General features: G+C 67.9%; 54 protein-coding genes (2 of these 54 running past the window's edge). 23 read left to right on the top strand and 31 right to left on the bottom strand.

Annotation, left to right across the window (positions count from 1 at the left end; translation table 11 throughout):
• The 4 genes from HZ989_RS04720 to HZ989_RS04705 form a co-directional block, all read right to left on the bottom strand.
• A protein-coding gene (locus HZ989_RS04720) for a class II aldolase/adducin family protein (protein WP_371812978.1) crosses the window boundary here: on the bottom strand, positions 1-606 show its 5' portion. It extends 93 nt beyond the left edge of the window; 606 of the gene's 699 nt are visible here — the first part of the coding sequence; it begins with the start codon at positions 604-606; its stop codon lies beyond the left edge, outside the window.
• Positions 607-681: 75 nt separating this feature from the next.
• Positions 682-1,761, bottom strand: a complete 1,080-nt coding sequence (locus tag HZ989_RS04715; protein WP_209322481.1) for a TauD/TfdA family dioxygenase — start codon at positions 1,759-1,761, stop codon at positions 682-684.
• Entirely contained in the window at positions 1,733-3,076 is a 1,344-nt protein-coding gene (locus HZ989_RS15300; RefSeq protein WP_371812977.1) for a hypothetical protein, read from the bottom strand. The genes HZ989_RS04715 and HZ989_RS15300 overlap by 29 nt, the downstream gene beginning before the upstream one ends.
• 207 nt (positions 3,077-3,283) lie before the next feature.
• Positions 3,284-3,427 (bottom strand): hypothetical protein, encoded by a 144-nt coding sequence (locus HZ989_RS04705; protein ID WP_209322480.1) that lies wholly within the window; start codon positions 3,425-3,427, stop codon positions 3,284-3,286.
• A gap of 250 nt (positions 3,428-3,677) precedes the next feature.
• On the opposite strand from HZ989_RS04705, the gene HZ989_RS04700 reads away from it, so the two are divergent.
• Genes HZ989_RS04700 through HZ989_RS04685 form a run of 4 tightly spaced genes read left to right on the top strand, consistent with a single transcriptional unit; the run spans position 3,678 to position 7,670 of the window.
• Positions 3,678-4,829, top strand: a complete 1,152-nt coding sequence (locus tag HZ989_RS04700; RefSeq protein WP_209322479.1) for an acyltransferase — start codon at positions 3,678-3,680, stop codon at positions 4,827-4,829.
• 59 nt (positions 4,830-4,888) lie between these two features.
• The gene (locus HZ989_RS04695; protein ID WP_209322478.1) at positions 4,889-6,031 is read left to right on the top strand and encodes a beta-ketoacyl-ACP synthase III; all 1,143 of its coding nucleotides are present in this window, start codon (positions 4,889-4,891) and stop codon (positions 6,029-6,031) included.
• A complete protein-coding gene (locus HZ989_RS04690) occupies positions 6,031-6,714 on the top strand; it encodes an iron-containing redox enzyme family protein (protein ID WP_209322477.1) in 684 nt (227 codons plus the stop codon). Before HZ989_RS04695 ends, HZ989_RS04690 begins: the two co-directional genes overlap by 1 nt.
• Positions 6,711-7,670 carry a hypothetical protein gene (locus HZ989_RS04685; protein ID WP_209322476.1) on the top strand — a complete coding sequence of 320 codons (960 nt, stop codon included), beginning with the start codon at positions 6,711-6,713 and terminating at the stop codon, positions 7,668-7,670. Before HZ989_RS04690 ends, HZ989_RS04685 begins: the two co-directional genes overlap by 4 nt.
• Here HZ989_RS04685 and HZ989_RS04680 read toward each other — a convergent pair.
• From HZ989_RS04680 to HZ989_RS04670, 3 genes are all read right to left on the bottom strand, one after another.
• Positions 7,610-8,425, bottom strand: a complete 816-nt coding sequence (locus tag HZ989_RS04680) for a prephenate dehydrogenase/arogenate dehydrogenase family protein (protein WP_209322475.1) — start codon at positions 8,423-8,425, stop codon at positions 7,610-7,612. The genes HZ989_RS04685 and HZ989_RS04680 overlap by 61 nt on opposite strands.
• The gene (locus tag HZ989_RS04675) at positions 8,422-9,756 is read right to left on the bottom strand and encodes a dihydroorotase (protein WP_209322474.1); all 1,335 of its coding nucleotides are present in this window, start codon (positions 9,754-9,756) and stop codon (positions 8,422-8,424) included. The genes HZ989_RS04680 and HZ989_RS04675 overlap by 4 nt, the downstream gene beginning before the upstream one ends.
• A gap of 350 nt (positions 9,757-10,106) precedes the next feature.
• The gene (locus HZ989_RS04670) at positions 10,107-11,069 is read right to left on the bottom strand and encodes a glycosyltransferase family 9 protein (protein WP_209322473.1); all 963 of its coding nucleotides are present in this window, start codon (positions 11,067-11,069) and stop codon (positions 10,107-10,109) included.
• Positions 11,070-11,141: 72 nt separating this feature from the next.
• Between HZ989_RS04670 and HZ989_RS04665 the strand changes: the two genes are divergently transcribed.
• From HZ989_RS04665 to HZ989_RS04650, 4 genes are all read left to right on the top strand, one after another.
• The gene (locus HZ989_RS04665) at positions 11,142-11,930 is read left to right on the top strand and encodes a folate-binding protein YgfZ (RefSeq protein WP_209322472.1); all 789 of its coding nucleotides are present in this window, start codon (positions 11,142-11,144) and stop codon (positions 11,928-11,930) included.
• Positions 11,931-12,078: 148 nt separating this feature from the next.
• A complete protein-coding gene (locus tag HZ989_RS04660; RefSeq protein WP_209322471.1) occupies positions 12,079-12,492 on the top strand; it encodes an immunity 70 family protein in 414 nt (137 codons plus the stop codon).
• A 56-nt stretch (positions 12,493-12,548) separates the two neighbouring features.
• Positions 12,549-13,136: a DNA-3-methyladenine glycosylase I gene (locus HZ989_RS04655; RefSeq protein WP_209322470.1), complete on the top strand. Its 588-nt coding sequence runs from the start codon at positions 12,549-12,551 to the stop codon at positions 13,134-13,136.
• Positions 13,133-13,774, top strand: coding sequence for a ribonuclease HII (locus HZ989_RS04650; protein ID WP_209322469.1), 642 nt, complete (start codon positions 13,133-13,135; stop codon positions 13,772-13,774). The genes HZ989_RS04655 and HZ989_RS04650 overlap by 4 nt, the downstream gene beginning before the upstream one ends.
• Before the next feature lie 4 nt (positions 13,775-13,778).
• On the opposite strand, the gene HZ989_RS04645 is transcribed toward HZ989_RS04650, so the two are convergent.
• The 18 genes from HZ989_RS04645 to bchI all read right to left on the bottom strand — a co-directional run bounded on the left by HZ989_RS04645 (position 13,779) and on the right by bchI (position 33,073).
• Positions 13,779-14,126: a hypothetical protein gene (locus tag HZ989_RS04645; RefSeq protein ID WP_209322468.1), complete on the bottom strand. Its 348-nt coding sequence runs from the start codon at positions 14,124-14,126 to the stop codon at positions 13,779-13,781.
• A 54-nt stretch (positions 14,127-14,180) separates the two neighbouring features.
• Complete coding sequence (locus HZ989_RS04640; RefSeq protein ID WP_209322467.1) at positions 14,181-15,215, bottom strand: DNA adenine methylase; 1,035 nt, start codon at positions 15,213-15,215, stop codon at positions 14,181-14,183.
• A gap of 181 nt (positions 15,216-15,396) precedes the next feature.
• Positions 15,397-16,836, bottom strand: coding sequence for a pyruvate kinase (gene pyk, locus HZ989_RS04635; protein WP_209322466.1), 1,440 nt, complete (start codon positions 16,834-16,836; stop codon positions 15,397-15,399).
• Positions 16,837-16,950: 114 nt separating this feature from the next.
• Positions 16,951-18,621, bottom strand: a complete 1,671-nt coding sequence (locus tag HZ989_RS04630; RefSeq protein WP_209322465.1) for an alkaline phosphatase family protein — start codon at positions 18,619-18,621, stop codon at positions 16,951-16,953.
• An 81-nt stretch (positions 18,622-18,702) separates the two neighbouring features.
• A complete protein-coding gene (locus tag HZ989_RS04625) occupies positions 18,703-20,112 on the bottom strand; it encodes an alkaline phosphatase PhoX (protein WP_209322464.1) in 1,410 nt (469 codons plus the stop codon).
• A gap of 157 nt (positions 20,113-20,269) precedes the next feature.
• Positions 20,270-21,190 (bottom strand): photosynthetic reaction center subunit M, encoded by a 921-nt coding sequence (gene pufM / locus HZ989_RS04620; protein WP_209322463.1) that lies wholly within the window; start codon positions 21,188-21,190, stop codon positions 20,270-20,272.
• Between the two features lie 13 nt (positions 21,191-21,203).
• Positions 21,204-22,028 (bottom strand): photosynthetic reaction center subunit L, encoded by an 825-nt coding sequence (gene pufL, locus HZ989_RS04615; RefSeq protein ID WP_209322462.1) that lies wholly within the window; start codon positions 22,026-22,028, stop codon positions 21,204-21,206.
• A 121-nt stretch (positions 22,029-22,149) separates the two neighbouring features.
• Positions 22,150-22,323 (bottom strand): light-harvesting antenna LH1, alpha subunit, encoded by a 174-nt coding sequence (gene pufA, locus HZ989_RS04610; RefSeq protein ID WP_209322461.1) that lies wholly within the window; start codon positions 22,321-22,323, stop codon positions 22,150-22,152.
• An 82-nt stretch (positions 22,324-22,405) separates the two neighbouring features.
• Positions 22,406-22,567 carry a light-harvesting antenna LH1, beta subunit gene (pufB, locus tag HZ989_RS04605; protein ID WP_209322460.1) on the bottom strand — a complete coding sequence of 54 codons (162 nt, stop codon included), beginning with the start codon at positions 22,565-22,567 and terminating at the stop codon, positions 22,406-22,408.
• A gap of 114 nt (positions 22,568-22,681) precedes the next feature.
• The gene (gene bchZ, locus HZ989_RS04600; RefSeq protein WP_209322459.1) at positions 22,682-24,157 is read right to left on the bottom strand and encodes a chlorophyllide a reductase subunit Z; all 1,476 of its coding nucleotides are present in this window, start codon (positions 24,155-24,157) and stop codon (positions 22,682-22,684) included.
• On the bottom strand, positions 24,154-25,677 hold the full coding sequence (gene bchY, locus HZ989_RS04595; RefSeq protein ID WP_209322458.1) for a chlorophyllide a reductase subunit Y: 1,524 nt from the start codon (positions 25,675-25,677) through the stop codon (positions 24,154-24,156). The genes bchZ and bchY overlap by 4 nt, the downstream gene beginning before the upstream one ends.
• 5 nt (positions 25,678-25,682) lie before the next feature.
• On the bottom strand, positions 25,683-26,675 hold the full coding sequence (locus HZ989_RS04590; protein ID WP_209322457.1) for a chlorophyllide a reductase iron protein subunit X: 993 nt from the start codon (positions 26,673-26,675) through the stop codon (positions 25,683-25,685).
• Positions 26,672-27,595, bottom strand: coding sequence for a chlorophyll synthesis pathway protein BchC (bchC, locus tag HZ989_RS04585; protein WP_209322456.1), 924 nt, complete (start codon positions 27,593-27,595; stop codon positions 26,672-26,674). The genes HZ989_RS04590 and bchC overlap by 4 nt, the downstream gene beginning before the upstream one ends.
• A 99-nt stretch (positions 27,596-27,694) precedes the next feature.
• Positions 27,695-28,795 (bottom strand): methyltransferase, encoded by a 1,101-nt coding sequence (locus HZ989_RS04580; RefSeq protein ID WP_209322455.1) that lies wholly within the window; start codon positions 28,793-28,795, stop codon positions 27,695-27,697.
• Positions 28,796-29,129: 334 nt separating this feature from the next.
• Complete coding sequence (locus tag HZ989_RS04575) at positions 29,130-29,300, bottom strand: hypothetical protein (protein ID WP_209322454.1); 171 nt, start codon at positions 29,298-29,300, stop codon at positions 29,130-29,132.
• Complete coding sequence (gene bchO / locus HZ989_RS04570; protein ID WP_209322453.1) at positions 29,297-30,193, bottom strand: alpha/beta fold hydrolase BchO; 897 nt, start codon at positions 30,191-30,193, stop codon at positions 29,297-29,299. The genes HZ989_RS04575 and bchO overlap by 4 nt, the downstream gene beginning before the upstream one ends.
• A 76-nt stretch (positions 30,194-30,269) precedes the next feature.
• Entirely contained in the window at positions 30,270-32,066 is a 1,797-nt protein-coding gene (locus HZ989_RS04565; protein WP_209322452.1) for a magnesium chelatase subunit D, read from the bottom strand.
• The gene (bchI, locus tag HZ989_RS04560; RefSeq protein ID WP_209322451.1) at positions 32,063-33,073 is read right to left on the bottom strand and encodes a magnesium chelatase ATPase subunit I; all 1,011 of its coding nucleotides are present in this window, start codon (positions 33,071-33,073) and stop codon (positions 32,063-32,065) included. The genes HZ989_RS04565 and bchI overlap by 4 nt, the downstream gene beginning before the upstream one ends.
• A 91-nt stretch (positions 33,074-33,164) precedes the next feature.
• Here bchI and HZ989_RS04555 point away from each other — a divergent pair, with 91 nt between their 5' ends.
• Together HZ989_RS04555 and HZ989_RS04550 are read left to right on the top strand one after the other, a co-directional pair.
• Entirely contained in the window at positions 33,165-34,454 is a 1,290-nt protein-coding gene (locus tag HZ989_RS04555; RefSeq protein ID WP_209322450.1) for a DUF3422 family protein, read from the top strand.
• A 110-nt stretch (positions 34,455-34,564) separates the two neighbouring features.
• Positions 34,565-35,107 carry a cytochrome c family protein gene (locus HZ989_RS04550; protein WP_209322449.1) on the top strand — a complete coding sequence of 181 codons (543 nt, stop codon included), beginning with the start codon at positions 34,565-34,567 and terminating at the stop codon, positions 35,105-35,107.
• Between the two features lie 66 nt (positions 35,108-35,173).
• Here the strand turns inward: HZ989_RS04550 and HZ989_RS04545 are convergent, their stop codons facing one another.
• The 6 genes from HZ989_RS04545 to HZ989_RS04520 form a co-directional block, all read right to left on the bottom strand.
• Entirely contained in the window at positions 35,174-35,425 is a 252-nt protein-coding gene (locus HZ989_RS04545; RefSeq protein WP_209322448.1) for a hypothetical protein, read from the bottom strand.
• Between the two features lie 19 nt (positions 35,426-35,444).
• Positions 35,445-36,662 (bottom strand): geranylgeranyl diphosphate reductase, encoded by a 1,218-nt coding sequence (locus HZ989_RS04540; protein WP_209322447.1) that lies wholly within the window; start codon positions 36,660-36,662, stop codon positions 35,445-35,447.
• Entirely contained in the window at positions 36,649-37,971 is a 1,323-nt protein-coding gene (locus HZ989_RS04535; RefSeq protein WP_209322446.1) for a BCD family MFS transporter, read from the bottom strand. Before HZ989_RS04535 ends, HZ989_RS04540 begins: the two co-directional genes overlap by 14 nt.
• The gene (gene chlG / locus HZ989_RS04530; RefSeq protein ID WP_209322445.1) at positions 37,968-38,882 is read right to left on the bottom strand and encodes a chlorophyll synthase ChlG; all 915 of its coding nucleotides are present in this window, start codon (positions 38,880-38,882) and stop codon (positions 37,968-37,970) included. The genes HZ989_RS04535 and chlG overlap by 4 nt, the downstream gene beginning before the upstream one ends.
• Before the next feature lie 176 nt (positions 38,883-39,058).
• On the bottom strand, positions 39,059-40,477 hold the full coding sequence (ppsR, locus tag HZ989_RS04525; RefSeq protein WP_209322444.1) for a transcriptional regulator PpsR: 1,419 nt from the start codon (positions 40,475-40,477) through the stop codon (positions 39,059-39,061).
• Positions 40,478-40,514: 37 nt separating this feature from the next.
• Positions 40,515-41,396, bottom strand: a complete 882-nt coding sequence (locus HZ989_RS04520) for a B12-binding domain-containing protein (RefSeq protein ID WP_209322443.1) — start codon at positions 41,394-41,396, stop codon at positions 40,515-40,517.
• A 522-nt stretch (positions 41,397-41,918) separates the two neighbouring features.
• Between HZ989_RS04520 and bchF the strand changes: the two genes are divergently transcribed.
• The 13 genes in view from bchF to puhE are tightly spaced (at most 27 nt apart) and all read left to right on the top strand, a layout consistent with a single transcriptional unit that may run on beyond the window.
• Complete coding sequence (gene bchF, locus HZ989_RS04515; protein WP_245162452.1) at positions 41,919-42,398, top strand: 2-vinyl bacteriochlorophyllide hydratase; 480 nt, start codon at positions 41,919-41,921, stop codon at positions 42,396-42,398.
• Positions 42,395-43,735 carry a ferredoxin:protochlorophyllide reductase (ATP-dependent) subunit N gene (locus HZ989_RS04510; RefSeq protein WP_209322441.1) on the top strand — a complete coding sequence of 447 codons (1,341 nt, stop codon included), beginning with the start codon at positions 42,395-42,397 and terminating at the stop codon, positions 43,733-43,735. The genes bchF and HZ989_RS04510 overlap by 4 nt, the downstream gene beginning before the upstream one ends.
• Positions 43,726-45,312: a ferredoxin:protochlorophyllide reductase (ATP-dependent) subunit B gene (gene bchB / locus HZ989_RS04505; RefSeq protein WP_209322440.1), complete on the top strand. Its 1,587-nt coding sequence runs from the start codon at positions 43,726-43,728 to the stop codon at positions 45,310-45,312. The genes HZ989_RS04510 and bchB overlap by 10 nt, the downstream gene beginning before the upstream one ends.
• The gene (locus HZ989_RS04500) at positions 45,287-49,060 is read left to right on the top strand and encodes a magnesium chelatase subunit H (protein ID WP_209322439.1); all 3,774 of its coding nucleotides are present in this window, start codon (positions 45,287-45,289) and stop codon (positions 49,058-49,060) included. Before bchB ends, HZ989_RS04500 begins: the two co-directional genes overlap by 26 nt.
• 27 nt (positions 49,061-49,087) lie before the next feature.
• Complete coding sequence (gene bchL / locus HZ989_RS04495; protein WP_209323036.1) at positions 49,088-49,978, top strand: ferredoxin:protochlorophyllide reductase (ATP-dependent) iron-sulfur ATP-binding protein; 891 nt, start codon at positions 49,088-49,090, stop codon at positions 49,976-49,978.
• Positions 49,975-50,685, top strand: a complete 711-nt coding sequence (gene bchM / locus HZ989_RS04490) for a magnesium protoporphyrin IX methyltransferase (RefSeq protein WP_209322438.1) — start codon at positions 49,975-49,977, stop codon at positions 50,683-50,685. The genes bchL and bchM overlap by 4 nt, the downstream gene beginning before the upstream one ends.
• On the top strand, positions 50,682-52,124 hold the full coding sequence (locus tag HZ989_RS04485; RefSeq protein WP_209322437.1) for a BCD family MFS transporter: 1,443 nt from the start codon (positions 50,682-50,684) through the stop codon (positions 52,122-52,124). The genes bchM and HZ989_RS04485 overlap by 4 nt, the downstream gene beginning before the upstream one ends.
• A gap of 24 nt (positions 52,125-52,148) precedes the next feature.
• On the top strand, positions 52,149-52,931 hold the full coding sequence (gene puhA / locus HZ989_RS04480) for a photosynthetic reaction center subunit H (RefSeq protein ID WP_209322436.1): 783 nt from the start codon (positions 52,149-52,151) through the stop codon (positions 52,929-52,931).
• Positions 52,928-53,614 (top strand): photosynthetic complex putative assembly protein PuhB, encoded by a 687-nt coding sequence (gene puhB, locus HZ989_RS04475; protein WP_245162451.1) that lies wholly within the window; start codon positions 52,928-52,930, stop codon positions 53,612-53,614. The genes puhA and puhB overlap by 4 nt, the downstream gene beginning before the upstream one ends.
• A gap of 16 nt (positions 53,615-53,630) precedes the next feature.
• Positions 53,631-54,110, top strand: coding sequence for a photosynthetic complex assembly protein PuhC (gene puhC, locus HZ989_RS04470; protein WP_209322434.1), 480 nt, complete (start codon positions 53,631-53,633; stop codon positions 54,108-54,110).
• Entirely contained in the window at positions 54,107-54,394 is a 288-nt protein-coding gene (locus HZ989_RS04465) for a hypothetical protein (protein WP_209322433.1), read from the top strand. The genes puhC and HZ989_RS04465 overlap by 4 nt, the downstream gene beginning before the upstream one ends.
• Positions 54,391-55,512, top strand: coding sequence for a magnesium-protoporphyrin IX monomethyl ester (oxidative) cyclase (acsF, locus tag HZ989_RS04460; RefSeq protein ID WP_209322432.1), 1,122 nt, complete (start codon positions 54,391-54,393; stop codon positions 55,510-55,512). Before HZ989_RS04465 ends, acsF begins: the two co-directional genes overlap by 4 nt.
• Positions 55,513-55,515: 3 nt before the next feature.
• On the top strand, positions 55,516-56,321 hold the 5' portion of the coding sequence (puhE, locus tag HZ989_RS04455) for a putative photosynthetic complex assembly protein PuhE (RefSeq protein ID WP_209322431.1). 19 nt of this gene lie beyond the right edge of the window; 806 of the gene's 825 nt are visible here — the first part of the coding sequence; it begins with the start codon at positions 55,516-55,518; its stop codon lies beyond the right edge, outside the window.

The raw sequence follows: 56,321 nt of genomic DNA, 5'->3' as shown, positions 1-56,321 counted from the left end.
CTGTGCCGATCGCTCGATGGCTTCCGCCGTCACGGCTTTCAGCGGCCGACCCATGCTGAGCGCCCGGACCTGGATCGAGCAGGCGCGCTCAAGCAGATACATTCGAAGGAAGGCCTCGGCCACATTGTGACCGACCGTCAGGGTTCCATGGTTACGCAGGATCATCATCTGGCGCAGGCCCAGATCGGAGCCCAGTCGCTTGCGCTCGTCGAGATCCAGCGCGACGCCTTCATAGTCGTGGTAGGCGATATTGTGGGCCAGAAGCATGGCGGTCTGATTGAGGGGCAACAGACCTTCCTCGAGGCATGACACCGCCACGCCATCATCGGTGTGCAGGTGGATCACGCAACCGATGTCATGCCGGGCTTCATGCACTGCGCTGTGCACCACGAATCCGGCAGGATTGATCGAGTGTTCCGTGGGGGAGAGGATGTTGCCGGCGAGGTCGATCTTCACGAGGTTGCTTGCCGTCACCTCCTCGAACAGCAGGCCATAGGGATTGAGCAGGAAGGCGTCTTCCCCCGGAATGCGCGCCGAGATGTGGGTGGCGATGGAGTCTGTCCATCCATAGTACGCCACCAGTCGGTAGCAGGCGGCCAGGTTCACCCTGACAGTCCATTCCCCGGGGGTCATCGCGCTTGCGGACTGAGGTCTGTGCAGGGGCGCGGTGGTCATGGCTCTCTACCCCAGCAGGGCGACCTGCACTTCCCGCTCGCCCTCATAAGGGCTGCGGCCATGTGCGGTCAGGATGTTGTCGACGAGAAGCAGGTCTCCCTCCTGCCACCGGCAGGCCTGGATCAGACTGTCCAGAACCAGATAGAGCGCCTCGAGATCTTCGGGATCGAAAGGCTCGCCATCGCCATAGGTCGGATTGAATGGGCCTTTGAGATGATCGCCGTAATGGTCGCGGTAATCCGCCCATTGTCGTCCCAGAGTGCGATGATTCAGCGTCTGGCTGGCAATATGGTTGAACCAGACGGTCTCGCCCGTCAGCGGATGCTCCATGAAGCCGGGCGAAGTGTAGAATGTCGAAAGACTTCCATCATCCTGCCACACGGGTTGCAGTCCGACGGAGCGGCAGGCCTCCTCCACTGCTGTCGGGTCATCGGTTCCGAAGGCGTCCATCCACGTCTTGTGCAGGATCGCCCGCCACGGCTGGATGTCTTCCGGGGCCCTGAAGTTGCGTTCATACCGGACGCCCCGCGCCTTTACCTGATCCCATAGACGCTGCGGCAGGCGGCTCTCCAGATCCCTGAAATCCGCCAGAATCGTCTCGCCGCCCGCCCAGGCCGCCCTTTTGCTGAAGAAGGCGATCATCCGGGGAAAGCGCGGCAGGTAGGCCATTTCCTGATGCAGGACGAGGTTCCACTCCTTCGGCGCGCGGGTGGATTCAAACACCCGTTCTGCAATCTGGCCACGCGGCGCGACACCACCGATGTAGGTCATGTCATTTGTCGGATAGTGGTTGATCGACCTCTGGAAATCTTCGGTTCCTTTCAGCGGGAAGCCGCGAAACAGCAAGGCACCGTGCCTGGCGGCAAGATGATCCAGATCGGCCTTGTGAGCGCTGAACCAATGGACGAAGGCATCGATGTCTCGCGCGAGGCGCTGATTCAGAGGATACAGGAAGGCGGGCACACCGCCGGGGTGAACGTCGATCCGGACCTGCCCCTCGCTCCAGGTTCCCTGACTGCGGGCGTTGCCGGATGAGCCTGACCTGACACTGCCCTCGTCAGCGCGAAACGGCTCCAACGCGTCCATTCGCTTCTTCCCATATTATCGTTAGGCGAAGCGTGCTCCAATTAGTCTCCTTCTGCAAGTTAGGCCGGCGACTGCGCCTTTGCCCCGCTCGCGCCGTATCCCGCTTCACAGGGCCTGGCCCCCGACAAGTCGCTACGGATAGAAGACCGTAGAGGGCGACGATCCATAAACCGGCCCCTCCCCGCTCCGGCCCGCGCTGTTCATATCCCTGCGCATGACCGAGCCTTTCCCACCGACGTCTCGCCGCCGTTGGCGCCGTGATCAAACGGGCCGGGGAAATGCCGGCAAGGAGGTCGAGCCGCGCCTGTCTGGAGCGAACCCTCGCGGAGGTCGGCGGCTGCGACCCGATGGTGGTGTTGAAGGACATCCGCTTCGCGTTCTTCTGCGAGCACCACATGCTGCAGGCTAGCCCCCGGCCTTCTCCCTCTGCACGTCCGCCGCAGTGCGGCGTCCCAGCCGGTCGAGCGCTGCGGCATGCGCCAGATGCGGCGCCCGCCAGTGCGGGGGCGAACGGTTCAGCCTGGGCGTACTTCTCCGCCGCCCCGGCCCAGCGCCCCTGGGCGGCGAGGGCATCCCCCCAACCCTTGAGCGGATCGGCCCAGCGCGGGCCGCGCTGGTGGGCGTCCCGGAAGCGGGTGACGGCGCGGGCCGTGTCGCTAAGCCCCGGCAGGGTCAGGGCGCGGCGCTGATAGGCGAACGGCAATGACGGAGTGAGGCGGATGGCGACTCCGTACTGGCGGTCGGCCTCGGCGTGCAGGCCGCGCGCCTCCAGCACATCGGCGCGGAAGGCGGCGCAGGCGAGGTAGCGGTCGCCGCGCAGGAAGGCCGCCTCGGCCTGGGCGTACCGTCCGGACAGCCCCTCGCCGAGACCGAGGAAACAGGGCGCCTCGTAGAAGGTGAAGGCGACATCGCCATCGGACTGCAAGATCGCATCCAGCCCCTCGGCGGCGGTGAGAGCCCCTACGCGGTCGCCCGAGCCGAGAGCGCGGTAGGTCTCGATCATGCGCCGTGCCGCGAGGGTCAGGGGAGCGTCGGGAGCCGCGCCGGCGAGATAGCGGAATGCGCCGGCGTCGTCATGACGGCGGCCTTCGGAATCGGCGAGGCCGATCTCCTGACCCCCCAGGGCGCCCTCCCCGCCGGCCCTTTCGATATCAGCCTCGGCGCGCTCGATCTCACCGGTCCAGTCCTGGGTCAGCAACAGGCCGTTGGCGCTCAGCATCGGCTCGCCGTCGGGGGTCGATCGCGCCGCCATCTGGCGCGCCGCGCGGGCGGCGGCTTCCTCGCCCTCCGCGTCGAACAGCGTTGTGACGAGCATCTCCCAGACATCCAGGTCGTCAGGCTCGATATTGAGCGAGAGCCGGAGCTTCTCGGCGGCTTCCGCCGGGCGACCGAGGGTCTCCAGCAGGATGCCCCAGTCGTAGACCAGGGCTGCACGGGATCCGGGGTGAAGTGCATAGGCGTCGGGGATGAACCGCTCGGCGTCCTCGTAACGCCGGGTCTCGAGCAGGTAGCTGGCGAACAGCTAGGGCTCGAACCGGCCGTAGATGTATTCCGCCGCCTCGGTGATCAGGCGCGGCATCCCCGCCTCGGACCCCGTGAAGGAGCGGCCGCGCACGCCGTCGGCGCGAATGATCAGGGAGACCTCGCCGTCGTTGCTGACGGTCATGGGGCCGCCGATATGAGTCGCCTTGCCGAACCAGCCGCGCAGCAATTTGTCGATCTCGCCGAGCGTGACCCCGGTCGACGGCGTCGAGGCTTTCGGTCGACCTATCGCGACGCCGACCCAGCCAGATGCGTCCCTCGCGCTGGATCTTCGTCGGTCATCCAGCCCCCTGAAGACGCCAGACTAGACCGATGTTCGGCGGCGGCAAAGCGGTCCGGTCCTTGCGGATTTCCCCTCCGAAGAGAGGTTTCCGATGACCTGGACCGCGATATCGACCCGAAACGGGACACCCGCCATCTCAAGGGGGGGATGGCTCGACGCGCTGCGCTTCATCGTGGCCTCCCTGATTATCCTGCATCACTTCCAGGCGGCGGGACCTGTTCCCCTCGCAGAGGAACTGCATCCGGTGTTCGAGCGGGGTGGCTTCCTGCTGACCAATTTCTTCCTGATCGACAGCGGATATGTACTGATGCGGGTCTATGGCGGAGCGGTCGGACGGGGCGCGATGTCGCCGGGCGACTTCTTCATCAAGCGGTTCCTGCGGGTCTATCCGGCCCATCTGATCATGGGTCTGTCGCTGGTCGCGCTGGTGCTGATCAGCGCGGTGGCGGGCGTCGCGCCACGCAATCCCGAATGGTTCGCCTGGGACCAATTGCCCGCGCAGCTGACGCTGACACAAGGGTTCGGGATTCATGGTGGACTGGGCTGGAACGCGCCCAGCTGGTCGATCTCGGCCCTGCTCGGCTGCTATGTCCTGTTCCCCTACATCCTGAGCGGCCTGAAGCGGCTGGGGCCGTGGTCGGCCCTGCTGGCAGTGGTCGGGCTGTACCTCATCGCCAATGCGGCGACGCAGGCCTGGCTTGGTTTCCCGGTCTATCAGATGCCGATGAAGTTCGGCTTCTTCCGCGCCCTGCCGCTGTTCATCCTGGGCATGGGACTGGCCGTCTTTGCCGAACGGATCTGGATCGCGCCGCGCCTGGCCCGGATCGTCGGCCTCTCGGCCGCAGTCGGGCTGGCTGTCGTTCAGGCGTTCGACAAGAATGCCCTGATCTCGCTCGTCTTCATCTCGCTGATCATCCTGGCGGCAGGGGCAATCCCGGTGTTGAAGCCCTCGAGACTGATCGAGCGGGCCAGCGTGATGTCCTTCTCGATGTTCATCACCAATGAGGTCGCGCGCATTGCCTGGTTCGGCGTGGCCAATCTGCTGATTGCCAGATACGCCCTGTCGGTGCCGGTTCAGTGGGGCCTTTGGGGCGCGGGGGTGCTGGCCGCCTTCGTCTTCGCCTTCGCCTTCCACACGGCTATCGACCAGCCGATGCAGAACGCCATCAAGGCCTGGCTGTCACGTCGTCGTCAGGGTCGGCGCCCGGTCGAAGCCGGCGCTGTCGTGTTGCAGGAAGGCTGACCGGAGCCGTCAGATTTGGCGGCCTTGCGGGGATCGGTCATCTGCCGCAGTGACAGGCTATGTCTGCAGGTCTGCTTCGCGACGTCTACATCACCGGAACCGGGGCCTTCCTCCCCGGTGATCCCGTCGGCGTGGACACCATGGAGACCTTCATCGGCCGCATCGGCGGGCGCAGCTCGGCAGTAGGTCGCCGGGCGCTGCGGTGGAACGGGGTCGAGACGCGCCACTATGCCCTGACGCCCGAGGGTCGGCCGCTGCACTCCAACGCCTCGATGACGGCGGCGGCGACGAAGGCGGCCCTGGAGGACGCGGGCCTGTCGATCGGCCAGCTGGGTCACCTCGCCACGGCCACGACCCAGGGCGACTATATCGTCCCCGGCCATGCCAGCGCGGTGCATGCGGAACTCGGTGCGGGACCGATCGAGATCGCCAGCTACCAGTCGGTGTGCGCCTCCGCCCTGATGGCGGCCAAGGGGGCCTGGCTCCAGGTGCGGACCGGCGAGGCGGACGTCGCGGCGGCGGCGGCGGGGGAGTTCTCGTCCCGCTGGTTCCGGCCGGAGTTCTATGAGGGCACGGCCCTGGTTGACGTCAGGGGCCGGGCGAGGGTCGAGGCGGACTTCCTGCGGTTCACCCTGTCGGACGGCGCAGGCGCAGTGGTGATGGAGCCCCGGCCCCGACCGGACGGCCCGTCTCTGAAGGTCGAGTGGATCGATCTGATCTCGCTGGCCGGGCGGTTTGATCCCTGCATGTGGGCGGGCTCGACCTTCGCGGACCGGGCAGACATGACGAGCGCCTGGAGCCACGCCGGGCCGGTCGCGGCGCATGCGTCGGGGTCTGTGGCCCTGGTGCAGGATTTCGAGCTGCTGAAGATCGTCATCCGGGCCTGGATCGGAGTCTGGCTGGAGAAGGTCGATTCCGGCCGGATCGTCCCGGACGACGTGGACCACCTGCTGTGCCACTACTCGGCGCGGTCGCTGCGGGAAGAAATCGTGTCGGTGCTGAAAAGCACCGCCGCCATGATCCCGGAGGAAAAGTGGTTTTCGAACCTGCCGAGCGTCGGCAACATCGGCGCGGCCTCGATCTGGGTCATGCTGGACGAGTTCATGAAGTCGGGACGGGCCAGGACCGGCGAGAAGGTCCTGCTGATCGTGCCGGAGAGCGGGCGGGCCATGGTCGGTTTCATGATGTGCGAGGTGGTGTGATGGCGGACGGAACACGCGTGGACGACCAGGTCGCGGAGACCCTGCGCAAGCTGGCCGTGGTCTTTGCCGATTTCGAACAGCGGCTGGAGGCGACGCCGCTGATCAGGAAGCTGACACGCGGCCGGTTCGAGCTGGCCGACTATCAGCTGTTCCTGATCAACCTGCGCCAGCAGGTGAAGGACGGGGCCCTGTGGATGAGCCGTGCAGCCTCGAACATCGGCGAGACGCATCTGGAGCTGCGCTCGACGCTGATGCGCCATGCGGTGACCGAGCATCGCGACTTCCGCCTGCTGGAGGCCGACTTCGTCTGTTCGGGGGGCGAGGTCGAGGTGATCCGTTCGGCCCCCAAGAACGTCGGGTCCGAAGCCATCTCGGCCTGGATGTTCCATGAGGCGTCCAGGCCCGATCCGTTCGGCCTGCTGGGAGCCATGTTCATCATCGAAGGGCTGGGCTCGATCAAGGCCGCGCCCTGGGGCCGGCTGGTCAAGGAGCGACTGGCGCTGCCGGACGAGGCGGTGCGGTTCCTGCTGTACCACGGCGAGAATGACGCGGAGCACATGCGCGAGTTCGAGGAGATGCTGCGGATGGTCCTGCCCGACGCCGCCGTGGCCGAGCGGATCGTCATGACGGCCAGGGTCACCGCCCGCCTGTATGCCTTGCAGATCGAGGAGATCGCCGCGTGAGCCTGCCCGGCGGCGGCGACACGGCGCAGTGGAAAACCGATCCGTTCGACGCGCGCCGCCATGACGCGAACGATCCCGACCCGTGGCTGGCGCTGTATCTCGATCACTCCCTGCCGATCGATCCGCAGGCCAAGCGGGCGCTGCTGCTGGGGGCGCGGTCGTGGTCGCGGCGATGGCTGTTCCCGGTCAGTCGCCCGGTGGTGTTCCTGTTCTTCTGCGTCGTGAAGGTCCTGCGGGCCATCTCGCCGCGCTATCCCAATCTGAACGGCCTGCTGCACAGGTCCATCCACTGGGGTCTGCGGACCTTCGGATCGCCGGAGTGCAACACCCTGATCCTGCGCCATTTCCATGTCGGGACCGAGCTGCTGGCCTTCCTGAAGGCCAATGCCGGGATCGATCCGGCGCTGGTCAGGACGGTGCCGCTGAAGCCGCTGACGCTGAAGGATCTGGAGGACAATGTCTTCCTCCAGCACGACCTGAACATCTTCAACTTCATCATCGAGCTGAACATGGCGCTGCGGGCCGCGGGCAAGGAGATCACACCGCCCGAGCGGGTCGACTTCTCCATGCTGTCGGACATAGAGTCGGCGTTCGAAACCTTCCCGACCGGACCGCTGAACCGGATCGACATCCAGACGGCGGTGGAGTTCTACACGCCCCTGTATGCCCTGATGCTGCCCCGCGCCGACTTCATGCGGGCCAGCCATTCGCTGCAGCTGGACGAGATCGTCGGCATCTATATCGGGCGGATCCTGGGCACCGACTATCACATGCATTTCGTCAAGAACGGGCATCCCCTGGTGACGCTGTCGACGTTGCAGGCCGGGTTCCGGCTGATGATGCACGGGCTGGACTGCGAGGCCATGCACGGCTGGCTGCGGGTGCTGAAGGCCCGTCAGGAGGCGGGGCTGCCGCTGGATCCCCGCGATCCCACGGGCGGGCCGGAGCTGGACTGAGGCGTGGTTCCGTCGTCGAGGTCGGCCCGGGCCCGGGCCGCGAGATCGAAGAAACGGTCGCGGACCCCGGCCGCATAGGGGTTCTCGCGTTCGATCGCGCGAAAGACGGCGGGCGAATCGTAGCGGACCATTTCGACGGCCTGCATGATCCGCTCGAAGCTGGTGGTGGTCATCCGCGTCGGCAGGGGCTCCATCGACAGCAGGACGCGGGAGATCAGATGGGTCAGGCCCTGGACGACGGCCGCCTCGCGGTCGTGATCCTCCGGAGAGACGATGAAGACCTTCAGCTTCAGGGCGCGGCGGCAGAAGGCGGCGACGCGGCGGGCAATGCGGTCGCCGCGCACCGGACAGACGGCGATGCGAAGCCCCGCGATGCCGTCCCGCGCGCTCTGCGGCCCGAACAGGGGGTGGGTCCCCACGGCCTGGACCCGGGCGGGCAGGTGCTCGGCCATCAGTCGGGCCGGACCGACCTTGACCGAGCCCACGTCGATGACCAGCGCGCCGTCCTGCAGGTCGGGTCCGATGGCCGACAGGGTCTCTGCCAGAGCCTCGACGGGGACGGCGAGGATCACCACCGGACAGGCGGCGGCCGTGGCCAGGTCGGTCAGGCGGGCCACGGTGCCCTCCTCCACCGTGGCCGCCGGGTCATGGGCCAGGACCTCGAACCACGGCGACAGATGCCGGGCGGTCAGGCGGCCGAAGGCACCATAGCCGATCAGGCCCAGCCGGGGACGCGCTCCGGCCGACCCGGTCACGCGGTCAGGGCTTCCTGAAAGTTGACCGGGCGGCCGTGGGCCGTGCCGATCAGTTCGCCGTCGGACATGACGACCCGGCCGCGCACGATGGTGGCCATGGGCCAGCCCGTCGCCTCGAAGCCGTCGAAGGGGGTCCAGCCGCAACGGCTGGCCTGCTGATCGTGGGTGATGACCCGTCTGGCCTTGAGATCGACCAGGGTCAGGTCGGCGTCATAGCCCTCGGCCAGACGGCCCTTGTTCGCGGTCTGGAAGACCCGCTGGGCCCCGGCCGAGGTCAGGTCGACGAACCGTTCCAGCGTCATCTTCCCGTTGGCGACATGGGTCAGCATGACCGGCACCAGGGTCTGGACGCCCGGCATGCCGGAGGGCGAGGCCGGATAGGGCCGGGCCTTTTCCTCTTTCGTGTGCGGGGCGTGGTCGGAGCCGAGCACATCCACCACCCCCTGATCGATGCCGCGCCACAGCCCGGCGATGTGAGGGGCGTTGCGGATCGGCGGGTTCATCTGGGCATAGCCCTTCAGCCGCTCATAGGCCTCGTCGCCGTCCAGGGTCAGGTGCTGGGGCGTGGTCTCGACCGTGGCGACGTCCTTGTGATGCGCCAGGAATTCGATCTCCTCGGCCGTCGAGACGTGCAGGACGTGAATGCGCTTGCCGGTTTCGTGGGCCAGCCGGACGAGGCGGCGGGTGCTCATGATCGCGCTTTCGGCGTCGCGCACATCGGTGTGGCTGGTCCAGTCGCCGGTGCGGGCCAGGGGCCGGCGCTCTGCCAGGCGGTATTCGTCCTCGGAATGGAAGGTGGCGCGGCGCGACACGGCGTTCAGCACCTTTCGCACCCCGTCGTCGTCGGCGATCAGCAGGTCGCCGGTCGAGGCACCCATGAAGACCTTGACCCCGCAGCAGCCGGGCAGGCGCTCCAGCTCGCCCAGGACGTCGGCATTGGCGTGGGTTCCGCCAACGTAGAAGGCGTGATCCGTCCACATCCGGTCGCGGGCGCGGGCCAGCTTGTCGGCCAGGGTGTCAGCGTCGGTGGTGTTGGGTTCGGTGTTGGGCATCTCGAACACGGCGACGACGCCGCCGAGGGCCGCCGCACGAGACCCGGTCTCCAGGTCTTCCTTCCATTCCAGGCCGGGTTCGCGAAAATGGACCTGGGTGTCGATGACGCCCGGCAGGACCGTCAGACCCGAGGCGTCGATCACCTGGCCCGCCGAGGCCTGGGACAGGTCGCCGACGAAGGCGATCCGACCGTCGCGCACGCCCACGTCGGCAAGGCCGCGTCCCGCATGGTTCACCACCTCGCCGCCACGGACGATCAGGTCATAGGTCTGGGTCATCGAAGAGTCCGGGTCTGGAAAGGCGGGATCTGAATAGTCTGATTTCGATCAGACGAAAAACACCGTCCGACCCGTCCGACCCGTTCGGGGCGCGCGTGTGCCGATGGGTCGCACCGCCCATTATAGAGGCGGTCGAATGCAGGGCCGATGTTTTTCGGAGTTTGACCCTCCCGCCGCGCAGCGGGGGAGTGGGGCCGCCGCGCGTCCTGCGCAGGCGTAGCGGGGGCGACCCCGGACCCGTGGGTGTTTGCGCCCCCTCCACCCCTCTTCGGGTGGTCCACCTCCCACCGCAAGGAAGCAGGGGAGGATCGTTCCTGATGTGTCCAACAGCGAGGCCCCGGGCGGACACCTCAGCCCGCCGCCGCATCCTTGGCCAGCAGGCCCCGCGCGGCCCTCAGGACGCGGTCGGCGGGCAGGCCGAGCATGTGGTGGATGTGCTGGTTGAGGCGGGGGTCGATGGCCCTGAACTCCTCCAGCGAACGTTCGCCGCGCAGGGAGACCCCGTTCCACGGCCCGATGCGGGCATCGTCGGAAGGGCCGAAGACACCCACCGAGGGCACGCCGGCCGCGACCGCCAGCTGGGTCCAGAGGGAGTCCGCCCCGACATAGAGGCTGGCGCGCGACAGGGCGGCGGCGGTCTGGAGCCGGGTCAGTTTGCCCTGGAGCTCGATCACCCGGGTCCGGGGCACCGCCAGGCGGATGGTGTGGGCCAGGTCGCGGTCGGCCTCCTCGCCCACGATCATCAGCCGGCCACCGGCCAGGGGGCCGTCCTCGGCCAGAAGCGGTCCGGCGACCTTGGCATAGCGTTCGGCGGGCCAGCGGGTGCCGATCCAGTCGGTGCCCGGGCCGACCGCCAGGATCGGGGCCGGGTCGTGGCCTATCAGGGCATCGGTGGCGGCGCGGGTGTCCTCGCCAAAGAACAGCCGGGGGGCGGGCACCTCGTCCAGTTGCAGCACCCGGGCGGCGGCCTCCACCGCATGGAGGCCGGGATGATCGGGGCCACGCACGGCGCGTTTCAGGCGACGCAGGCGTTCGGAAAGCTTCGTGCCGCGCATGTCGACGATCAGGCCCCAGCGCGTGTCGCGGACCTGGTTCCACAGACCCAGCCAGTCCCAGCGGGTTGTCCGGTCCAGGACGATCAGATGTTTCAGGCGCGGCGTATCGGCGAACAGGGGGGCCGAGGCCGCCGACCCGACGATCGTGAAGTCCGCGTCCGGCAGGCTGTCGGCCAGCCAGGCGAGGGCGCCGGACGACAGGACGGCGGCCTCTGGCCCGGCCTCGGCGATATAGAGAATGGGAAAACGCGCGCTCATGAGCGCACCGTATACGGATTCTCTTGCAGCGGGGGGTGGGGCGACGGCGCGACTGGCCCTATCTCTCATGCCATGACCGATCGCATCGCCCGACTGAACAGCCGCGCCCTGATCCGGGTAAGCGGAGCCGACGCGAAACCGTTCCTGCACAATCTGCTGACCCAGGATGTCGAGACCCTGACCGACGGCGAGGTCCGGTTCGGGGCCATGCTGTCGCCGCCGGGGCGGCTTTTGTTCGACCTGTTCCTGTGGGGTGAAGGCGGCGGTGTGGTGCTGGACATGGCGGCGGACCGGCACGAGGCGCTGATGGCGCGGTTGTCGATGTACAAACTCAGGGCCCGGGTCGAGATCGCGGCCGACGATCGGCCGGTGATCGCCAGCTGGCCCGGCGTGGCGGCGGGCTTCGTCGCCGATCCGCGCACGGTGGCGATGGGCGGCCGGGCGATCGGGGATCACGTCCTCGACGCGACCGAGGCCGACTATGACGCGTATCGCCTGTCAGCGGGCGTACCCGATCCGGCGGCGGATGCGGGGTCGGACCGCACCTATCCGATCGAGGCGAACTTCGACCTGCTGAACGGCATCGACTTCGGCAAGGGCTGTTTCGTCGGTCAGGAGACGACCTCGCGCATGAAGCGGCGGGGCGAGATCAAAAAGCGGATGCTGGCCCTGACCTTCGACGGGCCGCCGCCGGCGCCGGGTGCCGAGGTGCTGAACGGCGAACTGCGCGCGGGCGAGGTCCTGACCGGACAGGACGGCGTGGCCATGGCGCTGGTGCGGCTGGACCGGCTGGACGGCGCGCTGACGGTCGATGGGCGGGCGGTGGCGGTGCAGTGGCCGGGGTGGATGGGGCGAGGCTAGGGTGCTCTGCCGCGCCAAGGTGCGAGAAACAGCGACGTGGTCGTCCTGCTGCGGACGACAGAAGCAGACTCATTGATGGACTGCTGTGGATGGTTAGCGGACGCTGTTAGTCCTAGTCTTGAGGGCAAGGCAGAATGGATTTTCTTGAATGACGGTCGGTTTCAAGGTCGGGAGCATCACGGACGAGATCGGGTCATCGGACTTCTTCCATGCCTTTTTCTCGACCATCGCCGTTCGGCTTGAGCCTGCATGGGGTGCCCGCTTCCCCGTGCTGATGACGAAGCTGTATCAGGGTGAACTGAGACAGGAAGATGCAGTCCTGGCGCTAGGCGAGCTGGCGACGGTTCAGTCGGAGTTGAGGGCGTTCCCGCCTTCCCAAATCATGTGGGATCATGACGATAAATCGAAGTCCCCGCCGTGGGGCACGGACATCGCCGCTACGATTACGGATCTCTCAAACTACTTCGTCACCTCGACCGGTCGAGACCTTATCGAAACGCTCAGAGAGGGCATTGAGGCGCTTCGCGACCAAGGCGGCGTTGGACGGGTCGTGAACTATTGAACGTCTGCTAAGGGTCGAGAGCGGACATTGGCCTCCCCTCTCGCTATCCTGAGTGCATGCTCGACTCACTCCATCGCTGTGCCTGGTGCGGGACCGACCCGCTTTACGTGGCCTATCACGACACCGAATGGGGCGTGCCGGAGTATGACGCGCGGGCGCTGTGGGAGAAGCTGGTGCTGGACGGGTTCCAGGCGGGCTTGAGCTGGATCACCATCCTGAAGAAGCGCGAGGCGTTCCGGGCGGCGTTCGACGGGTTCGATCCCGACCGGGTCGCGGCCTATGGCGCGGCGGACCGGGCGCGGCTGATGGCCGATGCCGGCATCGTGCGGTCCGGGGCCAAGATCGACGCGACCATCCGGGGCGCGCAGGTCTTCGTCGAGATGCGCGACCGGGGCGAGGACTTCTCGGGCTGGCTATGGTCGTTCGTGGACGGGAAGCCGGTGCAGACCACGCCGTCGACCATGGCCGGGGTCCCGACCCAGACGGACCAGTCCGTGGCGATGTCAAAGGCCTTGAAAGCCAGGGGCTTCAAGTTCTGCGGGCCGGTGATCGTCTATGCCTTCATGCAGGCGACCGGCATGGTCAACGATCACGACGCGGACTGCTTCCGCCACGCCGGGGTCCGGGCTATGGCCGGGTCGTGAAGACCCCCGCCCCCAAGCCTGCGCGTGCCTTCCCGACCCTTACGCTGGAGACCCTGCTGGCGGCCCGCGTCGGCGGGCCTGTGTGCGGGGTGGACGAGGCCGGGCGCGGGCCGTGGGCGGGGCCGGTCTCGGCGGCGGCGGTGATCCTGAACCCCGACGACCTGCCGGGCGGCATCGACGATTCCAAAGCCCTGACGGCGGCGCGACGGGACGCGCTGGAGATCGAGATCAAGGCCCGCGCCGTGGCCTGGAGCGTCGGTTTCGCCTCGGTCGAGGAAATCGACGAGCTGAATATCCTGCACGCCACGGGCCTGGCCATGAGTAGGGCGATCGAGGCGCTGGACGTCGAGCCGGCGGCGGCTCTTGTGGACGGGAACTACCGGTTCCGGCTGCCGTGCGCTGTGGAGACGTTGGTGGGCGGCGACGGGCTGTCGCTGTCGATCGCGGCGGCCTCCATCCTCGCCAAGACCGCGCGGGACCGGGTGATGGTCGAGATGGACGGCCTGTATCCCGGCTACGGCTTCGCCGGGCACAAGGGCTATAATGCGCCGGTGCATGTGCAGGCCCTGCAGGCGATGGGGCCTTCGCCGATCCACCGCCGGACCTGGGCCCCGATCCGGGCGCTGCTGGAGGCGTAAGCCCTCAGACCGACAGGATGCCGCCGACCAGGGCGCCCAGCAGGGCCGCGACGACGGCACCGACAGCGAAGGTGAGCCAGCCCGCAGGACCGTGGGTGGCCGGCGTCGGCTGAGGCCGGGCGGAATACAGCCGAATCGGCAGGATGGCTTCGGCACGGACGAGGAAGTCGTTGGCGGGACGACCGTCGAAGCGGGTGGTGCCAGGCGCTCGCCAGGCGGCGGTCTGCCAGGCCTCCGTCACCGTCCGGGCCGAGGGCGGCGGGGCGGGGGTGTGGAGCGGACCCGAAAAGACGCCGGGAAGGGCGTCGCGCACCGGCGTCACGTCCTCGCTCGGGCCTTCGGGAGTGGTCACGCTCGCGCCTCGACGGGTCAGGGACCGCCATAGAGACTCGCGGGCTTCGGCCGGTCAAGCCGCGAGCGCGGAGGCCCCATTCGAGACGACGAACAGATATTCGACATTGCGCAGCCGCCCCACGGCCCCGACCTTCTCGCCCCTGGGGTTATGGATGCCAATGCGGGCCCCGACGTAGCGCGGACGGGGGATCTCGATCACCTGCACCGGCCCGCGCACCGACAGCATGGCGACCAACTGATCGCGGCTCAGATAGCCCTCGTCGTTGAAGGAGACGATCAGATGGGGCGCGCGGATCGCCTCGATCACGGCCTGGAGCGCCGGGCCGATGCCGGGGCGGGAGTTGAAGGCCGACTTGCGGGTCCGCACGTCGATCCGCTTGTTGGCGATGCCATAGGTGTCAGGCCGGTCCCAGAGCACCAGGCTTTCCCAGACATGGTAGTTCCCCAGGTAGGAATGCTGGTTGTACGGCGGGTCCAGGTAGACGAGGTCGCCGTCGAAGGCCCGGGCGATGTCCAGCGCGTCGCCCTGTGTGGCGCGGCAGGGTCCGGCGGCGACGGCGGGCTGGAGCGCGGGCATGCGCAGCTCCAGCGGCTTGAGCGCCCGCGCCGCCCAGGACTTCATATAGGCCATCTGCAGGCCGGCGGTGGAATCAACCCGGTCGGCGGCCTCCATCAGGCTGACCAGGGCAATGGCCTTCAGTTCCGGTTCCAGACCCATGGCCTCGATCCGGTCGCGCATGGCGTCGATGCGGGCGCCGTTCGCGGGCGTGAAATAGCGGGCGTCCTCGCAGAAGGTCCGTGTAAACCAGCCCGGCACCGGCGGGGTCGTGGCCAGGTCGGCGAGGACGGCGGCGGCCCGGTTGTGCCAGCGGTCGCGGTCGGCCTGGACATAGGCGGTGGCGAGGGTCGCGGCATAGGCATTGTGATCGTTGGACCAGACCTGGAACCCCTGCCCCTTCAGCGCGTGGCCGACGCGGGCGGTGCCGGAAAACAGGTCGCAGACCTGACCGCCGTCCGGCAGCAGGCCTCGGATCGACGCCGTGATCGGGTCGATGAGGGCGCGCTTGGAGCCGAGGTATTTGATCATGGACAGACGCCCCTCTCCCGGCGGGAGAGGGAGATCGCGCACGGCGGCGCAGCCGTCGTTCTGGCGCGGTCGGGTGAGGGGTTACGGTGGCTGATCGTCGACATCGGTCCCCTCACCCTTTCGCGCAAGAACGATCACCAGGGTGATCGTGCGCTCAAGCCCTCTCCCTCCGGGAGAGGGTTCAGGACTGCCGTTTTGCCTTCTTCATCGGAGCATGCGCCAGTCGCAGCAGATTCGCAGCCCCCGGGGCGCCGAAGGGGGTGCCGGCGAGGATCAGGACGCGCTGGCCCGGCTGGGCGAGGCCGTATTGCATGGCGGAGTTGACCGCGTCGTCGGTGACGTCTTCCAGCGAGGTCGGCTCCTTGCCGAGGCGCGGTTCCAGACCCCAGACGAGGGCCAGACGACGCGCGGTCTCGGGCCGGGGCGTCAGGGCCAGCATGGGCTGGAGGGGCCGCTCGCGCGACATGCGACGCGCCGTGCCGCCCAGGGTCGTGAAGATGACGATGCAGGCGGTGGACTGGGCCTCGCCGGCCTTGCGTGCCGCGGCGACCAGGGCATCGGCGTCGATATCGTCCATGCCGGCGTGCTCGGCGTCCATCAGGCTGGGCCACAGGGGGTCGGCTTCGACCCGCTCCATGATCCGGTTCATGATGCCGACGGCCTCCAGCGGATAGTCGCCCGACGCCGTCTCGGCCGACAGCATCAGGGCGTCGGCACCCTCATAGACGGCATTGGCGACGTCGGAGGCTTCGGCGCGGGTGGGCGCGGGCGAGGCCGTCATGGACTCCAGCATCTGGGTCGCCACGATCACCGGCACGCCGCGCTGGCGGGCGGCACGGATGATGCGCTTCTGGGCCACCGGCACCTCTTCCGGCTCCATCTCCACGCCCAGGTCGCCGCGCGCGACCATGACGCCGTCGCAGTAGTCGAGAATGGCGTCGAGGTCGGCCAGGGCCTGGGGCTTCTCGATCTTGGCCAGGCACGCGGCACGGCCCTTCACGATCGCCTTCAGCTCGGCCATGTCCTCGGGCTTCTGCACGAAACTCAGAGCGACCCAGTCGACGCCGAGCCGCAGGGCGAAGGCCAGGTCCTCGCGGTCCTTGGGCGTAAGGGCCGAGACGGGCACGACGGCCTCGGGCACGGCGACGCCCTTTCGGTCGCTGAGTTTCAATCCACTCTCGACCGTCACATCGGCCCAGTCGTCGGTGCGCGCCCCGACCCGCAGCCGGACCCGGCCGTCGTCGAGCAGCAGCAGCATGCCGGTGCGCAGGGCCTTGAAGATCTCGGGATGGGGCATCTGCACCCGCGTCGCATCGCCCGGCGTCGGGTCGAGGTCGAACCGCATCCTGTGGCCGGGCTTCACGTCGATCTCGACGTCGGCAAAGCGGCCCAGACGCAGCTTGGGACCTTGCAGGTCGGCCAGGACGCCCAGGGGGCGCCGCAGGGCGATCTCGGCCCCGCGCACGGCCTTCAGCGCAGCAGCGTGGTCGTCATGCGAGCCGTGGCTGAAGTTCAGGCGAAAGACATCGACCCCGGCCTCGGCCAGCGACTTGACCATGCCGGGAGCGCGGCTGGCCGGACCCAGTGTCGCGACGATACGGGCGCGTCTTGCTCTGATCATGTGTCCCACCTGGACCGACGCGTTGGTCGGCATCGTTTCCCGAAGGCCTTGTGCCACGAAACGACCGCCTGCGGCAGAACGGTCGGGCCCCGGGAAACAGGAAGTGAGTCGTTGTTACCGAGCCGGCTCGACCGCCGGACAGGCCGGGGCACCATAGACGCCGAGATCCAGGCAGAGCCCGTCCACCGTGTCGGCGGGCGTCAGCCCCATCAGATTGGCCAGGCTGGGGGCGATGTCGACGGTCCGGATCTGCCAGAACCGTTCCTGCGCCGGGCCGTCCGGGCGCCAGAAGATGATCGGCACACGCCGGTCATAGTCCCAGACCGAGCCATGGCTGGCGACCGCGCCACCGGGCCGGGTCTGGCCGGTCAGATAGGGTCCATAGGCGATCATGATGTCCGCGCCCTTGTCGGCCACGGCGCTGAGACGCAGGCGCTCCCGCACCGACAGGGCCTCCGGTTCGATGTCGCGGGCGGGAAGGGGGTCGGCCAGCAGGTCGTCGATGGCGACGGCATAGGCGACGGTCGGCTCCTGAGCCAGCAGGGCCAAGGACGCGGCGACGATCTGCCCGCGCAAGGGTTGCGACAGCCGGACGTGATCGGCTCCGGCCACGATCAGACCGGTGGAGCCGTTCTGAAGCGGCGCAGACATCAGGCCGAATTCGACCTGCAGGCTGGCATTGATGCGGTCCATCATCTCCGGGTCGTTGCGGCCGGCGGGCGCGCCGCGCTCGGCCATGCGCTCCGGCGAATCCGATCCGCCGTGATCCGCCGTCAGGACGACGATGGCCCCGCCCGGAACCTCGGCGACCTTGTCCAGGAAGGCCCCCAGGGCCTCGTCCATCCGCAGCAGTTGCTCGCACATCTCCGGCCCCTGGGTGCCGTAGGCGTGACCGATCTTGTCGGTGCCCGACAGGCTGATGCCCAGCATGTCGGTGACGCCCCGCCGGCCCAGTTGCTGGCGCTCCAGCAGGTCCGTCGCGGCCGCGAGCGTCGTCTCGTCCAGAGCGGGCGAGTCTTCCAGATTGTAGTGGTCCGGCGGCAGGTCGGCGTGCAGCACCTCGCCGTACAGGCTGCTTTCACCCTTCAGCGTGCGGCAGAATTCGTGCTGATAGGTCCAGCTTCCGACCGGATCGGCAGAGTAACGCGCACGGTAGGCGGCGTTGAAGGCGGCGACAGGCGCGAGCCGGTCCCCGGCCGTCTGCCCCGGCTCGACATAGGTGGTCAGGCCGAAGCCTTCCTGAATCCAGTAGGCCCCGTCGGGATTGTGGCCGGCCAGGTTGATGGCCCCGCGATCCTTGCCCGACACGGCATAGATGCGGCTCTGCGGGCTGACGGACTTCAGCCAGTCGGGCAGCATGGTGACGCGGATGTTGTCGGGGCCGACGCGGCCGTTCTCGCCCGGTCCGCCGTCGGCCAGTGTATTCTGCGGCGCGGCAAGGCAATAGACCTGAAGGCCGCTGACCGGGTCGATCCATTCATTGGACGGAATACCCACGGTGGTCGGCCAGGCTCCGCTGAGGACGGTCGCATGACCGGGGCAGGTCTTGGTGATGCCCTGGGCCTGATAGCCATTGGCATAGACCAGACCCTGATCGGCCAGGGTACGCAGCCCGCCCGTGAACCGGCTGCGGTACTGGTTGAACAGATTGGCGCTGAACTGGTCGACGACGATGGTCACGACGAGGGCGGGGGGACGCCCATTCCCGGCCCCGCTCTGGGCCGTGGCGGCGACGGGGGCCATAAGGCCGAGGAGAAGGCAGGCGCTGGCGATCAGGCGGGTCATGGCACACCGTGGCGTTTGAAGGTCGGCCCTAAACCCGGGACGCAACAGATCGAAGACGGCCAGCGCATCGAGAGGTCCTTGTCAGGCGACCACGGCCTCCCACGGCCCCGTGATGGCCAGGGTGATGCCCGGAAACTGGAGGTTCACAAACAGCGTCCCGCCATCCGGCGAGAACACGGCACCGGCAAACTCCGAATTGCCGCGGAAGGCGTTCCTGGCGATCGTATAGAGACGGCCGTCGGGGGTCACGCCCTTCAGATGGTTGCCGATCGTGGCCGTATAGTTGTCCTCACACACGATCAGGTGGCCCCAGGGGGCGACGACCAGGTTGTCGCCCATATTCAGGGTGCGTTCGTCGGCGCTTTCGACGAACAGCTGGATCCGGCCCGCGTTATCCGCCTTACCGGTTTCGCCCTCCAGGGCCGATGGCTGGTAGCGGAGGATCTGCCCCCGTTGCAGCGGTCCGCCGGAGGTGGCGGTCAGATACAGTTCGTCCCTGGCCCAGAAGATACCTTCACCGCGCGCGACGAGAGCCGCGCCCCCGGCATGGCCGCGTTGACGAAGATCGCCCTTCGGGCTGTCGACGTCATCCAGGTCGATCCACACCACCTCGCGCCACTCACCGGGCGACCAGAGCCGGGCGTGGTGATTGGTGGTGTCGGCACCGGACACATCCTTCAACGCCATGGCCTGAAGCCGGCCGCCCTCGATCAGCTTGCCCGGGGTGTTCGGGATGAAACGATAGAACAGGCCGTCGACCTGATCCTCGGTCAGATAGGCCACGCCCGTGCGCGGATCGATGCAGACCGCTTCGTGGTCGAACCGGCCCATGGCCTTGAGCGGCACGGGGTCGACGAGGCCGGTCTCGGTGGCCGGCACCTCGAAGACATAGCCATGCGACCGGGTCACATCCGCGTCGGCGGGCGTTTCCTCGGTCTCCTCGCAGGTCAGCCAGGAGCCCCAGGGCGTGTGGCCACCGCCACAATTGGTGCTGGTCCCGGCCAGCGACAGGTGCTGGCGCACCGTCTGGCCGGTGGCCATGTCGTAGATCAGGGTGGTAGTGCCGCCGGGCAGGGGCCGACCGTCCTTGTAGGTGTCATAGGCGCGGCCGACATCGAGGCGATCGATCCCGGCCTGATCGGAACCGCCCGGGCCCCAGTTGCGGTGACTGGCGTTCGAGCCCTTCAGTTCATGATTCCGTACGAGGGCGACGCGTGTGCCCTCCAGAGCGAAACAGCCCATGCCGTCGAACTGTCCGGGCACCACCAGGCCATCGTCCATGACCTCGCCACCCTGGGAGATGACGCGGTAGGAAAAGCCCTCGGGCAGGTCCAGCATGCCGTTCGGATCGACCTTCAGAGGTCCGTAGCCATCGACCTCATTGACGTAGGTCTCCGTCCCTGCGGACCGGGCGTCAACATTGCGAGCCAGGCCGCCGAAAGCGGTGGCAGCGGCGGCGGCAGACAACAGGGCGCGGCGATCAAGACGCATGGGACGAGGCTCCGGACAGGGTTCCTCGATAAGCTGCGGCGCAAACCGCGTCATCATGGTTCCATGACAGCCGGTGCGACAAACGATCCGGGGCGCCGGTCGGAAACCGGCGCCCCGTTCATCATCGTGTCGCTATCCGACCGAAGTCGGCCGGGGATCAGCGCGCGTAGTTGTGCGCGATGGCCCAGTCGTACCAGCTGGGAACGACGGTGCCCGTCAGCAGGATGCCGATGCCACCCGTCAGGGTGGTCAGAACGGCGAACCACCAGGCCCAGCGGTGGATGGACTCCATCGTGGCGTTGAAACCCATGGTCCAGCGCCAGAACAGCGCACCGCGTTCGGCCCCCGTGCCCCGGTCGGTGATCTGTTCGACCTCGCGCTCGGACCCGTAGCGGCTGGTGGCCAGGATGGTTGCGCCGTGCATGGCGAACAGCAGGGTGGAGCCATACAGGAAGACGATCGAGAGGCAGTGGAACGGGTTGTAGAACAGGTTGCCGTAGGTGATCGAGAAGGCCCCGGTCCAGTCCAGGTGCGGGAAGATGCCGAACGGCACGGCTTCCGACCAGGAACCCATCATGATCGGGCGGATGAAGCCCAGCACCAGCACCAGCCAGATGGCCGAGGCGAAGGCCCAGGTGGTATGGGTGCCCAGACCCAGAGCCTTGGCCCGCAGATAACTGCGGACGCACCAGCTGATCATCGAGACGGTCATGAAGAAGCCCGCGATCAGCCACCAGCCGCCCTGGTCCAGGGGAGGCAGGATTTTCAGCCCCATCTCGGGCGGAGGCGGATAGAGGCCGAGCCAAGGCAGTTGCCGGATGAACTCGGCCGGGTTCCAGCCCACGGACGCGAACATGTTCAGGCCGATGATCTCAAAGGCCAGGAAACCGGTGATGAGCGACAGAAGCCCGGTCCAGCCCAGATGAATCGGGCCGATCTGGGCATTGCCGATACGGCCGATCCAGTGAACCAGGGTTGGCGTGCCGACGCGCCAGTCGTCACCCTCCACGCCCGGCACGCCCGTCTCCGGGTGCCCCTGAACCTGAACCTGGGTAAAGATGTTCTGATAGGCGGACATGGTTCCCCCTCTCCTATTGCCAGATCGGCAGGTTGCGCCAGCCGTCCCACCATTCGGGCCAGCCTGCGGACCAGTATGGCCCGCTGATTACGATACAGACCGCGCTCCAGAACCCGGCCGAAAGGGCCAGGAACAGGCCGACGCGGTGGATACCCAGCGTGCCGACGGAATAGCCGATGAAGTCGCGGTAGAAGGTGTCCTCATGCTCGGGCTGGCGCACCGGCTTGCCCTTGCCAGGATTGGTCGCGGCCAGAACCAGCGAACCGTGCAGCGCCAGCGCCATCGTCGTCGTGAAGAAGAAGGTCACGGCGATCATGTGCGCGGGATTGTAGTGGAAATTCAGGTACTGGTAGCCCGTGTTCGACACCCAATCCAGGTGCGTAAAGATGCCATACGGGAACCCGTAGCCCCAGGCCCCCAGCAGCAACGGCCGGACGACCACCAGGGACACATAGGCCAGGATCGCCACGCCGAACGCGACCGGTACATGCAGACCGATGCCCAGTTTGCGGCAGATCTCCACCTCTCGAAGCGCCCATGAACAGAAGGCCCCGACCGCGCACATCGTCACGATCTGCCATATGCCGCCCTCGCGCAGAGGCGCGAGCGACAGGCCGTATTTGATGTCGGGTGGGTTTATGGTGATCAGCCACGGGTTCCAGGTGTCGCCAAGCGCCGCCCCGTAGATAATCAGAGCCGTGCCCAATGCAGCAAAGAAGGCGGTCGTGACGCCGAAGAAGCCGACGTAGAACGGCCCCACCCAGAAATCGAACAAGTCGCCACCGATCAGGGTGCCGCCCCTGATCCGGTATTTCCGCTCAAAACTCAGTAAGGCCATGACCGTCTCCGTCCCTCGTCTCGCCCCGCGAGCTGGACATTTTTTATCGGGATCGCGGTCGCGTCGGACGGAAGCGGATTGCTCCGTTCCCGCCCGCGCGCCGCATCAGCGGTGGAACCCGTCAGGGTGCTGCGGTCGATGCCGCAGGCTGAGGGGGCCCCCCCGCCCAGGTATCGATGTCGTACGTCGGTCCGCTGATCATGATGAAATGAAGCAGAAGAACCATCGTAACCAGAGCGACAGTCATTGCGACCAGCACTCGACGGGGATCAAACAGAAGCCAAATTCTCCACATAACTGTGGTCCTCCATAGCCATCGGGTGGCTTTGTTGGCGACGGCAAGGCTTTGGACCTTGACGACAAAGTAGACTGGAGACCTAGGCGAACCAGGGACGCCAGAACCAGACCAGCGTATGGGCCACGAGCGCGATGGCCGTGAAACCAATGGTGCTGGCCATGAAGTGGCCATGGAATGCCTTGGCTGCTTCAGGGGTTAGTCCGGTGAAGGATCCACCGGTTGTTTCAGGTTGGTTAGACATCTCTCCTCCTTTCGTTGGAGCGGGTCGTCGGCCACGGGGAAATCCCGTGGTCGTTTCCGCCGCCCGGACAAGCCTGACGACGGAAGGGGAAGCCGAGCGGGTGACGGCGACGCATCATGCGGCCCTCCCGTTCAGGACAATGGCATTGGCGGCAAAGAGGCGGTCCAGAGTGACCCGGTCCTCTCCGGCCTGACGGGCGGCGCGTTCGGCCGTGTCCCTCAGGCGCTTGGCCGCCGAAATTCTGACAATGATCGGATGGGAGGCGACAAGCTTCTCGAGTTCGTCGGCGGCCTCCTCTTCCCAGTGCAGCTCGGCATGCGGGCGGGCCAGGGTCGGCTCGACCTTGTCCATCTGGGATGCCAGGGGAAGGATGTTGAACAGTGCGTCGAACAGGGCGTTGCAGACCTCCTGAACCAGGTAGGTGCAGCCGCCGTAACCCATGAAGGGCGTGCCGGTATGTCGGCGGATTGCAGCCCCCGGGAAGGAGGCCGGCACCCAGACGCCGGAGGGTCCGAACCCGCCGCCACCCTGCGAGGCCTCGGCCAGATAGATGCGTTCGTTGATGCTGCCGAACAGGACCAGAGGCTTGGTCTCGCGGACCAGGCGTCTGATCTCGGCATTGTCGGTCTTGGTCCCGGCGCAGCGGGCGATGGCGAACTGGCAGGGCAGGCCGAGGTCGTCCTCCAGGAACTTCCTGACGCCGCGCGTGTAGGTCTCGTTGGCGACGATGGCGAAGCTGGCGGTGGCGAAGAAGTCCTGGGTGACCGAGCGCCACAGGTCCCACAGCGGCTTGATCGTCGTGTGCTTCTCGCGCTCGATGAACGGCTCGGGATCGACACCGGTCATCTGGCCGAGCTGGCGCAGGAACAGGGTCGTGGATTCGAGGCCGATCGGGGCCTGGAGATAGGGTTTCTCGAGCGCCTCGCACAGCCCCCGTCCGAACTCGCGGTACAGGCAGATGTTGACCTCGGCATCGGCCAGATTGCGCACATCGGCGAGGTGACTGCCCAGCGGGAATGTCATGTTAACCTGACATCCGATGCCTTCGACGAGGCGGCGGATCTCGGCGAGGTCGGACGGCATGTTGAACACGCCGTACATCGGACCGATCAGGTTCACGCGCGGCCTGTCGCCCTCCGCGAGCGGGCGCGGGCGCGGCATCTTCTTGGGTCCGAACTGGGTCCACAGCCAGGTCAGGGCGCGGTCGGCCGACTGCCACTGATCCTCGTCGATGGTGCGCGGCAGGAAGCGCTGGATGTTGGTGCCCTCGGGCGTCACGCCGCCGCCGATCATCTCGGCGATCGAACCGGTGACGACGACGGAGGGCAGATCCTTGTCGAGGGTCTGCCAGGCCCGCTTCATCGCGCCTTCCGTGCCGTGGCGGCCCAGCTCGTCCTCGCCCAGACCGGTGACGACGATGGGCAGTTCGTGCGGCGGCAGGCCGTCGGTGTAGTGCAGGACGGAGGTGACTGGCAGGTTCTCGCAGCCGACAGGGCCGTCGATGATGACCTGCAGGCCCTTGATGGCGGTGAAGGCGTAGACCGCGCCCCAGTAGCCCCCCGCCCGGTCGTGATCGAGGATCAGCGTCATGTACCGACGTGCTCCTCGGCCTTGGCGGCGGCCGCCTGAAGCTTGGCGTAGCGGGCCTTGAACTCGGGGCGGGCCACCGGGGTCTCGGACCAGATGCCGGCGGTGTCGCCCTTGCCGACACCCTCGAAGAAGGAGGTCATCCGGTCGAAGCGGGCCTTGTTGCCGATGGCGGCATTGATGACCTGGGCCAGCGACCCCGCGCCCGCCGGGCCCATGAGAGGCCGCGCCGAGATCAGGTTGGTGAAATAAAGCGCCGGAATCGACAGCGACTTGGCGTGCTGGACCACCGGCGTCGTGCCGATGGCGAGGTCGGGCCGGATCGCATCGACCGCCGACAGATCCTGTTCCAGAGAGGCGCGGTAATTGACGGTGACGCCCCGGGATTCCAGCCAGTCGCGGTCGGGGTCGGACCATTTCGTCTGCGGGCAGGCGGTGCCGACGTATTCGACCTCGGCGCCACTCTCGATCAACAGGCGCGCGACCAGAAGCTCGGAGCCCTCATAACCCGAGACCGTGATCCGGCCCTTGATCGGCGTACCGGCCAGGGCACCCCCGATGGCACCCAGCATGGCGTTCTTGATGCCGTCGATCTGGCCCTGGGGCACGTCGCAGGCCTCGCCGATGGCCTGGAGCCAGGCGGCGGTGCCGTCGCGGCCGACCGGTGCCGAGCCGACGACCTTGCGGCCTGCCGCTTCGAACTCGCGGACGCTGGCGGTGTAGAAGGGGTGAATGGCGGCGACGACGGCACAGTCCAGGGCGGCATAGAGTTCGCGCCATTCCCGGGTCGGGACGACGGGTCCGGCGGCCAGTCCCATCGGCTCCAGCATCCGGCCGATGATCATGGGGTCGGCGGGGAACATCTCGCCCAGCAGGGTGACGGTCGGCTTGTCGGTCCGTTCGCGCGGCGCAGCCACGGGACCAGCCTCGGCCTCCTTGCGCGCATAGTTGAGCATGGCACCGGCCAGGACATCCTTGGCCTCGGCGTGGGTCGGAATGCCGAAGCCCGGTACGTCGATGCCGACGATGCGGACGCCGTTGATCTCTTTCGGCAGCAACTGCAGCGGCACGCCCGACGCGGTCGGGACGCACAAATTGGTCACGACGATGGAGTCGTAGAGCTCAGGGTCCGCCATCTGGAACACCGCCTCGCGGATGTCCTCGAACAGCTTGCCGGTGACCAGGCTCTCGGAGTTGAACGGCACATAGCCGACCGAACGGCGGGCACCGTAGAAATGGCTGGTGAAGGTCAGGCCGTAGACGCAGCAGGCGGAGCCGGAGAGAATCGTCGCGGTCCGCCGCATCCGCAGGCCGACGCGAAGGCTGCCGAAGGCCGGGCACATGGATTGCGGCTGGTCGTGCGGACCGACCGGATAGTCCCTGGCATAGCGGGCCAGGACTTCGGACTTGCCCGCCCTGGACGCAGCCGCCGTCAGTTCGGCCTTGCCACCGTGGCAGCCGCCATCGCGCGAGACAGGCTCTGCGGCGTGGTCGTTGGCGATGGGGGCGGGACCGTCGGCCATGGCGATCAGACGGCCTCGTCGTAGATGACTTCGAGCGAGGCCCGCGGCACGAAATCGACGCCGCGCATGTCGCTCTGGGTCGCAGGGATCAGGCTGACCGCGCCGCCCGTCTGTTCTGGGCTGAACAGCCCCAGCAGACCGTCCTGCGTCAGGGGTTTGGGATGCTGCGGCAGCGACCCGGCGACCGCCTGGGCCAGGCCGGCGAACAGGCTTCCCCATTCGCTGTCGGGGGTGCCGATGATCTGATAGTTCGCGGACTTCCGCCGGATGTCCTCGTTGGCCGGGATCGAGGCCAGCACCGGGATGCCCACGGCGTCGGCGAAGGCGGCGGCCTCACCGGTGCCGTCGTCCTTGTTGATGATCATGCCGGCCACGCCGACATTGCCGCCGAGGCGACGGAAATACTCCACCGCCGAACAGACGTTGTTGGCGACATAGAGCGACTGCAGGTCGTTGGACCCGACGACGATGACCTTCTGGCACATGTCGCGGGCGATCGGCAGGCCGAAGCCGCCGCAGACCACATCGCCGAGGAAGTCGAGCAGGACGTAGTCGAAGCCCCAGTCGTGGAAGCCCAGCTTCTCCAGCAGTTCGAAGCCGTGGATGATGCCGCGCCCGCCGCAGCCGCGACCGACCTCCGGCCCGCCCAGCTCCATGGCGAAGACCCCGTCGCGCTGGAAGCAGACGTCCTCGATCCTGACCTCTTCGCCGGTCAGCTTCTTGGCGGCCGAGGTCTGGATGATGGTCGGGCAGGACTTGCCGCCGAACAGCAGGGAGGTGGTGTCGGACTTGGGATCGCAGCCGATCAGCAGCACCCGCTTGCCCTGCTGGGCCATCATGTAGCTGAGGTTCGACAGGGCGAAGGACTTGCCCGAGCCGCCCTTGCCGTAGATGGCGATGATCTGGGTTTCCTTAGTGACCTCGCCCGTGTGGACGGGATCCGGCTCCTGTTTCGCTTCTTCGCGGAGCGCCTTGTGGGAAATCAGGGTGATGGTCATGCGCAATTCCTCCAGTCGAGGATCATCTTCAGGCAGTCGGGCTCGCCGAACGCGACAGGATAGGCGTCGTTCGCTTCGGTGGCGGCCATACGGTGGGTAATCAGGCCATCCAGGCTGAGCGCACCCGAGGCGATGAGGTCGGTGACGCCCGTGACGTCTTCCGGCCTGAACTCGGCAGCGATGCGGAACCGGGCTTCCTTCATGAAGGCCATGGGGAAGGCAAAGGACAGCCGCGCTTCATAGAAGCCGGCCAGCACGATCTCGCCGCTGCGAGCCAGCCGCGCGACCAGATAGTCCATCAGATCCTCGGCCCCCGAGGCGTCATAGATGCTGCGATAGTCGCGGCGGTCATCGGCGTCGGGGTGGATGGCCACGCCGTTGCGCCGCGAGACGTTCGTTTCCCAGACGGTCGGCCTGTCGTGGCCCATGGCCTCGGTGACGCGGAGCAGCAGACGGCCCAGGGTGCCGTAGCCGACGATGAGGTCGGGGGCCGTGCCGCCGACGATGGCGTGATAGGCCGTGGCCGCCAGAGACAGCAGGACGCCCTGGTCGCCGAGGCCATCCGGCAGGGTGACCGTGCGCGCCTGAGGCGTGATGAGCGTCTTGGCCGCGCCGCCGAACAGGCCGCGGGCGTCGATGAAATGGGACGATCCGGGGACGAAGACGCGCTGGCCAATGCGGGCCCGCGCGTTTTCTCCGGCATCGACGATCTGGCCGACGGACTCATATCCGGGGACCAGAGGGTAACCGAGGCCGGGAAAGTGGGGCATGCGCCCGTCCCACAGAAGGCGTTCGGTGCCGGTCGAGATTCCGCTCCAGTCCACATCGACGACAACATCGTCGGGACCGGCAGGCTTCAGGTCGAGGCGGCGAAGCGCCAGCTGACGGGGCTCCTCCATTACGACAGCCAAGGTGTTCATCGGTTCGCCTTCGGGATGTGCACCCCCATAGGCACCCTTCCCGAGTGTCAGCTTAGATTGACAGTTTATGTTGTCAAATCCTGATTACACTTTTGAGCGTCAGGCGCGGGCGACAACCAGTCCTGCGATCATGGGCATGGCGGTGGAAACCCGACGGGCCGTCGAGAATCCGGCCGTGCGGCACATATCGATCACTTCGCGTATCGGACGCGGGCGGCCCGAGCCCATGGCCAGCAGATACATGCCGAAATAGGCGTCCCCGACCCGTTCGGCCCCCGGCTCGGCGGCGAAGGGCTCGCCGATCAGCAGGGTCGCGCCGGGTTGCAGCGCCTTGCGGACGGCCCGCAGGATATCCAGCGCGGGTCCGTCGTCGTGGTCGTGCAGGATGCGGATCAGGCTGATCACATCCGCCCCGCGCGGCAGCGGATCGTCGAAAAAACTGCCGCCGGTGGCCTCGACGGTCAGTCCCTCGGCGGCGAAGGCGGCGCGGGCGCGGGCCGCGACGGGGGGCAGGTCGAACAGGCCGAGGTCGAGATGCGGTGCGCGGGCGGCGACGGCGCGAAGGAAGGTCCCCTGGCCTCCACCGACATCCATCAGCCGGCGATGGCGGGACAGATCGAAGGCATCCAGCACCTGGGCCGAGACCATGGCCTGGGAGACCGACATCAGGCCGGAATAGGCCGCAGCCGCTTCCGGGTCCGGGGTGTCGCCATCGGCATAGGGCCAGTAACCGGCGAGGGCCCCGCCCCCGCCCCCGCGCCTGAGCAGGGCCAGCGGGTCGGCGAGGTCGGCATAGAGCAGGGCGTGGTGCTCGATCATCGCCGTGACGCCGGGGGCTCCCAGCAGGGCGGCCCCCTCCATGCCCAGGGCATAGCGGTCGGGACCGGCGGGCTCGGCCAGTTTCAGGGCCACGGCGGCGCGGACGAGACGCAGGGTGGCATCGGCGTTCAGGTCCACGACGGCCGAGAGGTCTGCGACGGAGGCGGGGCCCTTCGAAAGCCGTGTCAGCAGGCCGGACCGCACACAGGCCTGGGCGATCTGCGAATAGATGAAGCCGGCCGAAAGGTCGAACAGGGTCTGGGCCCGCCGGCGCGCCATCGGCCGGGTCAGGGGAAAGCGCGAGGCCCAACGCTGGAATCCGGGGTCGCCGACCAGACCATTTCGCCAGGCACGCCAGTGGTCACCAAAAGTCTCGGTCATCAATGCATCAATCCTCCCCCATCGGGGGAGGGGGACCGCGAAGCGGTGGAGGGGGCCAACCGCGCACGCCGGAGTCTGGTCGGGCCCCCTCCGTCATGTCGCGAAGCCGCGACATGCCTTGAGGATCACATCGTATACGATGTGACCGCAAGCCCCCGGCGGGGGAGGCTTTCGCTTGTCTCAATCAGGGTGGACACCTTTGGTGTCGTGTCAACAGGGCAAGGCGGTGCCGGGCGGACGGGATCGTCATCGTCGGATCGGGACCCCGGGATCACCGGATGGCGACGACCGGAAACGCCGGGACCTGATGTGAGCGATCCTGCTCCGGGAAGGGTCACTCCTGTTTCGGGCGATTCTGCCCTTCGGCAGTCCGTGCTCGCTCCGCTGACCGGTCGCGGTCGCGCTTCCGGGAGCGCCTGACGGAGACCAGTTCCCAGACGGCCCAGCCCAGGAACAGGCCAAAGAACAGGATAAACTCGATGAAGAAAAAGTGTTCGTCTCTCATGCCGTCTCTCCTGTCAGCAATCCATGGACCGCCGCGACATCGGCGACGATGGCGGCCACCCGATCGGGCCGTTCCTCATGCGCCAGATGGCCCAGACCCTGAAGCGTTACGATGGTCGCAACCGGCAGGGATGCCCGAACCTCTTCGGCCACCGAGGGAGGCACGGCCTGATCGCGCGAGCCGACCACCAGGGTCAGATCGGCCTGAAGCTGCGGCAGGGACCGCAGCATGTCGGAGATGTCCCAATTGGCCATCATGCCCAGGGTCCCCGCGACATGGCCGGGCTTCCGCAGCAGGCGGGCGTAGAGGTCGATGCCCCGGTCGTCGATCACCGAGCCCGTCCCCCGGATCAGGCGGGCGACGCGGTTCCGGTCCCGCGCGGCCGAGGCGAACAGATGCACCGCCAGCGGATTGACGAACAGGCCCATGGCCAGGCCCCGGAACAGGGGCGCGACGGCTCCGGCGAAGGGTTGCAGCGCGCCGTTGATGGCAATGACAGGTGCCTCTCCGAACCGGCCGTCGAGCGACATCCGCAGCGCGATGGCCGCCCCGGCCGAATGGGCGACGACGATCGACGGCCGAACGTCCAGAGCCTCGATCAGGGCGGTCGTGCGCCGGGCCATGGCCCAGAGGGACAGACCGTGGTCGGGCGGCATGGCGGTGAAACCCTGGGCCGGCAGATCGGGAGCGACCACGGTGAACCGGTCCGTCAGCAGCGGCGTCAGATCCCGCCAGCTGTGGGTCGCGGCCCCGGCCCCGTGCAGCAGAAGGATCACAGGCCCCTGACCGGAGACCTGCACATGCCAGCGCAGGTCGCCGACCGTGACGAACCGGCTGGCCGCGCGATTGGGCCAGTCGCGGCCCTCGACATCCCAGTCCGGACGGTCGCTCACACCTTCACCTTACCGAGACGTCGCCCGACAGGGCGATCGCCGAGGTCCGCACGCCCGGGCGTCGCTGAGGCCACCGTCAGTCCTCCAGCGACCGGACGACATCGCGGACCCGCCCGGCCTCGACATAGGGCAGGGTCGCGAAGGTCGCGCCCATGGCCTCGGCCAGTCTGGCCCCCTCGCCGCGCGGGCGGGGGGAAATGTCGATCAGCGCGGCGCGGAGCCCCGCTGCGCGGATGCGGCGGCAGGCGTTCAACGCATCCTGTTCCGCCCGGGTGCGAAAGGCCCCGCCATCGAGCGCGATATTGCCGCGCCCGTCGGTCATGAAGACCAGCAGAGGCGTACGGCCCTTCGCGCGTTCGGCCACGCCCAGGATCGCGGCGGCTTCCAGCCCCGCGGCCAATGGCGTCGCCCCGCCTCCGGCCAGTTCGGCCAGCTGCCTGCGGGCACGGGCCAGCGACCGGGTCGGTGGCAGGCGCAGGTCCGCAGTCTCCCCCCGGAAGGCAATCAGGGCCACCTGCGTCCGGCGCACATAGGCCTCGGCCAGAAGCAGTTCGACCGCGCCCTTGGTCTCGGCCAGCCGCTGAAGGGCGGCCGAGCCCGAGGCGTCGACCACGAAGATAACCGTCGATTCCGAGCGCTGCTCGAAACGGCGGATGCGGAAGTCGTCGCGGCACACCCGGAGCGACCCTGCCGATCCGGTCGGCTTGCCGCGCAGCCGCTGCCAGGGCGCTGCGGCCTTCAGCGTTTCCACCAGATCCAGACCGGCCGATCCATCCGGCTGACCGGGACGGGTGCCGATGCGACGACCCCGCCTGGCGGCAGGCAGACGCGCGCCCGAAGCGCCGGATCGGGCCGGCGCAGCGCGGGACACGGCACCGGTGGCCAGCCACAGATCCTCCAGGCCCTCGGGCAGGGCCGCGCGGGCCGCCTCCAGTACGATGTCGTCCAGGGCACCCTGCCCCCGATCGGTGTCGTCCGGACCGTCGTCCTCGCCCCCGGTCTGCGGGTCTTGCGGCGTGTCGACGTCGTCGGGTTCGGGTTGAGCCTCGGCCGCGTCGGGTTCCGCCTCGGGCGGTGCGGGAATGCGGGTGGCGCGCGGGCTCAGGACCAGTCGGGCGGCGTTCGACAGGTCGTCCCGCTCGATGACGTCGCGGCCCTCGAGTGCGGCGAGGGCCGCGGCGGTGCGCAAGGCCAGGCGAGGGGCCCGCAGCGACCAGACGCCCAGAGCATCCGCAGCCGAGCAGATCGCATGGACGGCGTCTTCGCCGGGGGCCGCGACCTCGGCCAGGGCAGCGCGGGCCTCGGCGATGTCGTCGGGCGTGGCGCTGATCGGCAGGGCGTCGCGGTGGCCGATGGAGTCGAGCTCAATGCGGAAGGCCAGTCGCTCCATCAGGGCCTCAGGCGGAAGCTCGTCGCCCAGACCTTCGTCCAGCGCCACCAGCACGAATCGCGTGGCAAGACGCTCGGCCACCCCGTCGCGCTCGACGCGGACGGCCCCGTCCTCGATCGCTCCGGCCAGGCGCGCGGCCGTGGCGGTCGCCATCCGCTCGGCCATGGGGGCGATGACCACCCCGCCATCCGCCTCGGCCAGCACGCCGCGCTGGAGCATGCGCTGGCCCGCTCCGAGCGCCGCCGCCAGGTCGAGCCCGCCCAGCAGACGGTCGTCGCCGATCCCCGGCGGCATGCGTCGCCACGGCGTGTCGGCGGTGTGGAGGGCGCGAAATCCGCTCAGCCAGGCGTCCCGGGTCGGTCCCGGGCCGGCCCTGATCGCCACGCCCCCGAGACCGGGGTCCACCGCCAGCAGCGCAGCGACCAGCATGGCGTCGGCCCAGCGATCCTGAGCGGCCCCGGCCTGGGCGTCGGCCCCGGTCATGCCGCCAGCAGCTCGTCCATGGCGCGCTCGATCCGCACGGTGGAGGCCTGCTCGTCCAGCGGTCCGCGCCGCAACCGGTGACGCAGGGCCATCGGCGCGATCTGGCGCAGGTCGGCTTCGGTCACCGCATCCCGCCCATCCAGCGCAGCCCTGGCCCGGGAGGCGCGCAGCAGGGTCAGTTCGCCCCGCAGACCGTCAGCCCCGACGGCCATGCACAGGCGCGAGCCCATCTCCAGAACTGCATCGGGCACCACGATGGCATCCAGCCGGCTCTGGGCGGCGGCGACCTTCCTGCGGATGGCGGCGTCCTTGCTTTTCCACGCCCTGGAGAAACCTTCGGGATCGCGGTCGAAGGCGTCGCGGCGCTTCACGACCTCCACACGCTCGGCCAGGGTGTCGGGCGTGCGGACCTCGACCGACAGGCCGAACCGGTCCAGCAACTGGGGCCGCAGTTCGCCCTCCTCGGGGTTGCCGGAACCGACCAGAACGAACCGGGCGGGGTGGCGGACGCTGAGGCCCTCGCGCTCGACCACGTTCTCGCCCGACTGGGCGACGTCGAGCAGCAGGTCGACCAGATGATCTTCCAGCAGGTTGATCTCGTCGATGTAGAGGAAGCCGCGGTTGGCCCGGGCCAGCAGCCCCGGTTCGAACGCCTTCTCCCCCAGCGTCAGGGCGCGTTCCAGATCCAGCGCGCCGACCACCCGGTCCTCGGTGGCACCCAGCGGCATGTCCACGACCGGCGAAGGCGTGGCTCCGACTCCGGCATGTTTGCATACGCCATCGCAGGCCGGGCTGGGCCGGTCCGGCTCGCAGTTGAAGCGGCAGCCGACGATGACCGGGAGAGCAGGCAACAGCGCGGCCAAACCGCGCACCGCCGTCGTTTTTCCTGATCCCCGGTCGCCGAACACCATGACCCCGCCCAGAGTCCTGTCCACGGCCGCCAGAAGCAGGGCCTGTTTCATGTCCGACTGGCCGACGATGGCCGAGAAGGGGAAGACGACGCGCATCAGTGTCCAATCCGTTTGACAGTTACGGTTTCATGCATGACCGTTCGGGTCAACGCGTCGCGGTAGGGCGAGGAATGCGATGGGGGACGAAATGGCCAGTGCGTCCGGGTCCGCCAGAAGCTGGCGCTATCATCCGCAGCGCGACGCCCTGCTGGCCGAAGCCCATGCCCGGCCCTTCACCCCTCTGGTCGGACCGGCCCTCGTCACCCGGATCGCCACCTTGGCCGGTCAGGACGGAGAGGCGCGCGACCGCGAGCACATGACCGCTCTCTGCCGCCGCCTGGGTCAGTCCGAGCCCGGCCCCGGCGCCCGATGGTGCGCGCTGGATGCCGGAATGTGGCGGCTGCGCTGGGAGCGCCATACGGAGCTGTCGACCTGGACCTTTTTCCGCACGCCGACGGGGACGACGCCGTTCGCGGAGACGGCGATGGACCTCGCGCCCGAAGACTGGCTGGCGCAGATACCGGGCGACGTTCTGGTCGCGACGCGGCTGGAGGTCTGGCCCGCTGTCGACGAGAAGGCGACCGCCGCCCTGTTCGGGGTCGAGGCGGTCGGGGCCAGCCTGGCGGACGGCGCGGCGATCGCCCTGACCGATTTCCGGCCCGACGCCGGAGGCATGACCCGGTTCCTGATGCTGGCCCACGCGGGCGACGCGGCCCTGACCGGGCGGCTGGTGCAGGGGCTGCTGGAAATCGAGACCTATCGCCTGATGGCGCTGCTGGCTTTTCCGGTGGCGGGTCAGGCCAGTGGCGAACTGGCCGCGATCGAGCGCCGGGCGGGCGAACTGGCGCATCGGTTGTCAGAGGATTCGGACCCGGTGGCCGACCGGCTGCTGCTGGAGCAGTTGTCCGGTCTGGCCGGAGAGACCGAGGCCCTGATCGGGCGCACCGGCTTCCGGTTCGGCGCGGCGGCCGCCTATCACGGCATCGTCCGGGAACGGATCGAGATGCTGCGCGAGCACCATATCGAGGGCCTGCTGACGCTGGGCGAATTCATGCAGCGGCGACTGGATCCGGCCATGCGGACTTGCGACGCGGTGGCCGAACGCCAGCGCGCCACGATCGACCGGATCGCCCGCATGACGCAGATGCTGAATACCCGCGTGGAGGTGGCGGCCGAAGCGACCAGCGCGGCCCTGCTGGCCTCCATGGATCGACGCGCGGGCACCTCCCTGAAACTGCAGCAGGCGGTCGAGGGATTCTCGACCGTGGCCATCGCCTACTATGCCATCGGCCTGCTGGGCTTTCCGCTGAAGGCGGTCGAGCATGTCTGGTCCCGGTTCGACGCGACGGTGGCCCAGGGCATCATCGCTCCCATCCTGGCACTGGGCGTCTGGATCGGCCTGACGGCCTGGCGGCACAGGCTGGAGAAGGAACATTGAGCCTGCGGCGGTTTCGCAGCGCGTTTCCTGAACTGGACGGTGTCCGCCGCAGTTGACACCGGTTGGCGCCGGACTAATCTCCCCGCAACTAAACCCAGGGAGCTGTATCTATGCGTCGTTTCGGTATCGTTGGTATGGTCGCCGTCGGCGCCCTGCTTGGACTGTCCGCCTGCTCGGGCGGTGGTGAAGACAAGGCCGCCGCGCCGGCCGAACCGGCCGCCGCACCCGCAACCGCTCCGGTCGAGGCTCCGGCCCCCGCGCCTGCGCCTGCGGCGGAACCGGCGGCGGCACCGGCCGCCGACGCGGCTGCCGCTGGCGGCAGCGTCGTGGTCGCCGGCTTCACGGGCACCGAGGCTGCGGGTGCTCGCATCTTCGCCCAGTGCCGCACCTGCCATGCGATCGAGGAAGGCGTGAACCGCGTCGGCCCGTCCCTGCATGGCATCATCGGCCGGACCGCTGGTCAGGTCGCCGGCTACAACTACTCTGCCGCCAACAAGGCCAGCGGCAAGGTCTGGGACAACGAGACCCTGTTCGCCTATCTTGAAAACCCCCGCGCCTATATCCCGGGCACAAAGATGGCCTTCGTCGGCCTGCGTGACGCGCAGCAGCGCGCGGACGTCATCGCCTATCTGAACGCTCACGACAACGACTGATCCCGGGGGTTCAGCCCGGAACCGGAAGGCCCTGGCGGAAACGCCGGGGCCTTTTTCTTTGTGCGGTCAGCGGGACAGGCGGCGACGCAGGTCCAGCAGGTGCAGCGGGAAGGACGCCGCCAGAGCCAGCGAGATCCACCCCCAGTCCGCCCCGACCAAGGCCGCTCGTGCGGCCAGCAGGATGCAGACGCCCGGGCCGAATACCAGCAGCAGGGCCCAGGGCATCATGCGGCGTGTCATCAGCAGGACCACAGCCTCGATCGCCATGATGACCAGGATCAGATCGACCGCATGGCCGCTGGCGAAGAAGCCGCTCATCGGCCAGGCGCGACGCCGGTCATGCCGGGCGCAGGCCCAGCAGGTGCCCCATGTCCTTGAAGAAGATGCGGGCGTGGGCGGCGGGTTTCGCCCTGACCAGTTCCTTGTTCATATAGGCTTGCCAGGTCAGCTCCTGGATGTCGGGGTCGTCGCACAGGCTGACGAAACGCTCGCGCCGCTTGTCCGAGCGGTACCAGAAATGCTGCATGACCCCGAGCACCAGGAAGACCTTGCCGTGGGCCTTCATGAACCGCTTACGGGCGGTCCCGAGGGCTGACGCCTTGCCGGTGGCCAGGGTCGCCTCGACGGCTTCCGCCGCCAGCCTGCCGCCCTCCATGGCATAGTAGATGCCTTCGCCGGACGCAGGCGCGACGACGCCCGCCGCATCGCCGGCCAGCACGACGTCCTTGCCGTTGTCCCAGCGCTTCATCGGCTTCAGCGGGATCGGCGCGCCCTCGGTACGCACGGTCTCGCAGTCGGTCAGGCCGGCGACCTTGCGCAGCGCCGTCACGGCCGTTCGCAGGGAAAAGCCTTTCTGCATCGAGCCCACGCCGATCGATGCAGTGTCGCCGTGCGGGAAGATCCAGGCGTAGAAGTCAGGCGATAGATGGCCCTGATACCAGACGTCGCAACGGCTGGCCTCGAAGTCGGCGGTGCCGGCGGCGGGAGTCTTGATGATCTCGTGATAGGCGAAGACGTAGCGCTGCCGGTCCGCCCCCTTCACGGCCTGGGCCGCGACGTTGGAGCGGGCACCGTCGGCGCCGATGATGGTGCGGGCACGGACGGCCATGGGCGGCGACTCCCGGGATGCGCCGGTCGGACGGTAGAGGACCAGGGCCGATCCGTCGGCCTCGCGCTCGATGCGGTCGAAGGTGCCGGTGCGGCGCTGGGCCCCCGCGCTCCCGGCCCGGGCGCGCAGCCACTCGTCGAAGGCCTCGCGATTGACCATGCCGACGTAGCCGCCCTCGATCGGCATGTGCACGCGTCGGTCGGAGGGGGCGATCATCCGGGCCTCATTGGCCCTGGCGCAGATCAGGCTGTCGGGGATGTCGAAGTCCCTGATCAGCCGGGGCGGGATGGCCCCCCCGCAGGGCTTGATGCGACCCTGGCGGTCCAGCAGCAGGACCGTGCGACCCTGCGAGGCCAGATGGCGGGCAGCCGTCGATCCGGACGGCCCGCCGCCGACGACGACGCAGTCGAAGGTCTCGGCGACGATACCGGGTTCAGGCCTGGACATGACGCGCTCCGATGGGTTGGGTTTGAGAGGACGCGGCCGGCGCGCCGATACGGGCGGCGATCACGGCCGAGACGATGAACAGGCTGGCCTCGATCGCGAAGACGAGGCCAAAGGCGGAGGCGTCCTGGGCGAACAGGCGACGGCCGATGTCGACCGCGACCGCGCCGAAGAAGCCGCCCGCGCCGAAGCCGACGGCCTGGGCGGCACCCCAGACACCCATGCGAATGCCTTCACGCCGACCCTTGCCCTGACCCGCCAGCGCCATCATCGAACCGATGGCGGCGACGGCGAAGACGCCGTTGAAGAAACCGAGGGCGAACACGGTCGGCGCGATCGGCCAGCCCGGGCCGACCCGCGCGGCGACCGCGAGGGCCGCCAGGGCCAGGGCGGAGCCGCCGCAGCCGGCCAGGGTCCAGCCGCGCATCCAGCCCTGCCCTCGTCCACCGACGAAGCCGCCCGCCGCCCCGACCAGGATCATGCCCAGAAGCACCCCCCCGTGCTGCATGCCCGACATCTGGGTCGACTGGCCCGGCGTCATGCCGAACACCAGTCCGGCGAAGGGCTCCAGGATCAGGTCCTGGGCGCTGTAGGCGATCATGGAGATCAGGACGAAGACCGTGAAGCGGCGCGCCTGACCGTCGGCCAGGGTCTCCTTCAGGGCGACCGCGAAGTCGACCTTCGGCTCGGACGGTTCGGACGCGACCTCGGGCGTCTTCTCGACCCCGGCGACAGCGGCGAGCGTCAGCAGAAAGGCTCCCAGGGAGACGACGCCCGATATCATCGCCAGACGCTGCATGGAGAACGGGTCCAGCATACCGCCCGCGATGCTCGCGGTGGCGGCGATGCCCATGACCATCATGATCCAGGTGATGGCGGCGGCGGCAGGCCGGCGCGTCGGCGTGACACGGGTGGCGAGCAGCGCGAGCAGGGATGTGCCCGAGGCGCCGACGCCCGCCCCGATCAGGCTGAAGGCGAGGATGGCCAGCAGGATGCCCGGAACCGGCGAGGCGCTCATCAGGGCCGTGGCATCGGCGGCCAGCACGCCGCCCAGGGCCAGGACGCCCATACCGCCGACGATCCAGGGCGTGCGGCGGGCTCCCCCGTCCGACCCATGGCCCCAGCGCGGGCGCGACAGCTGCACCGCATAATGCCAGGCGACCAGGGCGGCGGGCAGGACGGCGGGCAGGGCCAGCTCGACCATCATGATGCGGTTCAGGGTCGAGGTGGTCAGGACGACGATCGAGCCCAGCGCGGTCTGGACCAGACCCAGCCGGACGATGCCGAGCCAACCCAGAGGCCTGTCGTTCATGCGCCCGCTCCGATGATGCCGCGCACGGCAAAGGCCGAGACCAGCATGCCGATGACGTAGAGGGTGGTGCCCGTGGCGTTGTACCAGGGGGTGAATTTCTTCGGGTCGCCCAGCAGGCGCGCCATCAGGGCGAACTGGACCGCCAGCAGGACTCCGACGGCCAGGCCATGCCAGGGGCGGTCCCAGGCGACGAGCAGCAGGGTCACGACGATGACCTGGGGCGCGGCCATGACGGCGCAGGCGATGCGGGCGGCCGACTCGACGCCCAGCTCGGCGGGCAGGGATTTCAGGCCCAGCAGCCGGTCGCCCTCGACGGCCTTGAAATCGTTCAGGACCATGATGCCATAGGCCCCGAAGCTGTAGAGGGCGGCCAGGATCAGGACGGGCGCATGCGGCAGGGCCCCGGCCATCACGGCCGCGCCCGTGAACCAGGTCAGACCTTCATAGGACAGGGCCACGGCGAACGGCCCGGCCACGCCGTCCCGCTTCAGCCGCAGGGGCGGGGCGCTGTAGGCCCAGGCCAGGGCCAGGCCCAGAACGGTCGCGCCCAGCACCCAGGGGCCGGTCAGGGCCGCGACGACCACCGACAGGGCCGTCCAGATGATCGCGATGTACAGGCCCCAACGACCGGGAATGCGGCCCGACGGGATCGGGCGGTTCGGCTCATTGATCGCATCGACGTGGCGATCGAACCAGTCGTTGACGGCCTGGCTGGTGGCGCAGACCAGGGGTCCGGTCAGGGCGATGCCGGCGATCAGAAACAGCCAGCGCCCCTGGAACGGCATGCCCGAGGAGACGACACCGCACATGAAGGCCCACATCGGCGGGAACCAGGTGACGGGCTTGAACAGCTCCAGCACGGCGGCCGGAGAGGGCACGGAAATCGAGGGCGTGTCGAGCGTGCTGGCCATTCCGCACCGTCGCACTGGACAGTCGAAAGTGTCAACTTGGATTGACAGTTTCGACGGTGCTGGAGTCAGGAAAAGTGACTCTCACGTCTCCAACGCAGCGACCGGAACCAGCATTCTGGACGGACGGTGCGACAGGATCGGTCGCAGGGATGGTGGGGCGTGTCGCTGGCTGCGGATCAGTCGTCCAGATCGCCCAGGCCATAGCGGCGGAGCTTGGAATACAGGCTCTGGCGGCTGAGGCCCAGCACATCAGCGGCCGAGGCGCGGTTGTCCGAGGTCAGGGTCAGCGCCGCCTCGATGCACAGCTTCTCGATCAGGTCGGTCGATTCGCGCACGATGTCCTTCATCGGCACGCGGCCGATCAGGTGGGTCAGCTGCTCGACCGACTGCGACACCGCGCCACCGATCGCGGGCGCGACGGGGGCCTCGGCCAGGCGACGCGCGACGTTGCGGATGCTGAAACCATAGGTCGGCTGGGTGTCGTCGGGCACCACGACGGCGGTGACCTCCACATCCTCCTGATCGCCGAACTGGCTGCGGATGACGGTGGCGAAGTTGCGCAGCGCACCGTGGTCGCGCAACTGGGCCAGCATGATCTTCAGGTCGATCTGCGGGCGACCCAGGAAGCGGTCCAGCGGGAGGTTCGTCGCCTCCTCGCGGCTGGCCAGATGGGTCAGGTCGAGGAAGGCCGGGTTGGCCGTCAGGATGCGCAGGTCGGTGTCGGTGACGACGAAGGCGTCGGAGATGCGCGACAGCACGGCCGTCAGGGTCGCATTGGGATCGATTCCCTGGGCGATGGCATCGGGCGTCAGCCGCACCAGCAGCGACGAGGTCCGGTCGTGGCGGAACATCGAGGCGGACAGCAGGCAGGTCTCGCCATTGGCCAGCTTGACCTTGATCGCCTCACTGCCTGTGCTGCTTGTTGCGCCATCCAGCAGATCGGTGGCGGCACTCACGCTTGAGGGGTCGAGCAGGATGGCGAACCCCTGGCCGACGACGCTGCCCTCTTCGCGGCCGGCGATGCGCGCGACGGCGGGATTGGCCTCCCTGACCTTGCGGGTCGGCGCATCGAGGATCAGCACGGCCTCGGCCGCGCTCTGGAACAGGAGCCGGTATCGGGCTTCGGCCTGACGCAGCCTCAGGTAGTCCCGCTCGACCGATTGCTGGACCTGAATCAGCCGCTGTTGCAACACGGCCGAGCCCTGCAAATCGCGCCCAAGCACGATCACGCGGCCTTCTGAACCCGCGCTGAAAGCGAAATAACGAATCGGAACATCGCCGTCATCCGCGGGATGATTGACCTCGCGCCAGCGGGCCGGCTTGCCCGAAACGACGTCGGCCAGCATCTCGGAAATCTTGTGACGGCTCTCGTCGGTGACCGTGTCGATCCATGACCGGTTCATCCAGTCACCGATGCCGTTTCGGGCCAGGTCGTTGGAAGATACGGATAAATCCCGGACGATCCCGTCGCTGTCCAGCAGCAGGGCGAGATCGCTGGCAGCGGCCACCACCCCGGCGGTCGCCTCCGCCGTCAGTCCCTCAAGCGCCGTCTTCGGCTGCCGAAACGGTATGGTGACCGATGGGGACGAAAGCATGGTCATCCAGAGCCATTACGGGTCGGGTGGCGCTTGTTCAAGCGGCGGAGTGCTGCGGGGCGAATAGCCGCGCTGCTGCCAGAACGGCCTCTCGGGCATCGCCAGCGGTCTGATCGGCCCCGACCATTGCAACCCGGTCGGGATTTTCAGCGAAGGCGCGGCCCCCCACCATGACCCGGACCGACCCGTTCCTGGACACGGCGCGAAGGCGCGAGATCAGGGGGGTCAGGGGCTCCAGCCAGCGTTCGTTGGCCATGGAGAAGCCGATCAGGTCGAAGCGTTCCGTCTGGACGACATCTTCCAGATCCTGGGCCGTCGCGTCGGGCATGCAGATGGTCCGCCAGCCGGCCTGGCGGAAATATTCGACCACCATGATGAGGCCCAGGGAATGCTGGTCGCCCGGCGTGAGGGCGAACAGGGCTGTGCGGCCGTCGCCGCCGCCACCCTCGACGTGCACGCGATCGGCGTATTCATAGACGAGTTGCTGCAGGCGACACAGACCCACGGTCACGTCGGCGAACGTGCAGATATCCTGTTCCCACCACTCGCCCAGCAATTTGGCGGCCGGTGACAGCAGCTCGAAATAGATGCCCTCGACCGATACGCCACGCCGGACCAGCATTTCGACCTGATCGACCAGGGCAGACAGGTCCAGCGTCATCGTCTGGTGCGCAAAGCTTTCAAGCTCGGCCGGCACCACAACGCCCAAATTCATCGGGATGACTTCGCTGCGACCGTTCTGGTGCGCGGCCAGAAGACGGGGAATGATCTCGCCCTCGATCAGCTGGGCCAGGTCGATCGGCGACGGAACGCCCGACAGGCCGGGCTCGGATCGACGGAACCGGACGACGTTGTCGCCATCACCCGACGATGTCGGCGTACGATCGGGCGCGCCCCCGGCGCGATTAACGTAGGCCATCGACCCTCCTCCCCGGAGCGTGATCTCTTGCGTCAGGCGTGATCCCCATCCACCCGGCGAAGTGTTTCCTCATCCAACCGGCGACCTTTGGGAGAAGGTTGTCGGGCCGTCTCGCGCTTTGGTCCGGATCCGTCGCCCGAGAGGCGAACTCGAAGGATCTTCGGCAATCCACGCACGCACGTCACTTCCACTTACAGGCGACATTGGGTCCACCATTCCGGCAGCGAGTCAACCCCGGAGGGGCGGTCCAGAAGTGTCAATCTGGATTTACGTCCAATCTATTTGACACATGCGTAGCGACCGACCTAGGTTTCGATATCGCCTCTATCGGGGGGCGACCGGAGTCGGTCGATGTCATCGAGCGCGATCCATCATTCAGGCGGCCACGGCGATGCTTCTCACGGGGGCGTTCGGGGACTGCTCAGTCGGCGTTTCAGCGGTCTGATCGATCGCGTGGCCCCGTGTCCGTGGACCGCTCATACAGGCCAGCACAGCGTCAGCGACGTGGGTGCGGGCATCAGCATGGCGACCCGGCCGCTGTATACACCCGAGGAACGCGCTCGCCGCGACAAGACGGTCTGGACCCTGGTCCAGGGCATCCTGGCACCGGTCCAGTTCCTGGCGTTCGGCGTCAGCGTCTGCTTCGTCATCCGCTATCTGGCGACGGGTGAAGGCGCGATGGCCGCGACGATCTCGGTCCTGGTCAAGACGGCGCTGCTCTACACGATCATGGTCACCGGCGCGATCTGGGAGAAGGTCGTGTTCGGCCGCTACCTGTTCGCCCCGTCCTTCTTCTGGGAGGACGTCTTCTCCATGCTCGTGATGGCCCTGCACACCGCCTATCTGGGCGCGGTCCTGCTGCATGTCGGCACCCCGCGTGAGCAGCTGATCCTGGCTCTGGCGGCCTATGCGACCTATGTCATCAACGCGGCCCAGTTCATCTGGAAACTGCGGATGGCGCGGCTGGAAGCGCCCGCGAAAAACACGATGGTCGCCGCATGAGCGAGGCCTTCGTCCTCGACCGGCCCGCGCCGACCGGCGGCTGCGCCGAGACGCCGGTTCTGCGCGAGCGGGGACAACGCGAAGTCTTCTGTGGATTAACCGGAATCGTCTGGCTGCATCGCAAGATGCAGGACGCCTTCTTTCTGGTCGTCGGTTCGCGCACCTGCGCCCATCTGATCCAGTCGGCGGCGGGCGTGATGATCTTCGCCGAACCGCGCTTCGCCACCGCCATCATGGAGGAGAAGGATCTTGCCGGTCTGACGGACACCAATGACGAGCTGGACCGGGTCGTCGACCGCCTGCTGGCGCGCCGTCCCGACATCAAGCTGCTGTTCCTGGTCGGCTCCTGCCCGTCGGAGGTCATCAAGCTGGACCTGTCGCGCGCCGCCGGTCGCCTGTCAGAAAAACACAGTCCCGCCGTCCGCGTGCTCAACTATTCCGGCAGCGGCATCGAGACGACCTTCACCCAGGGCGAGGACGCCTGCCTGGCCGCCCTCGTGCCGCAGATGGCCGAAGCTCCGGCCAATGCGGAAAAATCCCTGCTGATCGTCGGGGCCCTGCCCGACGTGGTCGAGGACCAGTTCCGGCGCCTGTTCGCGGCCATGGGCATCGGGCGCGTCGATACCCTGCCCGCCCGCAAGATCGCCGACCTGCCCGACGTCGGGCCCAACACCCGCTTCCTGGTGGCCCAGCCCTTCCTGGGCGACACGGCCCGGGCGCTGGAGGATCGCGGCGCGGTCCGTCTGGACGCCCTGTTCCCGTTCGGGGCCGAGGGCACGACCGACTGGCTGCATGCCGCCGCCATGGCCTTCGGGGTCGACGAGCTGAAGTTCCGCGCCGTGGTCGCGCCCGGCCGCGAACGCGCCGCCCGCGCGCTGGAAAAGGTCCGGCCCGCGCTGGAGGGCAAGTCGATCTTCTTCTTCCCGGACTCGCAGCTGGAGGTGCCGCTGGCGCGGTTCCTGTCTCGCGAACTGGGCATGATCCCGCTGGAAGTCGGCACCCCCTATCTGCACCGCACCCATCTGGCCCGGGAACTGCCGCTGTTGCCGTCCACGACCCGCCTCAGCGAAGGCCAGGACGTGGATCGCCAGCTGGACCGCTGCCGCGAGGCCCGCCCCGATCTGTCGGTCTGCGGCCTGGGTCTGGCCAATCCGCTGGAGATGGAAGGCCTGACGACCAAATGGTCGATCGAGCTGGTCTTCTCGCCGGTGCATGGCTTCGACCAGGCGGCCGATCTGGCCGAGCTGTTCGCCCGCCCGCTGAACCGCCGCGACCGTCTGTCGGACGCCATCGTCCCGGCCCGGGCGGCACGACGCGAGGCTGCGTCATGCAACTGACCGTCTGGACCTATGAGGGCCCGCCCCACGTCGGTGCGATGCGGATCGCCACAGCGATGTCAGGTTTGCATTACGTCCTGCACGCGCCCCAGGGCGACACCTATGCCGACCTGCTGTTCACCATGATCGAGCGCCGCGGCGCGCGGCCGCCGGTCACCTACACCACCTTTCAGGCGCGCGATCTGGGCACCGACACGGCCGAGCTGTTCAAGACCGCCGTCATCGACGCCCATGCCCGCTTCCAGCCCCAGGCCATGATCGTCGGTGCCTCCTGCACGGCCGAGCTGATCCAGGACGATCCGGCCGGCATGGCCCTGGCCATCGGCCTGCCGATCCCGGTCATTCCGCTCGAGCTGCCCAGCTATCAGAAGAAGGAAAACTGGGGGGCGGCCGAAACCTTCCGCCAGCTGGTCCGCCACCTGACCCAGGTCGTCGAGCGCAGCCCGATGGCGGGTCGCCGGCCCTCCTGCAACATTCTGGGCCCCACGGCCCTGGGGTTCCGTCACCGCGATGACGTGGTCGAGATCACGCGGCTGCTGCAGCGGATGGGCGTCGACATCCATGTGACCGCACCGCTGGGGGCCACGCCCGCCGACATCGCCCGCCTGGGCGCGGCCGACTTCAACGTCGTCCTCTATCCCGAGATCGCCGGAGAGGCGGCCAGACAGCTCGAGAAGATGTGCGGCCAGCCCTCGGTCAGGACCGTGCCGCTGGGCTATGGCGCGACGATCGACTTCATCAACGAGGTCTGCGCCCTGACCGGGCTGGACCCCGCGCCCGTGCTGGACGGCGTCCCGTCGCGGATGCCCTGGTGGTCGCGTTCGGTCGATTCGACCTATCTGACCGGCAAGCGCGTCTTCGTGTTCGGCGACGCGACCCACGTCATCGCCGCCGCCCGGGTGGCGACCGAGGAACTCGGCTTCGAGGTCGTCGGCATGGGCTGCTACAATCGCGAGTTCGCCCGCGAGGTCCGCGCCGCCGCCGCCGACCTGGGCCTGACCGCCCTGATCACCGACGACTATCTGGAGGTCGAGGACGCCATCGCCGCGCTGCAGCCCGAACTGGTGCTGGGCTCGCAGATGGAGCGTCACATCGCCAAGCGGCTGCGCATCCCCTGTGCCGTCATCTCGGCCCCCTTCCACGTCCAGGACCACCCGGCGCGGTTCTCGCCCCAGATGGGATTCGAGGGGGCCAACGTCCTGTTCGACACCTGGGTGCATCCGCTGGTCATGGGACTGGAAGAACACCTGCTGCACATGTTCCGCGACGACTTCGAGTTTTCCGACGAAGCCGGCGCCTCCCACCTCGGCGGCCATTCCGCCGCTCCGCAAGCCAGCGTGCAGACGCCGGCCCCTGCCCCGGTCGCGGCCGAGGGCCAGCCCCTCGCATCGACAGAGGTCGGGACCGTCGTGTCCGAGATCGTCTGGGCTCCCGATGCAGAGGCCGAACTGAGGAAGATTCCCTTTTTCGTGCGCGGCAAGGCCCGTCGCAACACGGAACGCTTCGCCGTCGAGCAGGGGCTTGCGACGATCGGTGTCGAGACGTTGTACGATGCGAAATCCCATTACAGCCGCTGATCACGCCCAGACGGGCCAGACCGCGCCACAGGTGCGAGTCGTCATCGTCACACTCGATAACCACCTGGCCGGAGCCGTCGCCCAGGCCGAAGAGGAACTGCGCAAGACCGCGCCCGGCCTGACCGTTTCCCTGCACGCCGCCTCCGAATGGGGCAGCGATCCGCACGCGCTCGACGCCTGCCTGAAGGATATCGCCACCGGCGACATCGTCATCGCCTCGATGCTGTTCGTCGACGATCACGTCCAGATGGTCCTGCCGGCGCTGAAGGCCCGCAACGAAGCCTGCGACGCCATGGTCTGCCTGATGTCGGCGGCCGAGGTCGTGAAACTGACCAGGATGGGCCCGTACCGCATGGACGGCTCGACAAAGGGTCCGCTGGCGATGCTGAAGAAGCTGCGCGGAAACACCAAGGCGACCGGCGGCGTCCCCGGCGAGAAGCAGATGGCCATGCTGCGCCGCCTGCCCAAGATCCTGGCCTTCGTGCCCGGCACGGCCCAGGACGTCCGCGCCTATTTCCTGACCCTGCAATACTGGTTCGCCGGCTCGACCGAGAACATGGTGTCGATGGTCCGCTATCTGGTGGACCGTTACGCCGACGGCGAGCGCCGGGTCCTGCGCGGCAACATGAAGGCGGCGGCCCCGGTCGAATATCCCGAGATCGGCGTCTATCACCCGCGCATGGGCGACACCGCCGCGGCCCGGATGTCGGAAACGCCCGCCACCCTGCCCGCGGTCGAGGGCGGCAATGGCACGGTCGGCCTGATCGTCCTGCGCTCCTATGTGCTGGCCGGTGACGCGGCGCACTACGACGGGGTGATCGAGGCCTTCGAGGCGCGGGGCATGAAGGTCATTCCGGCCTTCGCCAACGGGCTGGATGCCCGTCCCGCCATGGACAAGCTGTTCATGAAGGACGGCCGACCGACCGTCGACGCCCTGATCAACCTGACCGGTTTCTCGCTGGTCGGCGGGCCCGCCTACAACGACTCCTCGGCCGCCGCCGTGGCGCTCGGCAGGTTCGACGTGCCCTATGTCTCGGCGCATCCGCTGGAGTTCCAGTCCTTCCAGCAGTGGAGCGCAGGCGACCAGGGTCTGCTGCCGCTGGAGGCCACGATGATGGTCTCGATCCCCGAACTGGACGGCGGCATCGCGCCGATGATGTTCGGCGGACGCACCGATGGATCGGAGGCACCCTGCACGGGCTGCACGCGTCGCTGCACCTTCCCCGGCATGGACGCCAAGGCCATGGTCGCCTGCCCCGAGCGCGCCGGGACCCTGGCCGATCGCGTCGGCAAGATGCTCCGCCTGCGCCGTTCGGAACGAGCCGGGCGCAAGATCGCCGCGGTCCTGTTCAACTTCCCGCCCAATGCCGGGGCCGCCGGAACGGCCGCCCAGATGTCGGTCTGGGCCAGCCTGCACAAGACCCTGATCCGCCTCGCCGCCGAGGGCTATACCGTCGAGGTACCCGAGACGATCGATGCGCTGCGCGAGGCGTTGCTGGAGGGCAACGCGGCCCGCTACGGCACCGACGGCAATGTCCACGTCCGCATCCCGGCCAATGAGCATGTGCTACGCGAGCGCTGGCTGTCGGACATCGAAGCCGTCTGGGGTCCCGCGCCCGGCAAGTCGCTGGCCAATGGATCGTCGATCTTCGTGCTGGGGGCCCAGTTCGGCAACGTCTTCGTCGGCCTGCAGCCGCCCTTCGGGATCGAGGGCGATCCGATGCGGCTGATGTTCGAGGGCGGGTTCGCGCCGACCCACGCCTTCAGCGCCTTCTACCGCTGGATTCGCGAGGATTTCGGGGCTCACGCCGTGCTGCATTTCGGCACCCACGGCGCGCTGGAATTCATGCCCGGCAAGCAGACCGGCCTGTCGGAGGCCTGCTGGCCCGACCGGCTGATCGACGACCTGCCGAACCTGTATCTCTATGCCGCCAACAATCCGTCCGAGGGCATGATCGCCAAGCGGCGCTCGAACGCGACCCTGATCAGCTACATCACGCCGCCGATCAACGATGCCGGCCTGTACAAGGGTCTGCTGGACCTCAAGGCCCTGGTCGATCGCTGGCGCGCCACCGAGATCGAGGCCTCGGCCGAGCGCGCCGCCCTGAACCCGATGATCTTCGAGGCGGCCGAAATGCTGCACATCGACCTGATCGACGGATCGGACGACGCCCGCGTCAACGCCCTGATCGCAACGCTTCAGGAGCTGGAACAGACGCTGATCCCCAACGGCCTGCACGTCCTCGGCGAGGCTTTCAGCCGCGACGAACGCATCGACCTGCTGATGGCGGTGGCCGAGGCCCGCGAGGGACCCAGGCCCGGCCGCGAGGCGGTTCAGGCCTTGGTCGACGGGGCCGATGCCCGCACAGCGCTGGGCATCAGTGGCCTGAACTCCGACACCGCCGGCGTCGAACTGTTCCGCCATCTGCAGGCGACCAACGTCTCCCTGTCGTCCAATCCGGAGATGGAGGCGCTGATTGCGGCGCTGGACGGTGGGTACGTCATGCCGTCGCCGGGCGGCGATCTGCTTCGCACGCCCGAGATGCTGCCCACGGGGCGCAATATCCACGGCTTCGACCCCTTCCGCATCCCTTCGGCCTACGCCGTCGCCGACGGCATGCGCCAGGCGGACCGGCTACTGGCCAAACACCGCGAAGAGACCGGTGCGCTGCCGGAATCCATGGCCATCGTTCTGTGGGGGACCGACAATCTGAAGTCCGAAGGCGGTCCGATCGCCCAGGCCATGGCCCTGATGGGCGCGCGCCCCCGCTTCGACGGCTACGGCCGCCTGTGCGGCGCAGAGCTGGTGTCGCTGGAAGAGCTGGGCCGTCCGCGCGTCGACGTGGTGGCCACGGTGTCGGGCATCTTCCGCGACCTGCTGCCGCTTCAGATGAAGATGCTGGCCGACGCCGCCTGGCTGGCCGCCACCGCCGACGAACCGGTCGAGATGAACTTCGTGCGCAAGCGCGCGCTGGAGCATCAGCTGAAGCTGGGTTGCGACATGGAAACGGCCTCGCTTCGCGTCTTCTCCAATGCGGAGGGTGCCTATGGGGCCTCGGTCAACTCCCTGATCGACTCGGGGGCCTGGACCGAAGAGGGCGAGCTCGCCGATGCCTTCGAGAGCCGCAAGGGTTTCGCCTATGGCCGCAACGGCAGGCCGATGAAGCAGCCGGCCCTGCTGACCAGCGCCCTGGCCGGCATCGACCTGGCCTATCAGAACCTCGACTCGGTCGACTTGGGCGTCACCACCATCGACCATTACGTCGACACCCTGGGCGGCGTGGCCAAGTCGGCCGAACGCGCCAGAGGCAAGGCCGCGCCCGTCTATATCGGCGACCAGACGCAGGGCGAAGGCAAGGTCCGCACCCTGGCCGAACAGGTCACGCTAGAAAGCCGCACCCGCGTGCTGAACCCGCGCTGGTTCGAGGGCCAGCTGAAGCACGGGTCCGAAGGGGTCCGCGCCATCGAGGCCCAGGTGACCAATACGCTGGGCTGGTCCGCCACGACCGGCGACGTCCAGCCCTGGGTCTACAAGGAAATCAGCGAGACTTTCGTGCTCGATGCGGCAATGCGCGAGCGCATGGCCAAACTGAATCCGAAAGCCTCCGCGCGGATGGCCAACCGCCTGCTGGAAGCCTCCGACCGCAACTACTGGGCCCCGGATGCCGCCACGCTGCAGGCTCTGCGCGATGCCGCCGACGAACTCGAAGACCGCCTCGAGGGGCTCAGCCCCGCTGTTGCGGCTTAAGGACAGACCATGAGCATCACCCTCGAAATGCCCCAGACCCTGAAGCGCCGTCCGCCGGACGGTGCCGGATCGGTCCAGGTCGAGATGGACGCCACGCTGAACATCGGCACGGCCAAGGTCTTTGCCGTCTATGGCAAGGGCGGGATCGGCAAGTCGACGACGTCGTCCAACCTGTCGGCCGCCTTCAGCCTGCTGGGCAAGCGGGTGCTGCAGATCGGCTGCGACCCCAAGCACGATTCGACCTTCACCCTGACCAAGCGCCTGGTCCCCACCGTCATCGACGTGCTGGAGACGGTGAATTTCCACTCCGAGGAACTGCGCCCCGAGGACTATGTCTACGAGGGCTTCAACGGGGTGCGCTGCGTCGAGGCGGGCGGACCCCCGGCCGGCACCGGCTGCGGCGGCTATGTCGTCGGCCAGACCGTCAAGCTGCTGAAGGAACACCACCTGCTGGAAGACACCGATGTGGTGATCTTCGACGTGCTGGGCGATGTGGTCTGCGGCGGCTTCGCAGCCCCCCTGCAACACGCCGAGCGGGCGCTGGTGGTCACGGCCAATGACTTCGACAGCATCTTCGCGATGAACCGCATCGTCGCGGCCATCAAGGCCAAGTCCAAGAACTACCAGGTCCGTCTGGGCGGCATCATCGCCAACCGCAGCGCGGGCACCGACGAGATCGACCGCTTCAACGCCGCCATCGGCCTGAAGCGCATCGCCCACTTCCGCGACCTGGATGAAATCCGCCGCAGCCGGCTGAAGAAGTCCGTCGTGTTCGAGATGGACGGCTCGGACGAGCTGGAGGCCGCCAAGGCCGAATACATCCGTCTGGCCCAGTCGCTGTGGGACGGAATGGAGGCCATCGAGGCCGAACCGATGCGCGACCGCGACATCTTCGAATTCCTGGGGTTCGATCAATGACCGCGACGCTCGAAACCCGCACCACCCCGACCTGGGACCAGTATCGGGGCCGGCTGGAAGAATATTTCGACCGCACGGCGCTGGACGCCTGGGCCCAGCTGACCTCGGACGCGCCGGTGTCGAAGATCCGCGCCACGGTCCGTGCCGGGCGCGACGAGATGCGCAACGTCCTGCTGTCGTGGATGCCCGAGGACCTGACCGGGGCGCGCATCCTCGACGCCGGTTGCGGCACCGGTGCCCTGGCGGTCGAGGCCGCAAGGCGCGGCGCGGACGTCGTGGCCATCGACGTCTCGGCCAGCCTGGTCAACATCGCTCGCGAGCGCACACCGTCGGACCTGAAGGGCGCGATCGACTGGCGTGCGGGCGACATGATGTCCCCGGACCTGGGCGCGTTCGACCACGTCGTGGCCATGGACAGCCTGATCCACTATCCGACCGACGACATCGTCGGTGTGCTTCAGGCCCTGGGCCAGCGCACGCGCAAGTCGGTGATCTTCACCGTCACCCCGCGCACCCCCGCCCTGATGCTGATGCTGGGCATGGGCAAGCTGTTCCCGCGCGCCGATCGTGCGCCGGCCATCGCGCCCGCCAGACTGGATTCCCTGGCGATGCGGCTGTCCGCCCTGCCCGGCATCGCGGTGGCCCGCAGCCGCCGGGTCCAGGGTGGCTTCTACACGTCCCAGGCCATGGAGCTGGTCCGCCGATGAGCGACGCCCTGCGGCAGAAGGCTGAAGCCAACAGGGCGCGGTTCGCGCGGATTGTCTCCGCCTGCCTGCCCTTCGCCGACGCCGCGACCACCGAGCTGCCGCTCGGCCGCCTGTTGCGCCTGTCCCTGTTCCAGGTCTCGGTCGGCATGACGACCGTCCTGCTGACCGGCACCCTGAACCGGGTGCTGATCGTCGAGCTCAACATGCCAGCCGTCCTGGTCGCCGCCATGGTGGCCCTGCCGTTTCTGTTCGCGCCGTTCCGAGCCCTGATCGGATTCAAGTCCGACACCCACCGATCCCATCTCGGATGGCGGCGCGGGCCCTATATCTGGTTCGGCTCCCTGATGCAGTTCGGGGGGCTCGCCATCATGCCGTTCGCCCTCCTGATCAGTGGCGGACTGGGCACCGGCCCTGTCTGGATCGGCTACGTCGCGGCCATGGTCGCCTTCCTGATCACAGGTGCAGGCGTGCACACAGCCCAGACCGCCGGCCTGGCCCTGGCCAACGACCTCGCCCCGGAACATGCGCGTCCCCGGGTCGTGGCCCTGCTCTATGTGATGCTGCTGGTCGGCATGCTGATTTCCGGCGTCCTGATGGGATTGGTCCTGGCCGATTTCCAGGAGATGAAACTGATCAGCGTGGTCCAGGGTGCGGCGGTCATCGCCATCGTCCTCAACATGATTGCCCTTTGGAAACAGGAAGCCCAGGACCTGGCCCTGACCGCTTTCGACAAGCCGCAAATCAAATTCAGCCAGGCGTGGGCGGAATTCTCCGCCGGTGGCCGGGCCAGCCGGCTGCTGGTCGCCGTCGGCCTGGGCGCGGCCGCCTTCTCGATGCAGGACGTGTTGCTGGAACCCTATGGCGGCAAGATCCTCGGCCTGTCGGTCGGACAGACAACCTCGCTGACAGCGCTGTGGTCGGCCGGCACGCTTGCGGGTCTCGCCCTCGCCGCCCGCCGGCTCGCCCGGAGCGGGGAACCGCATCGCCTGGCAGGTCACGGCATGGTCTGGGGCATCCTTGCCTTCGTTGCCGTCATCTGTGGCGGGGCCCTGTCATTCATCCCGCTGTTCTGCTGCGGCGTCTTCCTGATTGGTCTGGGCGGCGGCATGTTCTCGGTCGGCACGCTCACCTCCGCCATGGCCCTGGCCCGCGACGGCAAATCCGGCATCGCGCTGGGGGCCTGGGGCGCGGTTCAGGCCACGGCCGTCGGTCTGGCCGTCCTGCTGGGTGGCGGACTGCGCGACCTGGTCGCCGCCCTTTCAGCGTCTGGCGTTCTGGGCGCGGCCATGAGTACGCCGGCGACCTCCTATGCTGTCGTCTACCATCTCGAAATCGGCCTGTTGTTCGCCGCCCTCGTCGCCATCGGGCCGCTCGCCCGATACGCGCCTTCGGCATCTCCTGAAACCTCCAGGTTCGGCCTCGCCGACCTGCCTGCCTGACCCGGTTCATAAGGAAACCCTGACATGGACAGTTCCTACATTTTTGGTGATGTCGATGCGGCAGAGTTCTGCCTCTTCGCATTCTACGCTTTTTTTATCGGCCTGGTTTTCTACCTGCGCCGCGAGGATCGCCGCGAGGGCTATCCGCTGGAGGACGATGTCTCCGGTCGGCTTGAGCCTCTGGGCGGACTGTTCTTTACGGCGCGGCCCAAGACCTTCCTCCTGCCGCACGGTCATGGCACCCGTACCGTGCCGGACTTCAAGCGTGACACCCGTGAGATCGCTGCACGACGGAGCGCCCCGATGGATGGGGCCCCCAACGAGCCGACCGGCAATCCGATGATCGACGGCGTCGGACCCGGTGCCTATGCGGAGCGGCCGAACTATCCCGACCTGACCATCGAGGGCACGCCCCGGATCGTTCCAATGCGCATCGCCGGAACCTTCGCCGTGGCCAGGCAGGATGCCGATCCGCGCGGCATGGCGGTTCTGGGTGTCGATGGTGTCAAGGCCGGAACAGTGAGCGACCTCTGGATCGACCGGTCCGAGTCCCTGATCCGTTACCTCGAGGTCGCGGTCTCCACCGGCCGACTGCCGCGGAAGGTGCTTCTGCCGATGACCATGGCTATCGTCGACGGTGCCGCCCGCGCGGTGAAGGTTCGGGCTGTCACGGCTGCCCAGTTTGCCGACGTTCCGGTCACCGCGAGCCCTGACCAGGTCACCCTGCTCGAGGAGGAAAAGGTGATCGGCTACTACGGTGGCGGTCACCTCTATGCGACGCGTGACCGCCAGGAGCCGTGGCTGTGAGCGGGTACGAGCACGACGGCGAAGCCGTCCGCGGCCTGCCGGGCCACCTCCCGGCGGGCGAACAGATCCTGTGGCAGGGTGCACCCGACTGGCGCACCCTGGCCCGGTCCGCCCTGCACGCCCACTGGGTTGCGGTCTATTTCGGTGGTCTGTCCGTCTGGAACATCGCGACCGAAGTCATGGCCGGTCAGTCGGTCCTGCATGCCCTGACCACCGGCGTCCTGACCATGCTGGCGGGGTCGGTCGCCGTGGGCCTGCTGGTTCTCTACGCCTGGCTCAGCGCACGCACGACGGTCTATACCCTGACCAACCGGCGGTTCGTGCTGCGGCACGGCGTGGCCCTGTCGAAATGCTTCAACATCCCCTATGCGGCGGTTGCCTCGGCGGGGCTGAAGCTGGACAGCAAGGGCGTGGGCGACATCCCCATGGGCCTCGCGGGAGACGCCAGGATCGCCTATCCGCACCTGTGGCCGCACGTTCGCCCCTGGTCCTTCGTCAACCCCCAGCCGATGATGCGCGCCCTGCCGAACGCCGCCGCCGTCGCCGAGCGCCTGAGTCTGCAGCTGCAGCAGGCATCCGCCGCCGCCGACCGACCCTTCGTCGCCAAACCCGTGCGTCAGCCCGCCGCGCGCCCGACCGCCGTCCAGGCCTCGGGTGGCCAGCCTGCTGCCGCGCAAGCCTGAACAGAAAGCCACGTCCATGTCCGCCCTCGACGACAAACCCTTCCCCAAGGCCCCGCTCATCGCGGCGTTCCTGCTGGTCGGGTCTTCCCTGCTCGTCGTGGGCGGCACACGTCTGGGGCTGATGAGCGCGCCCGCCATGACCCGGGAGGCGCGCGTCGCCGAGGTCGCCCGGACCGGGGACCTGCGATTCTACGACCTGCCCGACGGTGCCGTCCGCGTCGTGGCCGAGGGCGAGGCCGATCGCATGATCCCGGTCGCATCCGGAGGGTTCGTGCGCGGCGTGCTGCGCAGCCTGGTCCGCGATCGCCGCGCCCGGGGCATGGGCTCCGAACAGCCCTTCCGCGTCACCCAGTGGTCGGACGGCACCGTCACCATCCAGGACATGGCCACGGGCCGGGTGCTGAACCTGAACGCCTTCGGCCCCACCAATCGCCTCGATTTCGTCAATCTGATCGCGCCGGTCGGACAGGCCGCGAACGCGGGGACCGCCGCATGAGCCGGACGATCGAGCTTCCCTGCACGGTCGAGGTCGAGCATTCCGACCAGAGCCTGCACGCCCATGTCGCCCTGGACGGCGATCCGGAGATCCGCCCCGGCGACGAGGTGCAGGTGCATGGCGAACCCATCCATGTCGCCTTTGGCGAACGCCGGACCTTCCGTCGCATGGCGACCCTGCGCCGGGCCTCTTTTCTTGAACGCGCCTGGACGCGCACCTGCGCCGGTTTCTTTGAAATGAACGAGCTGTACGAAGTCAGCTTCACGCCCCGGAGAACCCTGTGACCGCCGTATCCTTCGACACCTATGAGGAAACCCCCGGTCTGGCCGCCCTGCGCCGCGAGGCCGCGCGCCAGAAGGTGAACTCTGACTCGTCGTTCAAGCTGGCGACCGAGGACACCGTCCTGTCACCCCGCTTCTACACCACCGACTTCGCCGCCATGGACCGCATCGACGTGTCCCCGGTCCGGGCCCAGTGGGACGCCCTGATGGCCGAGTTCGAGGCCGACGTGAACAAGGATCACTTCAAGCGCGATGCCGCCTTCGATGGCATTATCGAGAACCTGCCGGACGACCTTCGGAAAGAGTTCACCGACTTCCTGGTGTCGTCCCTGACCTCCGAGTTCTCGGGCTGCGTCCTGTATGCCGAGATCGCCAAGCGGGTTCAGAACCCCGACATCCGCGCCCTGTTCAAATACATGAGCCGCGACGAGAGCCGCCACGCCGGCTTCATCAATGACACGCTGAAGGATGCGAAGATCGGCGTGGATCTGAGCTTCCTGACCAAGGTCAAGAAATACACCCATTTCAAGCCCAAGTTCATCTTCTATGCCGTCTATCTGTCGGAGAAGATCGGCTACGCGCGCTATATCGCGATCCATCGCCATCTGGAGAAGAACCCGGACAAGCGGTTCCACCCGATTTTCCAGTGGTTCGAACGGTGGTGCAACGACGAGTTCAAGCACGGCGAGGCCTTCGCCCTGATCATGCGGAACGATCCAAAGCTGCTGAGCGGTGGCAACGTCTGGTGGATCCGATTCTTCCTGCTCAGCGTCTATGCGACCATGTATGTCCGCGACCACATGCGTCCGGCCTTCCACAAGGCCCTGGGCGTCGACATCACCACCTATGACTACGAGGTCTTCCGCATCTGCTCGGAAATCTCCAAACAGGTCTATCCGGTCACCCTTCGCACCGACGACCCCCGTTTCCGTGCCGGGATGGAGCGGCTGCGCCTGACGTCGGACGCCATGGCCGACGCCAGGGCGAAGGGCGGGCTGTTCGGCGGGCTGAAGCGGTTCGGCCTCGTCCTCAAGGCCGGCGCGACGCTGGCGGGCCTGTATCTCCTGCCGGTCGACAGGAACACGCTGCCGGCCGACGTCCGGATGGAACCGACCTGGTAGTCGATGTCCATTTTTGTCCAGCCCCTGGTGATCGCGGCCCTCGTCTGGTGGTTCTCCACCGGTGCGATCCTGTGGCTGGTCCGCCTGCCGCGTCGGACCTTTGGCTGGAGTCTCGGCCTTTATGCCGTTGCCGCCGCCGTCGCCACCGTGGGCGTCATGATTGCCGCGCGGGACGCCTCGGTCTCCGGAGCCTATGTTGCCTTCGGGTGCGCCCTGGTCGTCTGGGGCTGGCATGAGATGGGCTTTCTGATGGGCAAGCTGACCGGCCCGCGCCGCACGGCCTGCCCGTTCGGTGCCCAGGGCTGGAAGCGGTTCACCCTGTCGGCCGAGACCGTGATCCATCACGAGATCGCGCTGGCCCTGACCGCCGTCCTGTTCGTCGCCCTGACCTGGGGCCAGCCGAACCAGACCGGCACCCTGACGTTCCTGCTTCTGTTCGGGATGCGGCTGTCGACCAAGCTGAACATCTTCCTCGGCGTGCCCAATCCGCCGATCACCTTCCTGCCGAGCGGCCTGAACTATCTGCGGAGCTATTTCCGGCGCGCGCGGTTCAACGCCCTGTTCCCGCTGTCGCTGGGCCTGTCGATCGTCGTCACCCTGCTGCTGGGCGACGCCGCCCTGTCGAGCACGGGCGGGGCCCAGGTCGGCTATGCGCTGATGTTCATGCTGGCGGCGCTGGGCCTGCTCGAACACGGCTTCCTGATGCTGCCTTCGCCCGACCATGCCCTGTGGGGCTGGGCGCTGGGTCATCGCCATGGAACCAAACCCAAACCCGCCGTCCAGGTCGCGCTCGCGACGCCCGGCGAACC

Source organism: Brevundimonas sp. AJA228-03, assembly GCF_017795885.1.
Classification (GTDB): domain Bacteria; phylum Pseudomonadota; class Alphaproteobacteria; order Caulobacterales; family Caulobacteraceae; genus Brevundimonas.
The sequence above is the reverse complement of the archived record's forward strand: the minus strand, read 5'-3'. Positions and strand labels throughout refer to the sequence as shown.

Excerpts from the sequence above, each read along its gene's own strand:
- HZ989_RS04665 (WP_209322472.1), top strand. The coding sequence starts at position 11,142 with ATGACCGATCGCATCGCCCGACTGAACAGCCGCGCCCTGATCCGGGTA.
- bchC (WP_209322456.1), bottom strand. The coding sequence starts at position 27,595 with ATGAACACCTTGGCTGTCGTAATGGAGGAGCCCCGTCAGCTGGCGCTT.
- HZ989_RS04700 (WP_209322479.1), top strand. The coding sequence starts at position 3,678 with ATGACCTGGACCGCGATATCGACCCGAAACGGGACACCCGCCATCTCA.
- HZ989_RS04655 (WP_209322470.1), top strand. The coding sequence starts at position 12,549 with ATGCTCGACTCACTCCATCGCTGTGCCTGGTGCGGGACCGACCCGCTT.
- HZ989_RS04640 (WP_209322467.1), bottom strand. The coding sequence starts at position 15,215 with ATGATCAAATACCTCGGCTCCAAGCGCGCCCTCATCGACCCGATCACG.
- HZ989_RS15300 (WP_371812977.1), bottom strand. The coding sequence starts at position 3,076 with ATGCTCGTCACAACGCTGTTCGACGCGGAGGGCGAGGAAGCCGCCGCC.
- pufL (WP_209322462.1), bottom strand. The coding sequence starts at position 22,028 with ATGGCCTTACTGAGTTTTGAGCGGAAATACCGGATCAGGGGCGGCACC.
- HZ989_RS04670 (WP_209322473.1), bottom strand. The coding sequence starts at position 11,069 with ATGAGCGCGCGTTTTCCCATTCTCTATATCGCCGAGGCCGGGCCAGAG.
- HZ989_RS04675 (WP_209322474.1), bottom strand. The coding sequence starts at position 9,756 with ATGACCCAGACCTATGACCTGATCGTCCGTGGCGGCGAGGTGGTGAAC.
- HZ989_RS04705 (WP_209322480.1), bottom strand. The coding sequence starts at position 3,427 with ATGACCGTCAGCAACGACGGCGAGGTCTCCCTGATCATTCGCGCCGAC.
- HZ989_RS04510 (WP_209322441.1), top strand. The coding sequence starts at position 42,395 with ATGAGCGAGGCCTTCGTCCTCGACCGGCCCGCGCCGACCGGCGGCTGC.
- HZ989_RS04590 (WP_209322457.1), bottom strand. The coding sequence starts at position 26,675 with ATGACCATCACCCTGATTTCCCACAAGGCGCTCCGCGAAGAAGCGAAA.
- HZ989_RS04545 (WP_209322448.1), bottom strand. The coding sequence starts at position 35,425 with ATGAGCGGCTTCTTCGCCAGCGGCCATGCGGTCGATCTGATCCTGGTC.
- bchF (WP_245162452.1), top strand. The coding sequence starts at position 41,919 with ATGGCGACCCGGCCGCTGTATACACCCGAGGAACGCGCTCGCCGCGAC.
- HZ989_RS04690 (WP_209322477.1), top strand. The coding sequence starts at position 6,031 with ATGGCGGACGGAACACGCGTGGACGACCAGGTCGCGGAGACCCTGCGC.
- HZ989_RS04565 (WP_209322452.1), bottom strand. The coding sequence starts at position 32,066 with ATGACCGGGGCCGACGCCCAGGCCGGGGCCGCTCAGGATCGCTGGGCC.
- bchZ (WP_209322459.1), bottom strand. The coding sequence starts at position 24,157 with ATGACGCTGATCCTCGATCACGACCGGGCGGGGGGCTACTGGGGCGCG.
- HZ989_RS04535 (WP_209322446.1), bottom strand. The coding sequence starts at position 37,971 with ATGAACGACAGGCCTCTGGGTTGGCTCGGCATCGTCCGGCTGGGTCTG.
- pufA (WP_209322461.1), bottom strand. The coding sequence starts at position 22,323 with ATGTGGAGAATTTGGCTTCTGTTTGATCCCCGTCGAGTGCTGGTCGCA.
- HZ989_RS04465 (WP_209322433.1), top strand. The coding sequence starts at position 54,107 with ATGAGCCGGACGATCGAGCTTCCCTGCACGGTCGAGGTCGAGCATTCC.
- pufB (WP_209322460.1), bottom strand. The coding sequence starts at position 22,567 with ATGTCTAACCAACCTGAAACAACCGGTGGATCCTTCACCGGACTAACC.
- HZ989_RS04485 (WP_209322437.1), top strand. The coding sequence starts at position 50,682 with ATGAGCGACGCCCTGCGGCAGAAGGCTGAAGCCAACAGGGCGCGGTTC.
- HZ989_RS04625 (WP_209322464.1), bottom strand. The coding sequence starts at position 20,112 with ATGCGTCTTGATCGCCGCGCCCTGTTGTCTGCCGCCGCCGCTGCCACC.
- bchB (WP_209322440.1), top strand. The coding sequence starts at position 43,726 with ATGCAACTGACCGTCTGGACCTATGAGGGCCCGCCCCACGTCGGTGCG.
- HZ989_RS04660 (WP_209322471.1), top strand. The coding sequence starts at position 12,079 with ATGACGGTCGGTTTCAAGGTCGGGAGCATCACGGACGAGATCGGGTCA.
- bchY (WP_209322458.1), bottom strand. The coding sequence starts at position 25,677 with ATGGCCGACGGTCCCGCCCCCATCGCCAACGACCACGCCGCAGAGCCT.
- HZ989_RS04575 (WP_209322454.1), bottom strand. The coding sequence starts at position 29,300 with ATGAGAGACGAACACTTTTTCTTCATCGAGTTTATCCTGTTCTTTGGC.
- HZ989_RS04695 (WP_209322478.1), top strand. The coding sequence starts at position 4,889 with ATGTCTGCAGGTCTGCTTCGCGACGTCTACATCACCGGAACCGGGGCC.
- HZ989_RS04715 (WP_209322481.1), bottom strand. The coding sequence starts at position 1,761 with ATGGACGCGTTGGAGCCGTTTCGCGCTGACGAGGGCAGTGTCAGGTCA.
- bchL (WP_209323036.1), top strand. The coding sequence starts at position 49,088 with ATGCCCCAGACCCTGAAGCGCCGTCCGCCGGACGGTGCCGGATCGGTC.
- pufM (WP_209322463.1), bottom strand. The coding sequence starts at position 21,190 with ATGTCCGCCTATCAGAACATCTTTACCCAGGTTCAGGTTCAGGGGCAC.
- chlG (WP_209322445.1), bottom strand. The coding sequence starts at position 38,882 with ATGGCCAGCACGCTCGACACGCCCTCGATTTCCGTGCCCTCTCCGGCC.
- bchM (WP_209322438.1), top strand. The coding sequence starts at position 49,975 with ATGACCGCGACGCTCGAAACCCGCACCACCCCGACCTGGGACCAGTAT.
- HZ989_RS04580 (WP_209322455.1), bottom strand. The coding sequence starts at position 28,795 with ATGACCGAGACTTTTGGTGACCACTGGCGTGCCTGGCGAAATGGTCTG.
- ppsR (WP_209322444.1), bottom strand. The coding sequence starts at position 40,477 with ATGCTTTCGTCCCCATCGGTCACCATACCGTTTCGGCAGCCGAAGACG.
- HZ989_RS04555 (WP_209322450.1), top strand. The coding sequence starts at position 33,165 with ATGGCCAGTGCGTCCGGGTCCGCCAGAAGCTGGCGCTATCATCCGCAG.
- HZ989_RS04550 (WP_209322449.1), top strand. The coding sequence starts at position 34,565 with ATGCGTCGTTTCGGTATCGTTGGTATGGTCGCCGTCGGCGCCCTGCTT.
- HZ989_RS04630 (WP_209322465.1), bottom strand. The coding sequence starts at position 18,621 with ATGACCCGCCTGATCGCCAGCGCCTGCCTTCTCCTCGGCCTTATGGCC.
- HZ989_RS04520 (WP_209322443.1), bottom strand. The coding sequence starts at position 41,396 with ATGGCCTACGTTAATCGCGCCGGGGGCGCGCCCGATCGTACGCCGACA.
- puhC (WP_209322434.1), top strand. The coding sequence starts at position 53,631 with ATGTCCGCCCTCGACGACAAACCCTTCCCCAAGGCCCCGCTCATCGCG.
- HZ989_RS04500 (WP_209322439.1), top strand. The coding sequence starts at position 45,287 with ATGCGAAATCCCATTACAGCCGCTGATCACGCCCAGACGGGCCAGACC.
- pyk (WP_209322466.1), bottom strand. The coding sequence starts at position 16,836 with ATGATCAGAGCAAGACGCGCCCGTATCGTCGCGACACTGGGTCCGGCC.
- bchI (WP_209322451.1), bottom strand. The coding sequence starts at position 33,073 with ATGCGCGTCGTCTTCCCCTTCTCGGCCATCGTCGGCCAGTCGGACATG.
- HZ989_RS04540 (WP_209322447.1), bottom strand. The coding sequence starts at position 36,662 with ATGTCCAGGCCTGAACCCGGTATCGTCGCCGAGACCTTCGACTGCGTC.
- puhA (WP_209322436.1), top strand. The coding sequence starts at position 52,149 with ATGGACAGTTCCTACATTTTTGGTGATGTCGATGCGGCAGAGTTCTGC.